Source organism: Shewanella sp. 3_MG-2023 (assembly GCF_030548765.1).
In the GTDB taxonomy this organism is placed as follows: domain Bacteria; phylum Pseudomonadota; class Gammaproteobacteria; order Enterobacterales; family Shewanellaceae; genus Shewanella.
The window spans coordinates 1-57,671 of the sequence record NZ_JAUOSH010000025.1; the positions used below are offsets into that span (position 1 = coordinate 1).

The following is a 57,671-nucleotide window of genomic DNA, read 5'->3' on the forward strand; positions in this document are numbered from 1 at the left end:
TTGTCTTAGGCCCTCTCCTCGGGAATGGATCGCGGCGTGTCTATCTTACGCTCCATGTCACTGGCACTGGCACTGGCACTGGCACGAATGAAACCCCAATAGAAATAGCAAGTCAACAATCAGCACCACAATTAAAAGAAGATAATGCAGTGAATACTGCGAGTGGCGTAATGCAAGCTACAGGCACTGATGCTAACCAAGTGTTGTGGAGTACAGACAATGCTCAAGGTAAATATGGTGAGTTAACGTTAAACCAGTTAACTGGCGAATGGCATTACCAACTTGATAATAATAACCAGCAAACAAATGCATTATCTGAAGGGACTCATCAAACAGAACAATTTGTCATTTCGGCAACGGACAGCCAAGGCAATAAAGTGAGCTCGGTCATTGCTGTAGAGGTTGAAGGTAGTAACGATTTACCGCAAATTTCAGGTATACATCATGCTAGTCTCAATGAGTTAGGTTCAATTGATACCGTTTCAGGCAACCTCATAGCTACCGACCCAGATAATGGCGATAGCATCACTTGGTCGGCCTCAAATGGAATAGGTCAATTTGGCCAGCTCGTCATTGATTCAAAATCTGGAGAATGGCAATACGTTCTAGATAATCATTCAGCAACGACTTTAGCCCTACATCAGGGAGAAGTAGCAGTTGAAACTTTCACAGTCACAGCAACTGATAGCTCAGGCACCCCTGTATCCAAACAAGTTACCATTAGTATTAACGGTAGCAATGAAACCGCTCAAATTGGTGGCGTTTCATCGGCTAATCTAACCGAAGATAAAGACGTCCATCAAGGACAACTGCATGTCGATGGCGCCCTCACTGTTACTGATGTGGATAATGGTCAAAATCAATTCCAAGCCACCTCACTACAAGGTCAGTTTGGTACTCTATCAATCAATGAGTTAGGTCACTGGACTTACACCGCTGATAACTCGCAGCCGAACATTCAAGGCCTGAAAACAGGCGAATCATTAACGGATACTCTCATAGTTCATTCAGTCGATGGCACTGAGCAGAAAGTCACTGTCACCATTAATGGCACTGATGATAAAGCCGTGGTTGCAGGAACAAGTACCGCACAGTTAACCGAAGATAAAGATGTTCACGGTGGACAACTCCGCGTTGACGGCGCCCTCACTGTTACTGATGTGGATAATGGTCAAAATCAATTTCAAGCCACCTCACTACAAGGTCAGTTTGGTACTCTATCAATCAATGAATTAGGTCACTGGATCTATACAGCTGATAACTCACAAACCGCCATTCAGGGTTTAAAAACCGGTGAGTCAGTTACTGATACAGTGTTAGTTCATAGCGTTGACGGCACTGAGCAAAAAATCACTGTGACCATTAACGGCACGGATGATAAAGCGGTGATTGCGGGTATCTCAACCGCCAGCTTAACTGAAGATAAAGACGTTCACGGTGGGCAACTTCGCGTTGACGGCGCCCTCACTGTTACTGATGTGGATAATGGTCAAAATCAATTTCAAGCCACCTCACTACAAGGTCAGTTTGGTACTCTATCAATCAATGAATTAGGTCACTGGACCTACACCGCTGACAATTCTCAGACAGCGATTCAAGGCCTTAAAACAGGTGAGTCAGTTACTGATACAGTGTTAATTCATAGCGTTGATGGCACTGAGCAAAAAATCACTGTGACCATTAACGGCACGGATGATAAAGCGGTGATTGCGGGTATCTCAACCGCCAGCTTAACTGAAGATAAAGACGTTCACGGTGGGCAACTTCGCGTTGACGGCGCCCTCACTGTTACTGATGTGGATAATGGTCAAAATCAATTCCAAGCCACCTCACTACAAGGTCAATTCGGCACTCTATCAATCAATGAATTAGGTCACTGGACCTATACCGCCGATAACTCGCAGCCGAACATTCAAGGCCTTAAAACCGGTGAGTCAGTTACCGATACAGTGTTAGTTCATAGCGTTGACGGCACTGAGCAAAAAATCACTGTGACCATTAACGGCACGGATGATAAAGCGGTGATTGCGGGTGCTTCAACAGCACAATTAACTGAAGATAAAGATGTTCATCAAGGACAGCTTCATGTTGATGGTGCGTTAACAGTTACTGATGTTGATGCAGGACAAAACCAATTTCAGGCGACAACTCAACAAGGTCAATTTGGCTCTTTGAGTTTAAATGAATTAGGTCATTGGACTTACACGGCTGATAATTCACAGCCATCTATTCAAAGTTTAAAAACCGGTGAATCTGTTACAGATACCTTAATCGTTCACTCTGTTGATGGTACCGAGCAAACTATTAGCGTTAAAATAAATGGCACGGATGATAAAGCGGTGATTGCGGGTGCTTCAACAGCACAATTAACTGAAGATAAAGATGTTCATCAAGGGCAGCTTCGAGTAGATGGTACCCTCACTGTTACTGATGTCGACAACGGTCAAAATCAATTTCAAGCCACCTCATTACAAGGTCAGTTTGGCACTCTATCAATCAATGAATTAGGTCACTGGACCTATACCGCCGATAACTCTCAGACAGCCATTCAAGGTTTAAAAACAGGTGAGTCAGTTACTGATACAGTATTAGTTCACTCGGTTGACGGCACTGAGAAAAAAATCACTGTCACCATTAACGGCACAGATGATAAAGCGGTGATTGCGGGTACTTCAACAGCACAGCTAACTGAAGATAAAGACGTTCACGGTGGACAACTCCGCGTTGACGGGACGTTAACCGTTACTGATGTCGATTCAGGACAAAACCAATTCCAAGCCACCTCACTACAAGGTCAGTTTGGTACTCTATCAATCAATGAATTAGGTCACTGGACCTATACCGCCGATAACTCGCAGCCGAGTATTCAAGGTCTTAAAACGGGTGGAACCGTTACCGATACAGTATTAGTTCATTCAGTCGATGGCACTGAGCAGAAAGTTACCGTCACCATTAATGGCACTGATGATAAAGCCGTGGTTGCAGGAACAAGTACCGCACAATTAACCGAAGACAAAGACGTCCATCAAGGACAACTTCATGTCGATGGTGCCCTCACTGTTACTGATGTCGATACAGGACAAAACCAATTCCAGGCCACTGTGCAACAAGGTCAATTTGGTGCGCTTTCTTTAAATGAATTAGGTTATTGGACTTACACTGCTGATAATTCTCAGCCAGCGATTCAAGGTCTGAAAACTGGCGAGTCGCTCACCGATACGCTAGTTGTTCATAGTGTTGATGGCACAGAGCAAAAAATCACTGTGACCATTAACGGCACTGATGATAAAGCGGTGATTGGCGGTACAAGTTCAGCACAATTAACCGAAGACAAAGACGTCCATCAAGGACAACTGCATGTTGATGGCGCATTAACCGTTACTGATGTTGATAATGGTCAAAATCAATTCCAAGCCACAGTACAACAAGGACAATTTGGCTCACTGGCGTTAAATGAATTAGGTCACTGGACTTATACGGCTGATAATTCACAACCATCTATTCAAAGTTTAAAAACAGGTGAAACGGTAACTGATACCTTAGTCGTTCATTCTATAGATGGCACCGAGCAACAGATCACAGTCACCATCAATGGCACTGACGATAAAGCTGTTATTACTGGAATTTCAACAGGTGACGTTGATGAAGGTCATGGCAGTTTTGGCGATATGTCACCAGATTATGCACAACCTGGTATGGCTAAACTTGGACAAGCTGCATTAACCGCTGATGGCAAGTTAGATATTGTTGACCCTGATACTGGTGAATCACAGTTTGACTCTAAAGGCGGTGCTTGGAACAATTCATACCACGGACAATATGGACATTTATTGTTAAACAGTGATGGAACTTGGCATTATGACGTGACGGTTGGCAGCGTAGATTGGGTCGGCAATAGAAAAACAACTATTGGCTCTACTATAGATAAACTCGGAGAAGGACAAACATTAACTGATACAATCACTATCCAATCAAAAGATGGTACTTCCCACGACATTGTTATTACCATTCATGGTGATAATGACCGCCCCTATTGCTCATCCGAGGTCGTACTACAAAGTGGCAGCGAAGATACCCGCCAAACTCTGACGACAGCACAACTACTTGCCAATACCGTGGACGTCGATAAAAACGATGCCGGTAAACTAACCATTGAAAACCTACACGCCAACCATGGTTCCATTCTAAACAATGGCGATGGCACCTTCACCTTTAGTCCAGAAAAAGACTATAACGGCGATGTCCATTTTAGCTATGACGTCAAAGATGCCCACGGTGGTGTGACCCACACTGGCGCATCAACGACGCTCTCGGCGGTTGGCGATGCTGCAATTATCACTGGCGTTGATACTGGTTCAATAACCGAAAGCAGCGCGGGTGTCGACATGTCACCTGACTATGCTCAACCAGGCATAGCCACACTTGGCAATAAAACGCTGTATGCCGATGGCAAACTAACAATAACCGATCCGGATGTCGGTGAATCAGGTTTTGAACGCCAAGGTAGCAATGGTTACGACTACCACGGCACCTATGGCGACCTAATCTTACTCACCGATGGCACCTGGCATTACCATGCCGATGCTGGGCATCTATCAGGTATAGGTGCTAGACCCACAACGCGTGGCACTGCAATTGACCAACTCGGCGAAGGCCAAAGCCTAACCGATACTATTACGGTTCACTCAAAAGATGGTACAACACACGACATCGTTATCACCATTCACGGCAGTAACGACAAGCCCTATTGTTCATCTGAGGTGGTGCTACAAAGTGGCAGCGAAGATACCCGCCAAACCCTGACTACCGCACAACTGCTTACTAATACCGTCGATGTCGATAAAAATGATGCCGGATTACTGGCTATTGAAAATCTGCATGCCGATCATGGCTCCATTTTGAACAATGCCGATGGCACTTTTACCTTTACACCAGAAAAAGACTACAACGGTCAGGTTCACTTTACCTATGATGTCAAAGATGCCCACGGCGGCGTAACCCATACTGGTGCGTCAACCACGCTCGCGGCAGTGGGTGATGCTGCCCAAATCGCTGGCGTTGATACTGGTTCAATAACCGAAAGCAGCGCGGGTGTCGACATGTCACCTGACTATGCTCACTCAGGCATAGCCACACTTGGCAATACAACACTCTATGCGGATGGCAAGCTGACCATTACAGACCCCGATGTAGGCGAGTCAGGATTTGAACGCCAAGGCAGCAATGGTTACGACTATCACGGCACCTATGGCGATCTAATCTTACTCACCGATGGCACCTGGCATTACCATGCCGATGCTGGGCATCTATCAGGTATAGGTGCTAGGCCCACAACGCGTGGCACTGCAATTGACCAGCTTGGTGAAGGACAAAGCTTAACCGATACGATTACAGTCCATTCAAAAGATGGTACAACACACGATATTGTCATCACCATTCACGGCAGTAACGACAGACCTTACTGTTCATCTGAAGTGGTGCTACAAAGTGGCAGCGAAGATACACGCCAAACCTTAACCACCGCGCAACTATTAGCGAATACAGTCGATGTGGATGCCAATGACGCCGGTAAACTAACCATTGAAAACCTACACGCCGACCATGGTTCGATATTAATTAATGCCGATGGCACCTTCACCTTTAGCCCAGAAAAAGACTATAACGGCGATGTGCATTTTAGCTATGACGTTAAGGATGCACACGGTGGTGTGACCCACACCGGCGCAACCACCAACTTAGCTGCAGTTAACGATAACCCTGATGTGACGCCTTTAACAGACAGTGTCAGTGAGGGGGCCGATAATCATCACACCCTCAATCTGCTAGTAAGTGCCACAGACAAAGACGGCGACGCTTTAACCATCAGCCACCTTGAATATGCCATCGATGGTCAACCTCAGTCGGGCCAACTTCCAACGGGCATTACCTTAGATACTGATGGTCATACATTAATTGTTGATGCCACCAATCCCGCATTTAACCATTTGGCCAATGGTCAGTCGCAACAAATCGCTATCACTTATCAAGTAGAAGATGGCCATGGTGGAAGTACGCAACAAACCGCCACGCTTACGATTGCCGGAACAGATGATAAAGCCACACTGGTTTCTAATGTCATTCAGCTCACTGAAACACAAGCGCTGGATAGTGAATTTAAATTCTATAGAGGCCAGCTTCAGCTAATTGACCCTGATAGTGGTGATAACACTCAGTTTGTTTTTAGCGGGAAGTATTTAGGCCAAGGGTTTGAGCCTGGTCACCTTGATGTTTGGCCTAATGGCACTTATCAATTCAGATTAGAAGCTGTTACCAATCGTCATGCGGACGATCTCATTGGTAGCCTACATGCTGGCGAGTCGATGGAGCTCCCCTACGAAATCGAAACCAATGATGGTCAAAAGCTCACCATTATGGTGAAGGTGACCGGTGAAGATAACCAAGCAAAAATTGAAGTAACGCCCTACTCCAGCCTCAATAATCATGTTTACGAAGATCACACTTCCTTTGGCAATACCACTAATCAGCTCAGCAGTGGCGGCACGTTACACGTGATTGACCCGGATCACGACCAAGCCGGTTTTATTGCACAAACCATCACCACCGCCGAAGGTGGTCGGTTCAATATCAACGCAAAGGGCCATTGGTCATACGATATTGACAATGATAAAGTCCAACATTTAGGCGCAGGGGAAAGCTTCCAGCAAACCTTTACCGTTGAATCTATTGATGGCAGTGCTAAAAAAGATATCACAGTGACCGTTCATGGCACCAATGATGCCCCAGTTGCATCAGCTGAAGTACGTTTAGCGAATGGCTTAGAAGATACCCAGATAGTCCTCACCCCAGCACAGCTACTGGCTAACACAACTGATATCGATGACAACGATATTGGCAAATTATCCATTGAAAACCTACAGGCTGATCATGGCGCTATTGCGTTAAATGCCGATGGCACCTTCACCTTTACCCCAGAAAAAGACTATAACGGCGATGTCCATTTTAGCTATGACGTTAAGGATGCCCACGGTGGTGTGACCCATACAGCTGCTAGCACCACGCTCGCAGCGGTGAACGATGCAGCCCTGATCAATGGCCAGTCACAAGCATCATCGAACGTCGATATCTTCGAAGATGGTGCAACGAGTCGTCTGACGGGGCAGTTAACACTGACAGATGTCGACAGTGGCGAAAATCAGTTTGCCACAATCAGCCAGTTAGCGGGGCAGTATGGTTATCTGTCAATGGATCAGCAAGGCAATTGGTCTTATACCTTAGACAATTCACTCGCTACCACTAATGGTTTGGTTGCCGGGCAAGTTGTGACCGAAAGCTTTACCCTTACCTCACCGGACGGCACTGCTAGCCACACCATCAATGTGCAAATTCATGGCCATGATGACACGCCAAGCGTGAGCGTTAATGAAGGTGGCGCGGTTAAATCTCTCGATTTACTCGGTGGACTGAGCAGTGGCACTGTAAGCCACATGCAATTTTCGACCGACGGTGTTCATTACACTAATCAGGTACCCGTTGGCTTTATGCTAGCCGGCGACGGCCATACATTACAGGTCGATCCGGCGCACAATAGCTACAACCATTTGGCCAACGGCATCGCCTTAAAAGTTGACATTAAGTATGAGCTACAACAAGGAGCTGGTAGCAATGTGCAGACATCGCAGCAGCAAGCTCAAGTCGTCGTCACAGGCACCAGTGATCGTCCAATCATCCACAGTTTTAACCCACATTCTCAGCAGAATAACGGCCCCGTTACAGGCAACTTACTGCAGGGGGCTACGGATGTTGATGATGGCGCACAGTTAGTGCTTGATGATGTGCAATTTCAAGACCCAGTAACGCATCACTATGTAACGGTTCAAGCTGGGCAAACTCATAACATTACTGGTGTTGGGGTTATCGCAATTTCAGCCAACGGCGACTACACCTTTACCCCAAACAGTCAATTTAGCGGGCAAGTGCCTAATCTTATCTACCGCGTCACAGACACGAATGGTGATTATGCAGACAATAGTCAGAACAACTTAACTATTCATATAGACCCTTATCAAGCCCCGATCATTATTGCGCCATTAGCAGTCTCGCTGGCCCATGATACCGGCAGCTCGGCCACAGACTTGATCACTCAAGATGGGGCGCTTAGCATCTCAGGTCAAACCGCTGGAATGCAGGTGGAGTATTCCACAGATGGTGGTGCCCATTGGAGCAGCCAATTTACTCCTGTCGAGGGACTTAATCAGCTACAGGTAAGGCAAACTGACAACGCTGGGCACACATCAAAAGCCACCAGTATTGATTTTACGCTAGACACTAATGTAGCAGCGCCACACATTAGCCTTGACCCTATCACTGCTGATGACGTGCTCAATCAGGCCGAGCTCAGTGGCAGCGTGCCAGTCACTGGTACTGTGGGGAGTGAAGTCAGCGTTGGCGACAATATCACCCTTACACTAGGCACACACACTTACACTGGCGCCGTGGATGCACAACATAGATTCTCAATCGACATCCCAGCCAATCAACTGAGCAGCCACACCAACATTAGCGCATCAGTCACCATAACGGATACAGCAGGAAACAACGCTACTGCGACGGATAATCATCACTACAGCACCGATACTAACGCGGCCATTAGGGTTAACCCAATCACTAGCGACAATATCATTGAAGCCAGCGAACACCAGCAAGCGGTTGATATAACCGGTACAGTATCTGGCGTTGAAGATGGGCAAACGGTTACAGTAACGATTGCGGGTCAGCAGCATCAAGCCGTGGTAACTCAAGGCGCTTGGCACACTTCATTAACCGCAGCGGAGGTTCAGGCGCTGCCAGGGGGAACGGTTGATGTCACCGCATCTGTTCAAGATTTAGCGGGTAATTTAGCATCAATACACAGCCCTCTGTTTATTAGCGATAGCGCTAACCCTGTACCCACTTTGAGCTTTAAGACCCCCCCCACACCAACAGGTAGTGGTAGCATTGGCTCACATATCTCAGGCGATCTGGTTGCACCTCCAATAATACAACAGCTCAGCCCTAGTTTATCTGGCGCTGGGTGGGCAATCACTGATGGCCACGGTCATACTTCAACCAGTTTGCAAGGCCAATACGGTACCTTAAGCATCGATCCCGTAACTGGCCACGTGGACTATGTTTATAGGCAAGCTCCGACTGCCGGTAATAAGGCGACAGGTGGCAGCCATTGGGCAGGGCAAACCACTTCAGAAGAACATCATGACGTATTTCAAGTTGTGTATCATGATGCACATGCGTCCAATGTTGATGTCAAAGTGAATGTAGATGTGACTTATGTTCATGGCCACAGTGGTCATAACCAAACCTCTACTCACCTTGTTGGCATGACAATCACACCCGATACATCTGCCGCTCCGCCACCTGCAGCGGACATGAACGACGTACCTGACGACATAATGACTTTTAGCGCAAGCATCACTGAAGATGAACCTTCATTTGATGAGGTGCTAGCGCATATTGGCGCTGATGATGAAAGCAGCCCCGAGCATCCCGAAGGTGCTCATTCACTTAACCAGTCCGGGGCGAGTTCTCCTATTGATCACTATCTACAGATGGTAGGCGTTAGTCATGCTGATATGAATCCAACTCCACAAGCAACAGTAGTGAATGATTTAGCTAATGTGGCGGAAACACTAGCGGCACCTGATGCCGATATGTTAGATGCCAATCAGGTCGACGCTTTTGAAAACCCGTTAGATGATGATAACCATCAGCAGCATAAAGATGAGTTATTGGCAGATTTAAATGACCAACCTGATCAAAGTGATACTAATCAGGCTAATGACGATGATTTGCTACATCAAGCATTAAATGACATGCACAATCAGGTCTAAAAAACTTTAGTCATAATAACTCTGTAATAGACTGAAAAGGCGCACCATGATGAATCATGGTGCGCCTTTTAAACATCGTTTTTTATAACCAGAATTAAAGCACTTTAGTGTAACTAATCACCCCATAGCCATGCCAGTCATCGACATCTGATTGATATTCTTTGCTATAAAAATCAAAGCTCCAACTCACAGACCATGTGGGAAATGCCCATATCACCCCTAAACTTGCTTGCGCTTGTTCATGCTTGATTTCAAGCGATGAGTCATAGGGTAAATCACCATCAATGGTTAAATCATTAAACCGATATCCAGCCTGCACCCTTGCATAAGCCGTCCAGCTACCATCAGAGTTAGCGGAATGAGTATAATTTCCTAAGTGACCAGCCTGACTTGAAAGTTGGCCAAAGGTTTGGTCTAAGTCATCACCCCAACGCAAGGTGAGACCGACACTCGATTGAGAACGAAAATTCCCAGCCATCGAATGATTAAATGCGCTTAAATCCCACTGACTATTTTCAAATGCTTGCTGACGAGTGAGTAAAGCTTCGACTTCATAGGCAAGTTGAAATGTCAGCTGATTCTCTATTTGATAATCCCAGCCACCCGGTTTAGTTGATGAGGTAATTTTATGCACCACTGATTGCAGCATTTCAGCCCCTGACGCAGGTCCCATAACACCAACAGACAACCAATTTTTTTGTGCCAGTGATGGGCTAAACACACCGATATAGCTTTCTAACTCCAATAGACCTGCATAAGGTCTTTCTTCTGATTGTGGATAGTCATAGGCGATTTCAATTGGGGTCCACATTCGGCTATATAACTGAGCCCCACGGTGTGCTTGCTGTGTTTGTTGGGGGAATAAAAGTGCAGACTGCCATTGAAAGACCGATGCTGCCGCTGAAAAATTGTGTTCTGGCTTTGCATGCCAACCTATGACAAAACCATTGGAGTAATCACCATCTGAGCCGGTAACGATATCATTATCGAAGCTAAAATAAATTTGATCTGCTGTTACGCTAATCGGCGCTAAACTCGCTGATAACAGCAATACACCTGCCGCATTTAGGCTTTTTCTGCTCAATATCCCCCCCTTATCAAATACGTCAGTTCACTACGTTAGCTCGACAACGTAAAGTTATCACCAAAATCTAAACATTACTGTCATTAAAATGAGTAAGCGATTTTAGTTTACCTCTTTAGCCTCCCCACTCAATGATCATTAATTAAACAGCCTCGGCAACGGCTTTTATAGTCAGCCCGCTCTACAAAGCATTCCAATTTAAGCCATATTTATGCAATTTACATTTCATTTAGCACAATAAAACGTCAAACATTACCAGATGTAACCATTAAATTACTGACAATAAAAAGCCGCGATTCACTCGCGGCTACATACGTTAAAATAAGCACTGGTCGCTAATATCATTCACTGTTAATGGCTGTAACCAGCACAAAAATCATCAAATGATAAAGGTTTAGAGAACACATAGCCTTGAATAGAGTAAACACCATGCTCACTTAAATAAGCCACTTGCTCATGGCTTTCTACACCTTCTGCAATGATGTTTAAATTGGATTTTTGCGCAAATGAAATAATAGCTTCAATGGTTTTCGCATTAAAGTTATCTTGATGACCGATAGTATCAACAAACATTTTGTCAATTTTGAGGGTACTAATGCCTAAATTTTGCACATAGCTAAAACCACCATAACCAGTGCCGGCATCATCTAATTTTAAATCTATGCCGATAGCATAAAACTTATCTAACATTTTACGCGCAGCAACTAAGTCACTAATAGGATGACGCTCAGTGATTTCTAATGAAATGCGATGTTGTTTCAACTCGCCTGATTCAACAACGCCTTTTAGCAATTGATACAAATCATCATTATCTAAATGTTCTGGCACAATATTAACGCTAAAAAATAATGGTTCTCGTGTAACCGCAAGTTGCTTAACATCATTAAAAACATGCGCCAACAATACCTTGGTCATATCAACAATTAAGCCATTGGCTTCTGCGTAAGGAATAAACTGATTCGGTGGCATTAAACTGCCATCTTGCCGTTGCCAACGCATGAGCACTTCTGCGCCAATGACTTTTTGACTGCGAGAATCGACAATAGGCTGATAAAAAGGAATAAACTCAGACCGCTTAATCCCTTGAATAATTTGGCTATGAACAGATTGACTATGGTTAAACCATAAACGGGCGATATACGTGACCCAAGCAGCCAAAATGCTGGCAATGATTAAAACAATCCACCAAGAAAAGTAGGTATATTGCTCATAAAACTCACGATTACCTGATAATTCAAAGGTTGCGTCAAAATAGTCGGTGGTTAAGTTAACCGCCTCACTCACGTAATAATCACCATCAAAGCTTTCATAACCAAATGTTAAAAAAGGACTCGAATCGAACGATAATCGATATTCTAAACATTTCTCGCAGCTCATCGGAACAAAATAACTCGGCTCTAACGGGAGTATGCTCGCGGCGTAAAAAATATCCCCCATATTGCGAATAAGCACTAATTCCAGATGCTGATCACTTTCAGACTCTAGTATCCCTAAACTATAGGTTTCACTAATTTGATGATGTTTCACATCGTGAAGTTCTCGAATAATCTCGTTAGATTCACAATATATATTTAGCCCTTTCGTTACGCCAATCCAACGAATAAAGCTTGCATCAAATACTGCGCGCTTTAACTGCGCCTCTACCTCAGTGCTACACACAAACGAATCAAAAGTGATTTCGGGTAATTCATTTAATTCTGCCGCACTGGTTTTAATTAAGTGCTCAAACTTATCCGTTAAAATTGCTGCGTCACGGGCAATGACTTGCTTGGCCAATAAATGATCGACACCACGCAGTAAACCAACACTGATAAGTAATGCAACTAAAAAAATCAGGCAATATGTGATTCGTTCCATGACAGCACCTAAATCCTATAAATTAGTCACAATATAACCTGACTGAGTTTGTTACGGTAGTGTAAATATCTATATTAATTGAAATTTAATTCATCACAGCGCCAATCATTATTTTGCTGTGTAATAGGATCAATAAACTGTAATCGTTGTGCCAATAACTTTAGTGGATTAGCAAAGTTATCAGGTCCTTTCGGTTGTAGCACAGGGTAAAACCTGTCGTTAAGCAATGGCATACCAATGCTTTGCATATGCACTCTTAATTGATGAGTTTTACCTGTAATCGGACTAAGCTCAAACAAACCACTAATAGTGAGTCATTGGTCGACAGTCGTTCGTCACAGCTCATAAAATTCATATATTCAGCGCACTAAACAGTTATCGCTGCGCGTGACTCATGCTGATATAGCATTTAATCAAGCAAGTTAAAGATCAAATTCAGCTTCATAGCCTTCGCAGCTCAGCTGACGCTCAATATGGCTAATCGGGTCAATAAACTGCAGTGATTTAGCAATTAACCGTAACGGTTTTGAAAAATCATCGGCACTCTTTGGCGCTAAAGTAGGATAATTAGTATCGTTTTCTAACGGCATTCCCAACGACATCATGTGTACCCTAAGTTGATGCATTTTCCCGGTGATCGGGCTCAGCTCAAATAAACCTTTATCGCCTTTTATGGCAATAAGGCTAATTTCAGAATGGGTATTGGGCTCACCTTCGGTCACTTTCATTAAAAAGCTTGGGGTTGAGCGCACCATCCTATTTTTAACCGTCCAGTGTATTGGCAAGGTTAATTCACCCGCTTGGGATTGTGCCAATAGTGCCGCTGTTAACTTAGCAATCGCTTGATATTGCTTTGTAATTTTGCCATCACTAAAAAGAGCATGATACGCATGCCTAGACTCAGGGTTAACTGTCATTAGCATGACGCCTGCAGTTGGCCTATCAAGGCGGTGGGCAGGAGTTATAGTGTCAATGCCGGTGGCAATCCTTAGCCTATGGATTAAGCATTCATTAACAAAGTTTCCGCTGGGGGTTACTGGCAAAAAGTGTGGTTTAAACACCAGCATACAATGCTCATCTTGATGCAAAATTTTCTGCACAAAAGGGATCTTAGTTTCAGCCTCAACTTCGCGGTAGTAATACACCCTTGTTGCAGGTCTATAGACAGTATCGACAGTAATTAAGCTGCCATCGGCCCAATGCACTTTGCCGTCCTCAATCCGCTTTAACCACACCTGCGGTGGGATTTGCGCAAAATGCGACACTAAAAATTCCACCACGGTTTTTGGCGCTGTTGAACTTGCTGCTGCATTTTTCGAAGGATGAGTCAGTTGTGGTAACACCACATAAGAAGGTTGTGCAGCTCTAGCTGAGGTATCAGAAGACATAGTTACAATGATTAGTGACTTACATATCCCGTCAGTATAACGGACATGAGTAATATAAATGAACCTAAGCTTTCCTGTTAACGAGCCACTTGAAGTAAAATCCAGCACAGTTAACCCAAACTTGGCGAGTTAAATGCAATCACAGCGACTTGCTCGTCATTGCTGTAAAGCGGTAACTTAGGCATCTACATGGGACTTTAATAGCTGCAGCACAAAAGCCATAGTCTTGTGGCAATTAGGTTGCTCAACAAGCTGTAATTTATCCTTGTTATACATAGGTAACACTTCTAACCAACGCTGGCTCACCCAGGTGGCATCTTCTAAATGCACCTGATTATATAATTCCAATAAATCTGGGTTTACTTCATAAAATTGCTCTAAAGCGGCACTAATAATTTCAAACTTTTCGCCTATGGGTTCATCTTGCCAATTTTGACAGGCTAATGTGCGCGCAATCCAACTTCCATCCCTTAGTTGCGCCGCAGACAGAATTTTTACCCTTTGGCGACCTTCAATCACAATACTTAATGAGTCATCGTCGAGTTGATGAAAGTCGATAATCTCACACTCTGTTGCTGTGCTATAACATGGCGGACTGCTATTAACTTTACCACTACTTTTACCGCTACTTTTACCGCTACTTTTGCTCGCAGCTAAGGCTAAGCGGTAGTCTCCTTTCAGCACACTAGCAACCATTAACAGCTGATTTGGCGATACCACTCTGATCTCTTGGCGGCCGCCAGGAAGAATAACCGCCTCTTGAATAACCAAGGCCATTTCTAATGTTTTCATAGCAGCCTCCAGACCATAGAAATGCTGATAAATATTCATTTAGGGCTTACACCACAAGGCGCAGCATATTTATATCGCCGATGACAACTAGCTCGCTTCAGCCTATATAATCAACTAGTTGTCACAGATATGAGCAAATTAAGTTTAGTGCTTGATAGTTTATTTGCTAGTCACCATCCGCTTATCATTCTTTTTAATGATAGCTGTAATTAACAAATAACGCAGACTTAAGCGATTAATTATTAGACAGGGTGTTTTACGAAATAGTTTCAAAAAGCGATCAGATAGCGCTTAAGATAACCCTTAAATAGGAGGTTAAAAACAATCAATAAAGCAGCTTAAAGCCGCTCTAAATGACTCATCACCGACTGGTTTTCAATGATGCCGGCAAACTCAATCGCCAGTTGCTCACTGCGCTTAACTGACTCGCGCCAATAAGCGATACGACTGTCGCTATCAAGCTTTTTAAAGTCTTCACGATCAGGAATTTTCTGGTAAGGCAAAGAAGCAATAAACTCTGGGGTCGGCGCCAGGATCAGCGCATTATGATAATGCTTTTTAGCACGGCGCCATTTTAGTGATTTATCGAACCAGCCAGGGCTCATGTAAGGATAAAAGTGCGGATATAAACTTAAGCCTTCTGCGGCAGGTAAAGGCATATCAAAGTGATAATCAGTAATGCCGCCATCGTAATAATGACCGTCACTAACGCCATTGATTTGGGTCACTGGCGAGAGCAGTAATGGAATAGAGCCAGTGGCTAGCAGCACTTGATTGATATTACTGCGAGTTAATTGAGCATGCTCGGTGGGCAGATCGGATAATTGTGAAAAAGGCGATTTAACTTGCTGATGACTAAATACCAGTCTTTCAAAGTGCCAAGCTAAACTGCGACGGCTAACAGCATTAGACACTGCAGTAGCAGCCAGCCCCATTGCTAATTTTCCCTTGGAACGCCCAGCATTTAAATGCTTGGCCTTACACACCACAAAATGACTTTGAATAATACGGTTATTGACTATATCCATGGCGCCATTAGCACCTAATATGCCAGCAATAATTCGCTCTACCTGCTCAGTCACCTCTTGACGAGAAGGCACAGTCTCGTAGCGCTGATCGATATAATAGTCTTCAAAGCGATGATAGGCCTCTAACGGATTCTTTTGCGCTAAACAGCTTAAACGCCAGGCTCCAGATGAAGCACCCATGGTATAAAGTGGTGCTTGCCTGTCACTAAAAAACTCACTGAACAAGTATTTATCGAGCCCTGCGACGCCAATCCATTTGGGGCCACCTGATGCTGCAAACAATTGAGTAAACATCGACTGCTGTATGCCGTTTTGTTCAATTTGTTCAAATGCCGTTTTGCCTGCTAATAATCGTAATGCTGCCACTTGATATCCTATTCATGTCAACCGCACTATCATCATAACCAACTGATCGCCGCTTTGTCTAAGCTGATTATTTTCACAGCCCTGTATAAATATATCTGTCATGGTGCAGCATGCTAAATTAAGCGATAATGACTTATCTTAACTTTTAGAGACTTATCATGATTGTCGATACCCTAGCAAATCATCAGCTTTATCATGCTATTAGCCCAAGATTAGCCACTGCACTTGCTCACCTCGCAGCCACTGATTTTAGCCAATATGAATTAGGTAATTACCCCATTGAAGGCAAAGATATATTTGCTATCGTCAATGATTACCAAACTAAGCCGAAACACACCGAGTCTTTTGAAAGTCATCAGCGTTATATTGATGTGCAATTTGTGGTTAGCGGTGAAGAAGAATTTGGCTATTTACCACTTGCAGATCAAGCGCCGTTAGCGCCTTATCACAATGAGCATGATTACAGTAAGTACGATTATGAAGCCAATAAAGCTAATGCGGCTTTTATACCCTTAAAGGCGGGTATGTTTGCGATTTTCTTCCCTGAAGATATGCATATGCCCGGCACCAGTGATACAGCCAAAGATGTCAGAAAAGTAGTCATCAAAGTGAGAGTTTGAGTTTCAGTCAGCTGTTGAGTTTACGTCTGCTTCAAAATCTGAAGCAAAACTTAAGCCTAGTCTGCTCATCACAAATAAAAAGGGAATAAGCGCTAACCGCCTTATTCCTTTTTTTTATCGTTCTTAAAATCAATAACAAAACAACTTCAAATCTTAGTTCACTCTAGTGACCTTTGGTTCCATACAAAGTTGCCGCCACACCAATTTAAAAACTCTCTTTACTAAAATGACAATTTATAGCTGTATTTTTTAATCTAAGCAAAAATGTGATCTTGATCGTTGTTATTAAGCTGTTAATATAACCACAAGAAATTAGTTATAACTAAAAGCTATATAACAACTAGTCAACATGCGAGTCTTACCCCTATGAAAAGCGCCACTGAACTAAGCCAAATATATCTCGATGCTAATGCCACAACTCCTGTGCTACCCCAAGCTGCAACGGCAGCATTAACTACAATGGAAACCCTATTTGGTAACCCAAGTAGTAGCCATATCAGTGGGCTTAAAGCCAAAAACCTAATGGAGCAGACTCGAGTAAAAGCTAAACAAGTGATTGGCGCTGACACAGGTACCGTAATTTTTACCAGCGGCGCCACAGAAGGGATTCAAACCGCGATCATTTCCGCCTTAGTCGCGGCTAAAGCTGCCGCTAAAACTAGCCTCAAGCAAGATCAAACATACAGCTTGTTATATGGCGCCACTGAGCATAAAGCGGTGCCAGAATCCTTAAAGCATTGGAATGCCATTCTTGAAATAAACGCAGAAATTAAAGCGATCCCCGTTGATCATATGGGTAAACTTGATCAGGACTTTATTGCTAAAGAAGCGCCCAATGCATTAATGATTTGCACCATGGCAGTAAACAATGAAACCGGGGTTTACCAAGACTTAACTCAGCTTGATCGCATCATCCGCCAAGCTAACCCTGATATTTATTGGTTAGTTGATTGTGTCCAAGCACTGGGTAAAACGGCATTAAACTTAGCCAACACCAGTATCGATTACGCGCCTTTTAGCGGCCATAAACTGTATGCCCCTAAAGGCATTGGCTTTGTTTACATCCGCGAAGGTGCTCCATTTACGCCGATTATTGCTGGCGGCGGCCAAGAAAGCGGCCTGCGCTCGGGTACTGAAAACCTGCCGGGAATGGCAGCCATAAGTGTCATTTTCGATATGCTGTTAAATAACTCGCAATCGATGGGTACAAACCAGTTTGCCGATGTCGACACCTTAAGGGCTTATCAACAACAATTAATTGATACCCTTGAAAGTGCTTTTCCTGCTGTAGTGTTTAACCACAGTTTTAGCAATAGCGTGCCAACAACCATCAACTTTGCTATTGCAGGCTTTAGTAGCAAAGAGATTATGGATTTATTTGATGCCGCCAATATTCGCGTCAGTTCAGGCTCTGCTTGTTCATCAAAAGTCACCCGTAGCTTTGTATTAGATGCCATGGGATTACCCAAGTGGCAAAGCGAGTCAGCCATCAGAATGTCTTTTGGCCCCGCCATGACTCAAACGCAGGTGGATGAAGCCTGCATCAGAATTCAATCTGCCGCCAATGCATTAACCCATAGCTGTATGATTTTAGACAGTGGTGAAATAAGCGATAAACAGCCATTAAATGGTTTGGTTCAATTACGCTCAGGCCCGAGCTGTAGTTGGATTTATGCCGATCAACAAAGTAAGCAAGCAATCATCATCGATCCACTGCCAGAACTAAATGAACGCTTAGATACCCTATTGCAGTGTCAGCAACTTGAATTAGTGGCGGTGATCGACACCCATGGTCATGCCGATCATGTCTCTAGTCGCCAATACCTTGCCGACAAACATTTGCCGGATCAATTAAGCGATCATTTAGGCTGGCCGCAAAACTGCAGCAACGTCACCCAAGCGGGCGAGTTGTTTGAGTACATCACTATTGGCAATCAAGCACTGCTGAAAGTTGCCACCCCAGGCCATACCGCCGACAGTATTAGCTTGCTGTTATGTGACCCATTTTCTAATGAATTACCTAATAAATCGACTGATGAATTACCTAAGGCAGTATTAAGCTCTAAACCACTTAGCCAGCAATGCCGCTTTGCCTTTGCTGGCGACACGATTTTAATGGGCAGTCTCGGTAGAACTAACTTTGACAGCAGCTGCGCTAAAGCCATGTTTACCAGCCTTAAGCGACTGCATCAGCTTATCGGTGACAACACCCTGATTTGTGCCAGCCATGACTATAACAATGAGTTTACGACCTCATTAGCAGCTGAATCTAGCCGTAATGCACTGCTGGCCAACACCTTAAATGGCCAATTAAGCCAAAGCCAATTTGAAAGCCTAAAAGCCCAGCTTGATAGTCAGTTGTGTGATGAGTCAGGCAGTGAAATTCTTTGCGGCGCATTGCCAGCTAACGCTGCAGCTAAAGTGAATATTACCGAATACAACACAGAGAGCTTAACCAGCGCTTTATCAGCACAGCAAGTTAGCGTCATCGATATTCGTGAGCCCCATGAATACGCGCTGCAACCCACCAGTAGCACCACTGAGAATGTGCCACTAACCCGCTTAGTGCAGTTTATTCAGCAGCATCAACACCAAAAGCACAAGCCGTGGGTTTTAGTGTGCCGCAGTGGTAGCCGCTCCATGGTGGCCGCCCAAGCCATGCAGCGTTTAGGCTTTGATAATATTGCCCACCTTAAAGGTGGTTATGCTTTAAGTTAACAGCCATTGTGAATGCATTGACCACTGAGTAAATAACTAGTCAATAGCTGACAACTTAAGATGAATATTGCTTGATTTGAATCGCCTCAGGACGTTCTCTGGGGCTTTTTTATTGGTAAAGATTGGTCAGGCGGTTATTTCTTGTTAAAATCGCTGAAAATTTATAGGAGCGTACCAAATGGCAATGTATGTTGTGGGTCATAAGATCCCTGATTCAGATTCAATCTGCGGTGCAATCGCACTTGCTTACTTAAAAAATCAAATTGAAGAGCCTGCTATTGCAGCCCGTCTTGGTGAACTTTCACCTGAGACTGCCTATATCTTAGATAGATTTGGTTTTGAAGCACCAGAGTACAAAACAAGCTACGCTGGCGAAGAAGTGTATATCGTTGATCACTCTGAATTAACTCAAGCACCAGATGATATTGCCCAAGCAACCATCGTAGGTATTGTTGATCACCATAAATTAGGTGACTTAACCACTTCTACTCCGCTTGAGTGTTGGATCCGCCCAGTAGGTTGTAGTAACACAGTGATTAAAATGATGTACGATTTCTACCAAGTAGAAATCCCAGCTAACATTGCTGGCATCATGATGTGCGCTATTTTAAGTGACACTGTGATTTTCAAATCTCCAACCTGTACTACTGCTGATATCCGCTGCGTTGAAGCATTAGCTGAAATTGCCGGTATTGAAGACTTCAAAGCTGTGGGCATGGAAATGTTCAAAGTTAAATCAGCTGTTGAAGGTACGCCAGCACGTGACTTAGTCATGCGTGATTTTAAAGACTTCAACATGAACGGTAACCTAGTCGGTATCGGTCAATTAGAAGTTATCGACTTATCAGTATTTGACGATATCAAAGCTGATTTAGAAGCTGATATCGCAGCGCTGAAAGCTGAAGGTAACCGTCACAGCGTATTATTATTGCTAACCGATATCATGAAAGAAGGCTCAGAAATGTTAGTGGTTTCAGATGACGCTGACTTAACTGAAAAAGCCTACGGTAAAGCAACCGTTGAAGGCCGAGTCTGGCTAGACGGTGTATTAAGCCGTAAGAAGCAAGTGGTGCCATCGCTACAAGATGTATTTGCTAACGCTTAATATGCGTTTTTAGCAATATAGCGAGTCGCCCAACTAAAAAGCTGAATCAATGATTCAGCTTTTTATTAGCCTAAATTCATCAGTAAGCGGCTCTCACATAGCTTAAGGTAATGAGTTAACGATTCAATCGCTCCAGCCATTCAGCAGAGTCAGCCACCATAAATTTATAGGACTGATGGTTTTTAAGTTCCACTTTAATCGCATCTGCGGTAAGGGGTAACACTCCACCACCGGTCCCCCAACATTTTTCAACACTAACAATATCCTCAAGGTCTATCTCATAAGGACCCATTTCAAAGATTTTATTAAAGGCTTCAAAACATAACCGTGTTTCAGTCAAATATAGTTGTCCATCACCGCTAAAGGCACCGTTTTGCGCAGTAGCAAAAGTAGACTTAATCACGGTTTCATTGGCTAAATTGATGGTACCCATATGTATCCTCTATTTTTAGCCAGCGTTGCAACAGCCAAATAATCCCTATCAGCGATTTATAACAACTCTCTCTATAATCACCGTACTTATTGCCGTACTTATTGCCATACGTATTGCATAGTAGACCCTAACTCAGTAAGTTGAATTTAATGTGCGCATCAGTAAGTATAGTCATAGTAAAAGATATGGTATGACGAACAATTAATTAGGGGCGAAATGAACCAAGTAAAAAAACTAAGCACATTAGCCACATTGCTCGCTTGCTTAGGCTTAACAGCATGTGTCAGTACAGCCAATCAAAATAGTGAAAGTGTCGCCGTTCTTTGGGAGGGACAAAGTGAGATGAGCCTCTGCCTATTAAAAGGCAACATTATTGGCTCTCAAGGTCATTGGTACGATTACTTATTTATTTCAAATAAGGATTTAACTCAGGGCGCGATTAATCAACTGCGAAATGATGCGCTAGAACTTGATGCCAATACGATTTACTTGTTCAAACCTAAAGCCTTTGCCACTTCTGTGACAATCATGGCCAATGCTTATGATTGCCCAGAATCCATACGATAGATATTAAGCAGGCGTTGTTGCAGGGCTAAATAAAGCCCTAGTATGAACGATATAAGCAGCTTGTTACTTAAATAATTATCTCATCTTGTTAGGCATTATAAAACCTCAAGAGAACCTAAAAACAATTGGGCACTTTTTTTAGAAATATCCCCCTCCCCAAAAAAGACGATTTGACTAACTAGGCTGTCATCTAAGTGAATAAAACGTTGAGTGACATTTCGGCCTTCATAGCTCAAATGATATTCATCTCCCAAATAATCCATCACGTAAATGTCATTTGAAGAGATTAATTTGGCACCTTTTTTGATTAAAGAAGCTGGGCCAGACTGTGCATGTAATATGCTTTTACCGCGGAATACACTGATACCGTATTCAACATTCTCCCTTCTTAGTCGCACCATTTCAATTTGAAGATGTTCTACACTGATATTCTCGACTTTAGGCGTATCAGGAAACTTTACCGCTACACCATCTGAATCAAATTGATACTTAATCCAATTCTGACCATCCATCTGTTCGTTCGTATTGAAATGTTTGTATGTAACCATTGCGATAATGCCAACTAAGACAATTTTAACAATATTTCCCACTCTAAATCCCTTTAGATAAGCTGATGTTTAAATTTGAATCTAAACTAACTTAGACAACTTAATAAAACAAATATTTTGTGGGATATATCAATAACAATTGAATTAAGTCCTTAGTAACTTATTTCTATATGGGAGTATTTTACAAACCCGTTATATCTATAAGATAAAGCCACCAAATGTGTTAAATAAACACATTTGGTGTGGAAACTCTGACGTATTAAATACCAACACAATTAGCGTAGTAAGTTACCGTTGCTGGCCAGTCAGAAAATACGCCAATTACGCCAACATCTTTGGCAAGTACATCCAATAGTTCAAATGCGTCACCTTCATTATCGATTGCATCTGTAATGCTCTGATAATACCAACCACCAGCCCCATCTGCTAACAAACCTGAACGTTCGAGTGTCCAAGTAATGATATCCAATCCCGCCAATTTAGCAGCTTTAGCATACTCAGAAGCAACAATATTACTCTCTGCATCTAGCGCCACTAATACCCATAACGGCGGAGCAATGATGTTAACTCCATCATTGACCAATTCATCCATACTAGGCGACCATGTCTCGCTGTTTTGAGGATCAAAATCAGCAAAATCATACCGATCATCTAAGTAAACCGCTTGCTCGCCAAAATCCGGATTAGTGTCAATCCAGTATTTTACGTCTTCAAGATTAAAGGATTGGGGATATACTGATGCAGCATCCACATCAGCAGCAATATATTCATCTAACATTTTCTGAGCGTAATCTTGCTGGCTAAACCCATCAAAAGGCATTACTACACTGGCCGATTTAAGCTCTGGAGTCATCTTAACTCCAGCCGCCTTGAACATTGCAATACTTTCAGCATGGGTGACTAAAGTGCCGTTGCCTGAGTATAGGTCTGTGCGCCAATTGGCCGTGCCCGCCATAAACTCTTCTGCGGTAGTCGCATTTGGATTCGCACCATCCATTTTGCCCTCAAGCATTCTAAACTCAGCCAAGGTAATGTCACTGGTACAACATTTCGCTGTTGCCATAACCCCATTAGCTAAGTCTGCAGGACTAAATGGCACCGAACATTTACTGGCGAGTTCAGGAATAGCCAATATATTGGTGGTGGTGGCTAAATCACATTGGGAATGGCGACAAACTAATTCTTTATCTTCAGTAAAAGTCACATCACATTCAACCACACCCGCACCAGAGGCAATCGCAGCTTGGTAAGACTCTTTAGTGTGTTCAGGAAATTGCATCGCCGCGCCGCGATGACCAATTGAAAAGTCGTGACGATACATAGTATCCCCAGCGCATTGAGCTAGCTGAGTTTTCAGCTCACTGTCTGGCATTTTATCTACTAAAAAGCTTGGTCTTGGGCCGACACTGACAACCACAGTTTCATTTATCTGTGGGCTAGTCCCCTTTTTATCATCATCGTTATCATCGCAACCAACAATGAGTAACAGACTTGTGGTAATGCTTAGTAGGCTCAGCTTACTTATCCATTTCATCGACATTTTTACTCCATTTAAATTATTGAATATTTAATAGATTTGTATGGATGCATAAGCTAAAGCCTAAATGTGACTATAAAAACAAGGTAATATGACAATTATTAGTATTTCTTAATATAAGCACTTTCGTTTTAGGGTGAACTAAAACAGTAACTGTAATAATCTAATAGCTGACTAATAGTCACAGCCCAATTAATTCATTTGTAGGATGAGAAATGATTACCCACGAGCCTAACCCTCAATACACAGCGAACTCAGATCGTTATCAAAAAATGGCTTATGCCCGTTGTGGTAACAGCGGTATTCGCTTGCCAAAAATTTCATTAGGCTTATGGCAAAACTTTGGCGCATCAGACCCCCAATCGAATGCGAGAAACATCCTGCAAACAGCTTTTGATGCCGGTATTACCCACTTTGATTTAGCCAATAATTATGGTCCCCATTACGGCGCGGCGGAGTCCACTTTTGGTGATATTTTCAAACAAGACTTTAAGCTATATCGAGATGAGTTAATCGTTTCTAGTAAAGCGGGTTACGACATGTGGCCAGGGCCTTATGGTATTGGCGGCTCGAGAAAATATTTGATCGCTAGCTGCGATCAAAGCCTTAAACGTACTGGGCTAGATTACTTTGATATTTTTTATCATCACTGCATGGATCCTGACACTCCCATTGAAGAAACCATGCAAGCGCTAGATTATATTGTCCGCTCAGGCCGGGCGATGTATGTGGGTATTTCAAGTTATCAGCCAGCAGAAACGCTGCAAGCGATCAGTATCTTAAAACAGCTAGGCACGCCATTATTAATCCACCAGCCACGCTACAATATGTTTGATCGCTGGATTGAAGATGGCTTAACCGAGGTATTAAAAGATCAAGGCGTTGGCTCAATTGTATTCTCGCCATTGGATCAAGGTGTGCTCACTGATAAATACCTCCATGGTATTCCCAAAGACTCGCGCGCAGCCCAAGCCCATCAAATCTATTTAGCTGATAACGATCTAACTCCAGAGAAAATCGCCAAAGTGCAGGCATTAAATACCATTGCCCAAACCCGGGATCAATCTTTAGCGCAAATGGCGATCGCATGGAACCTTAACAATGATGCGGTAACCAGTTGCTTGATTGGTGCAAGTCGCCCAGCACAAGTTCTCGATTCGGTGGCCGCACTAGATAACCTTAACTTTAGTGCAGCTGAATTAGCCGCCATTGATGACATTGTTATGTAATTGCTCAAATCCAAGGATTACAGATGAAAGGATTACAGATGAAAAACAGCATCATTGGAGCCGCGTTAATGACAATGGTAACCAGTAGCTTATTAAGCGTTAGTTTAGTCAACCCTGCGGCTGCGCAAATTGACCCTAGTCAGCTTGATAACATCAAAGCGATCAAGCTCAATAACAGCCAGGTGATTACTGCAGGCTTGCCTACTGCAGAGCAATTTCAGAAACTTAAACATTCTGGGGTCGAGGTGGTGATCAATTTGATCCCCAAAGACAACTCAAACTATTTGGCGGCTGAAGATAGACTGGTCACAGATGCTGGTATGGTTTACCACAACATTGAAGTCGACTGGCAGCAACCCACCATGGAAGATGTAGCGCAGTTTATTAGCATCATGGAGCGCAATAACGATAAATCGATTTTAGTCCATTGTGCGTTAAATTATCGCGCCTCGGCTTTTTACTATTTATTTCAACTAAGCCAAGGCGCTGATCACTCAGAAAATGCCATGAACCAAGCGTTATCACCTTGGGGCGATTTACCCCAAAGCTTGGCTAAATACCCGCAGTGGAAAACCTTAATCGATGAGGTGCGCGGCAAATATCAGCAATAAATACCAGAATTTCAGCCGTCAGTTTTCAGTAGCGAGTTTTTCAGTCGTTAGTATTTCAGTAGTGAGTTATCAGAATTAGCCAACAAAGCGGCGATATTCACTTCATATATCGGCGCTGGGCTACCCTCTGAGGTAATATAAAAGCGACTGGCATCGTGATTAAAGCTCACCGCTTCTGCTTGAAATAGTGTCGGGAAATCAATAATTTTTGGCGTGGTCGATAACAGTGTTAAAGCGCCTGTAGGCTGTTGCTGCTGAAAGTAATAAGCATGACCATAGGTTAACACCACCGCAGATAAGCCATCCTTTGAAAAGCTCATTGCTGTCGAGTTTCCGGCAAAAAGTGCTAAGCGTATACTCCCGAAATAATCTGAGAATGATTCTGGTAATGCCGGCGGTGCCCCTAAAGGTGTTGCCACTAGCGTGTCCCTTTCTTGCTTAGGTAATGGCATAGGTAATTGCGAAGGAAATTCTGAAGGCAATAACGCCGGTGATTGCGCTAACTGTAACGGCAATTGATATAGGGTTTGTGGGGTGTGCCGCTTACTCAGTAATACAATTTGCTGGTTAACCACATCAACAGCAACAGACTCACAATCCTTTGGACCATCTGGGTAATTAAATGCCAGTGACACAAGCGGGGTGACCTTAATTGATGCGGCCAATTCAAGTTTGCTGACATCTGGCTCTGCAATGATATGAATAAAATACTGACTTCGATTGGCACGATTATCACCGACATCGGCGATTAACAGATACGCTTTACCATCGATAATAAACGAGCTCATATCTTCCCAATCGATATTTTTTACCCCTTCAATGTTCACCGTCGCCAGCACGTCACCGGATAAATTTATCGCATACACTGCGGCGCTATCGCCGCCATCATTGTGCAGCCACAGCACATCATGGTGTATATTTGAGTAAGCTAAGCCACTGGCTTCAGCAATTTTTTTATGGCTAATATTGCCCACTTGGCTAATGTTAGCTTGCTCGGTTTTGACCGAACACGCCGTAATAGCAACGGCAAATACTAAATATAAACAGAGACGTAAAAACTGATTTAGACATTTTGCGGCCATGTGTCAAACCTAATCCATTAGCTGAGATGCGAAATTTGATAATGACACAGTTAGCGTGATATTTAACCGCCTTGCTAATATTTAAATCTAGACTGTGCTAGAAAGAGATTAAATTCGATCTAAAAACAAACAAACAGACAGTGATAAATTAATCTTCAATTGGCTAATTTACGGGTTTTTCCCTTGGCCATTTGTTAGAATCCCAGCTTATTTTTTGGCAACTGTATTATTGCCACATTCTTTACCTAGCTCGGGCTGACAATCAGTTTAGTTCAGTGCACTCAAGTTTTACTATTAAAGGCAGGCTATGACCGTTCTTCTAATGACTCCACCTATGACCCAGTTAAATACGCCCTATCCGGCAACAGCCTATTTGACTGGTTTTTTGCGTACGAGAGGCTATGAAGCAGTGCAGCGTGATCCTGCCATTGAGCTTTTCCTAGAAATGATGACTGCGCCTGCGCTGGACATTATTCGTCAACATGTGGAAGCTAATTTCGAGCACTTTGAAGACGATGAATTACCTGATGCTATTCATAATTTTCTGGCTGAATTTGATCGTTATCATTTGACTGTTGAGAGCGCGATTCGGTTTTTACAGGGTAAAGATCCCAGTCTTGCACTGCGGATTAACTCGCGCCGATTTTTACCTGAAGGCCCAGCATTTGAAGCCATTGCGCAAATGGAAGCGGTATCAGGCGATGTACTGCAAGCCGCTTTTGGTAATCTTGGCGTTCAAGATAAAGCCAAATATCTCGCGACATTATTTATTAACGATCTCTCCAGCGTCATCACTCAAGGGGTTGATCCTTACTTTGAAGTGAGCCGCTATGGCGAGCAGTTAGCTGCGGCTAATCCAAGCTTTGATAACCTTTACGATACCTTGATGGACGAGCCAACCTTTAGCTCAGAAATTTTAGCGCAATTGGTTGAGCACTATTTAGAAGAAACCCAACCTAGCGTTGTAGCCTTAACCGTGCCTTTTCCCGGTAATATGCTTGGCGCGTTACGTATTGCGCAAACCTGTAAGGCCATTAATCCAGAGATCCCCATCATCATCGGCGGTGGTTTTATCAATACCGAACTACGGGCACTCAAAGATCCTCGGGTATTTGAGTTTATCGACTTTATCTGTCTTGATGACGGCGAACGCCCGTTAATCACCCTGCTGGAATACTTTCAAGGCCAACGTGAAGTCGATGATTTAGTGCGAACTTACTTCCTTGCCGAAGATGACAATGGCGAGCCTTACGTTCACTTTAATGAAAACCCAGAACTCCACGATATCCCGCAGGTGGAAGTCGGCGCTCCGATATACGATGGCTTGCCATTGAGCGAATATCTGTCTTTGTGTGAAATGCTCAACCCAATGCACCGTATTTGGAGTGATGGCCGCTGGAATAAACTCACCATCGCCCATGGCTGTTACTGGCGTAAATGTAGCTTTTGTGATGTCAGTTTGGACTATATCGATCGCTACGATACTGCTGGCGCTGATATTCTGGTTGATCGCATTGAGCAACTCATTGAAGAAACCGGACAAACAGGGTTCCATTTTGTCGATGAAGCACTGCCGCCAAAAACCTTATTTGCCTTTGCAAAACGCTTAATTGAGCGCAACGTGGTGATCAGTTGGTGGGGTAATATTCGTTTTGAAAGAACCTTTAGCCAAGCCCGCTGCCAATTATTAGCCGACTCTGGTTGTATCGCGGTCAGCGGCGGCTTAGAAGTGGCCTCAGATCGTTTATTGAAACTGATGAAAAAAGGCGTCAGTGTTGAGCGCGTTGCCCAAGTCACTAAAGCCTTTAGCGATGCAGGCATCATGGTGCACGCATATTTGATGTATGGCTTTCCGACTCAAACCGAGCAAGAAACGGTGGATTCATTGGAAATGGTGCGACAGATGATGCAGCAAGGTTGTTTCCAGTCTGCCTATTGGCACCGTTTTGTGGCCACGATCCACAGCCCTGTTGGTATGAATCCAGAAAAATTTGGTATTACTCTTAGCGATCGCCCTGAAGTTTTATTCGCTGAAAATGATGTCGATTTTAGCGATCCTACCGATACTGATCATGAGATGTTAGGTGAAGGGCTGCGTAAAGCGATTTACAATTACATGCATGGTATTGGGTTTGATCAGCCGATGAGTTTTTGGTTTGAACAAGGTGTCGCTCGCACTAGCATGAAAAAAGATCTGATCTCAAAAGCGATTAGCAATCTGATCGACAGCAGTGAAGAATGATCTGCTAGCTAACGAGCTAATTTTATAACTCACAGCGCTTATAACTAATAGCGCTAGCCAATAAAAAGGCCACTTTCTTGTTCCAAAAGAAAGTGGCCTGTTACTTTTACAGCTTATTTTACATACTGCATACAGCCTTTTGCAAAGCTGCCAACTTCTTTGTTAAGTCACGTAGTCTTAAATAACGCTTACTGATAAAGAAGCGTGCGATATTGGCGTGTTCCAAACACCTAGATATCACACTGTGCACTTGGCTTTTAGCATTTAAAGGATGAGGTAAAAATGCTAAAAACCAGTACCTGTTGTCACTCTTGTTAATCTCCAGTATTAATACTGGTAATCAAATTGCAGAGTGAATTCTGTGCCAGGCTCTTTCGCGTATACCACCACATCTTGTTGGTCGTATTCGGTGGTTTCACCTAGGATATTTTTCACTTTAAATTTCACCCCAAAGCTTTCAGTAGGTAAAAAGCTATAGCTAAAATCTAAGCTGTGAAAGGGTTGCTCGTACACATCATCTAAACCACCACGGCCACCATAAGCAATACGCTCACCAAACACGTTATACACTAAGGTGGCACTGTGAGACTCATTAGACGAATCAAAGCTTAACTGCATGTTGGCAACCCACTCAGAATGGCCTGTCATGCGGCGCTTATTATTGGTTGGGTCAATTTCACCATTACTGGCAATTTCAATTTCTGAGTCACTTAGGGTTAAGTTACCCGCTACGAAAAAGTCTTCCCAAACACTACCATTGCTGCCAATAAAGCCTAAGTCATGTAAAAACTCAGTTTCGATACCGTAGATATAACCTGACTCAGCGTTGTAAAACTTAAGTTGACGACCCGCTTCTGAGATACGTTGAATCGCTTCTATGGGTGCTGCAACATCTTTATAAAAGCCGCCAACACTTAAGTTTGCGCCATCTTCTGAGTAGTATTCCCAGCGTACATCTAGGTTATAGATATCTGAGCTTTCAAGTTCTGGGTTACCGAAGAAATCAAAACCGGTAATTGGGTCTTGAAACCGCACTGGCGCCACTTCACGTAAGTCTGGGCGAACCAAGGTTTTACTGGCACCAAAGCGCCATTGGCTTTCATCTGATGATTTCCAGGTTAATGCCAATGAAGGAAACCAGCCGTCTTCTGCAATTGCGTAGTCTTCAATATCGTAACGACCACCTTCATCTGAAATCTCACCATCTGGGGTTAATGGCAATGTCACGCGGCGAAAATCTTCATAACGCACACCTGCGGTTAAGCGCCATACATCATCAAAATCCACATCAAAATTGACAAAACTGGCGTCTATCATTTCAGCGGCGACATAATCTTCGGTGTCGGTTGAGGCGTCTTTTAATTCTAAATCAAGCGTGTCATTGGCAATGTTGTCATCAGAAAATATATTGTCAAAGTCACCCGCTAGAATATCGCCATTGGGGTCTGTTGGGCTTAAGCCGACATCAAAGCCCAATCGCGTGGCAAAGCTTTCACGGGTACGTTCAAAGTACTCATAACCACCACTGATTTTTAGCACGTTCATGCCAAATTCAAAGGGTAGGGTTAAATCAAATTTGTAGTTTTCAGTATTATCATCAAGGCGACTATAAACATATTTAGGCGCATCTTGGGTATTTAAGTTACGGCTAGTAATACCATCTGCATCATCAAGTATTACATTATAGGTGTACGATAATTCGCTAGGCGCGTAGCGTTTAGATCTAGCATTGGAGTACATCCAGTTGGCTTCTAAATCCCACAGATATTCAAAGAAATGCTCACCTTGAATTTGGTTACTGATAAGGTTACGTTCTTCATAAGCAATATCATAAACCTGCAGTGCATTAGGCTCGGCGATGGTATCAATGGTTTCTTCGATGGCCACTGAAACATCATCAGATGTATCACGTAAATAAGTCGAGAAGGTTTGAATTTTATGGTCGTAACCAATTTCTAAACCTAAGTTAACCATGCCTGACATTTGTACAATTGAATCGGTGCCCATGACGTCTTTTGAGTTTTCGATTTGTACCTTGTTCTCATCACCATCTAGCTCAACTTCGCGCTTGGTGTAGTTTTCAGCTTGTTGTTTATATGAGCCTGCTGCCATCATCCCGAAAATGATGTCATCGCTTAAGTCCCAGCGATCGCCAATGGCGATATTACCGCGAACTCCAGGGTCCGTACTTTCAGTAAATACCGTCATGTCGCGATACATATCATTGGCTAAACCACGGTTAATGGCTTGAGCACTGGCAAAATCAATTGTGCCATTTGAACCAGTAACAATATCAATGGGGCTAATTCCGCCATATTGATTGGTCACCTCGTTAATGCTGTTTGGCATTGCCCGAGTGCCATCATCTTGGCCAGTCCAATCATCGCCGCCACCGTTATAGGTATAAGTGTCATCGCTATCATTAGTGTTATAACGGCCACCTATTGACGCTTTAAAGAAAAAGTCTGCAGGAATAGATTTAGTACGAATATCAACATGACCACCGCCAAATGCAGCTGGCGTGCTGGCTGAACTGGATTTTTGTACTGATAAAGATTCAATGATAGAGGCTGGGAACATATCCAGCGGTACCACATTACGGGTAGGGTCTGGCGATGGTACAACCGCACCATTTAATGATGTACTAGAATAGCGCTCACCTAAACCACGTACATAAATGAACTTGCCATCCTTCAGGGTTAATCCGGTAACACGTCGAAGCGCGGCGGCGGCATCACTATCTCCGGTGCGAGAAATCTGGTCTGCGCCCATAATATCAACCACGGCGGGTTGCTCACGGCGCTCTTCCATCGCTTCTGAGGCAGAGCTACGTAAACGACCCGTTACCGCAATGACTTCAATAGGGAAATCTTCACCAGGATCATAAGCTGGTGTCTCTTCCGAGTAAGCTGGTAGTGTTGCAAAAAGAGAAGCTGCAGAAATAGCAGTAACAACAGCTAGGCTTAGCTTATTAGCGATAAAACTCGGCTTGGTTTTCATAACGTTTTTCAATCCTGTACACAGTTCAGGTCGCGCCACTAAGATGTGATACACCGGTGACAATTAATGTAAATTTAACTAACTATTTTGATTATCTAATCGGACTTTAAGCAGCATCGAGGAGTACTCACTCCCCGATGCCTAAGGTTTACTACTCGCTTTTATTTAATAAAAGCCCAACCTTCACGCCAATCAGTTTGGCCATCGAATGCACCGATATAATCAGTTGATTCGAAGAAGGTGTCAGTCGTACTCATATCAAGACCCGTACCCAATAACACAGTGTCAGTGCCAGCAGGCATGCCATTAGTTAACGTCACTTCTTGAGCAGAGTTACCTGTTTGAGCTAAGAACCAGGCCTGCGTGTCTACCGCATCGGTTGTATCTGTGTTGTCAGAGCTGTATTTGAATGGCTCGTTACAGTCGATAACAGAGTGAGACATCACTAATGTTTCATCGTTAACGTTGGTAACAAGACCTGCGTAAGTACCGTCTAGTTCTAAACACTCACCTGATTCAGTCTCAGAAGTTGCACCTTTGCGACCTTGAATCAATAGGTTGTGAATTGATGCACGAGTAGCAACACGAAGAATGATGCCTTCGCCTTTATCGCCACTGGCATTTTCAATATCAGCACCAGGAAGAATTGTTACGTTAGAGATAGTTGGGTTTGAAATCGGCGTGTCGTCAGTGCCTTTATGACTATCGCCTTCAATACCACGGTTAGCTTGACCATCTTCATGGGTGATATACACGTACTGTGCTTTACCCTGCCAGCCGTTAGTCCAATCTAAGCTGTCATCAAAGTTATCCGTTAGGTAAACATATTTAAGATTGACTGCACCGCCCCAAAACTCAACACCATCATCGCCATTTGCATGGACTTGAATATGGTCAACTTGGGTTCCACTGCCCACTGCCGCAAATGAGATGCCGTTCATTTCTTGGGTATCATTGACTTTAAAGCCGGCGTATTTGACTACCACATAGCTGATTTGACCGCTGTTATCAGCATTGTCATTACCGCCGTATGGGAAGTCGCCCACTTCAAATGACACATCACAGTTGTCTTTATCAGGACACTTGTTGGTTTCGCCATTACCCAGAATAACTAAACCGCCCCACTGACCACGCTCACCTTCTGCGCCAGCTATTACATCTTGCTGAGAGGTCATAACGATTGGATGCTCAGCACTGCCTTGGGCCATGATTTTAGAGCCACGGCTAATGGCGATGTAGCTGTTGTCGGTCGCAAATAATTGCGTACCCGCTTGAATTGCCAGTGTTGCAGAGTCTGCGTTATCACCACCTACAATCACCGCGCCGCCATCTACTTTGTACATCACGTTTTGACCAGCAAGCAGTGTTGTATTGGTGGTGATGTTACCTTCGATTGAACAGACTAAAGTCACGCTGTCATCTTTATAAAGGCCTGCAACCACATCTTCTGAAGTTGTGCCTACAGGGCAAGATGTTAAAACTGGTAATTCAGTTGGTGCAGGCGCTGCATCTTCATGAATGGCCGTGGTCCAGCCTTCCGTCCAGTCAGTGCTGCCATTAAATGCGCCGATATATTGGGCATCATCTAAACGGTCATCCATGTTAGCTAAATCAGCTGCGCCGCCAGTTAAAGCAACAGAAGATGAATTAGGCATATACCCTGATAAATCTGCAGCACCGGCTAAGTTACCTTCTTGGGCCATAAACCAAGCTTCAACGTCGTAAGCTTTGGTGTAACCTTTATCAGCATCAACCTTGGCACTCTTAAACGGCTCAACACAATCGATTAAGCTGTTTTGCATGTTTAAGTTGCCAGCTTCAGCGGTATCAACTGTATTGTCGTCATTGATTTCTAAACATTCGCCAGAATCAACATCGCCTTTAACCAGCATGTTGTATGCGTTAACAGCCGTGCCTTTGCGCAGTAAAATACCTTCAGCGTCATCACCACCACTGTTAGTGCCGTTAGCCACTTGAATGGTGAAGTTAGCTAATGTAGGCATAGACTGTGGTTCAGCATCAGCGCTGCTGTTGCTGTCACCTTCGATACCACGGTTTGAACCGTTATCCTCTTGACGGATATAAACGTGCTGGGCACTACCTTGCCAACCGTTAGTCCAATCTAGAGAGTCATCAAAGTTTTCAGTTAACACCACATGTGAAAGCGAAACGTTACCGCCCCAAAACTCAACACCGTCATCGTTATTTTTATGAATTTGGATATGATCAACAGTTGTACCTGCGCCAACTGCCGCGAAACTAATACCGTTCATTTCTTGGGTGTCGTTGATTTTAAAGCCACCAAACTCAACCCGAACATACTGAATAACACCTGAGTTATCTTCAGTGTTATCACCACCGTAGTTGTGGTTACCCACTTCAAATGCAGCATCACAACTGGTTAAATCAGGGCATGAGTTAACAGGTGCGTTACCTAAAACGACTAAGCCGCCCCATTGACCCGCTTCGCCAGTTTGGCCTAGCGCCGCTTCAAGGGAAGTAAATACGATTGGCGCGTCAGCTGTGCCTTCGGCCATAATTTTTGAATCACGGCTAATGACTAAATAAGACTCGCTACCACCAATAATTTTAGTGCCAGCCATAATTGATAATTCAACCGAGTCAGCTTTATCGCCGCCAGCGATAACTGCACCATCAAGCATCCACACCACATCGTTTCCTAAAATGATGTTCGCGCCATCTTGACCACCTACCTTTACTGTTGAAGCTGCAGTAGAAGGTGCCAGTGTGCCTGTTAACACCCACACTTCTTTACCATCGATAGCCGCTATCGTAGTGCTTTTTTCTGCAAAGCCGCCGTAAGCAAGTTGTTGGTCCGTTTCAGTCGGTGTGGTTGGATCCGTTGGATTTGTAGGGTTAGTCGGCTCTTGTGAACCCGTATCAATATTGATATCGCCACCACAGCCCGCAAGTAATAAGGTTGCAGAAAGCGCAGCTGATACAGCACTAAGTTTAAACATTTTTTTCAGTTCCATTGTCATCTCCGAAGACGGGTGTAAGCGAGTTAAGTTGTTTCAATGGACGACAAACTAACCCGCAAAAATGACAAAAAGACTGCGTTAAAATGACAGTGAAATTTCACTAATATGATATAAATATTAATAGATAATAAAAACAGAGACTTACTGAGCGGTTTGAGTTACTTTTTATTGTCACATTATTAACAATTATTTTACCTAGGTGTCTTGTGGTGTGTTTTTTGGAGTTGAAAAAGTCTGTTTTTTGAGTTGAATAAGTGACGTTTTATCATTAATAATTGAATTATCAATATAGTCATCATTCAATTAGACAATTGTTACTACCCTAAGCAGATTTGAGGTTGGAATGAAAATTAAACGCAAGATACACAACAAACCGATTTATTAAAATAGCCTAAAAATACTGCTTAATAACAGTATTTTAGAATAAACTGGTTCGCTATTATTTCGATTTAAGCCGCTACCACAGCACGTGTTTTCCACTGCACGCCAATCAGACCTAAAATCACTAATACGCCCACAAAGCCAGTACTTAACGGGTTAAACAATACCCAAGGTACCACGGCTATTGCCAGCACTCGCTCAATCGGTTTAAGCGGTCGTAATAGATAACCTTCTATCGAAATGGCTATCACGACAATAAAGGTCGCGGTTTGCACTATGGCAAACGTAAACGCCATTAAACCGGCATCAGGGTTAAGTAAATCAGTGTAAGCCATCATGATGGGGATAATAAATAAGCCTTATCTTAACCAACAACCTATATATCACATGCTAATTTATGATCAATTCAGGTTTAGGTGATCAAGCTAAACCTCTCAGTTAATACTCAAAAAAACGAGTATTGCTGACACTTATCATTAGTTCACTTTAATGCGCTCTACATCTGCAGCAGGCTCATGGATGACAAAATCAAGCTGCACTTGTGCATTTTTAACGCCATTTTCTGATTCGTTATAAACCCATTGTGATAAGGCATCTTTAGCTGATTGGTCAAATACACCTGTAGGAGATGACTTAATCACTGCAACATTCGACACTTTACCGGATTGACTAATATCAAACTCCAGTTGCACATAGCCATTGAGCCCTGCAGTTGCCGCTTTAGCAGGATAAATAGGGTCTATACGCATTGTAGGGACAACATGTGTCTCCGCTTGCTTAGCTTGTGAACCGGCATGAACTTGCTGGTTTATTATTAATCCACTGATACCTAATGCTAGGGTGATCCCCATGATGACGAGTGTGTTTTTTCCGTGCTGTTTTTTCATCTGTATAATCCTTTCTTTTAAGATGGTTTTATCTCCATAGTGAGTGTGTAACATGCTCAAAGGAACATGTTGCGAGTAGGCCAATAGCGCATGGCTATAGGCAATTTTATTATTTTTATCCATTTCTGATGTTACTTGAGCATCACACGACAACTCTTGGTCATGTCTAAAACGCCTGTAAGCAAACCACATCAACGGATTAAACCAGAACATCAATAGCACGCTACAACCAATGACATTGCACCATAAGTCTTTACGCTGATGATGGAACGCTTCATGAGCGATGATTGCTTGCTGTTGATTAATATCTAATGATTTGAAATTTAACGGCACCAGAATACAAGGTGACAATAACCCCACCAGCATTGGAGACTGAACGGATTCATGAGCCAATATATCAACCCCCTTATTGGTTTCAGCGACTTTAACCGCTGAGGCCACAATGGGATTAAATTGAGTCTGTTGGTACACCATACTCAATAATAACAAGCTCATAATCGCGATGTATAAGTAGTCGAGATACAGTGAGCTAATGAGCATAGAAGATAGCTTGATAGTATCAGTGGCAAGCACTTGATAATGCTGCATGACTGCAGCAGGCTCAGGCAATGACAACCATGAAAGCTTTAGGTGCATAAAGCCCTCAGGAAACCACAGCTGACCTACTGAAATTAGCAATAGTATCGGCACTGAACTCCATAACACATAAGTATAATGGGCACCGATTTTTGCCAAAATAACCCGATGAAACACCATCATCGGTAAACAAAATAGCGTTAATATTACGGTTTGTTCCATAAACCAATTCAGCATCATTTTTGCTCCTGCTGCCAATCATCAAGTAATGACTTTAATTCAGCAACATCTTCAGCTGATAACTTATTGTTCTTTGCAAAACCCGCCACTAAAGGGGTTAACTTGCCAGAGAACATACGTTCAACAAATGATTCGGACTCTTTAGCTGTGTAGTCATGCTCAACAATCAATGGTGAATAATGGTAAACCCGACCTTGCTTCTCAAAACTAATCGCCTGCTTTTTTACTAAGCGGTTAATTAAGGTTTTAACGGTTTTTTCATGCATGTCATGACTTAATGCCAGAGCATCAACCACTTCAGTTGATGTTAAAGGTGCCCGTTGCCAAAGTTGTTTAAGGACTAATAGTTCGCTATTGCTGATGTCTTTCATCGTTTACTTCCAATGCTATTTGTTTTTGATGCTATTTTTTCAATACTGTTTTTTCAATGCAGTGTTGGATAAAAGATGTTTGAAATACTGCTTCTTTCAATAAAGTTTGCTTCAAACATTAGGATTACGGTTGTAATCTCCAATTAAGATTACAATCGTAATCCTAATTAAGCAACACCTTATTTGCAGTTTTTTTGAACAGCTATATTCGTGAATGGAGACTATGGCCAACATGCCAGTAAGTGAAAATGCAGCTTAAGCGACAATAAAGTGATGTAAATCAAAACAAAAATGCCAGTCGATTTACATCGACTGGCATTGGTTTTAATGGCTATCTGTACTGTGATTGAATTTAAATAAACAGTATGGAAAGTCTATTTCATTTCAATCAACTAGCGAGCTTACTTAAGCTCTGCTGGCCATTCTTTTTTAACGCGCTTATCTAAGAATATTTCTTTAGACGCTTGCATTGCTTCTAAGTCAAGACCCACTAAAGGTTGTACCTTCGCTTTAGTGTCGTACTTAGTCGCATCATACTTGTAGCTAGGTGCGTACTTGGCTAGTAATGCATTAGCTTCAGTCAATGCTGCATCTAAAATGCTATTAGATTTTTCAAGCAAACGTACTGCTTCAGTCGGGTTATGCGCATGAATACCGTGAGATGCTGTTGCACTATCCCAGAACCATTGCGCATTTCTGACTTTAGTCAGTAAGCTATTCATTTCACCGGCTAATGGTGTTTTCGCTTTAAGTGCAGCTTCATAGTTGCCTTTTGCTTGTGAAATAGTTTGACCAGCTTCTAGGCCTTTAATGCCATTAGCAGCCCAAATAGCTTGTGCTTTAAAGTGTACTTCAGTTAACCGTGGGTCGGTGCCATTAGCATCGAAACGTAACTTAGTGATCTCAGCTTTACGCTCATCAAGGATCTCTTTAAAGTCACCGGCTTCATGACAAGATTGACAGTCTGCTGGCAATTTATCAGCTTCAAAAGTCACTTTATGGTTAGAGAATTCAGCGCCTTTAGCGTTAGTCGCTTTCGGCATATGACAAGTGGTACAACCAAACTCTAAATGGTCATCCATTGCATGTTCTGTTCTATCTAACATGTTTTCAAATTCTGGATGCTGCGCTTTAATCATTGGCGCACCAGATACTGCGTTGGTCCAATCTTTAAAGCCGCGTTGGTCAAAATACGCAAGTTGTGCTTCAGCAGCAAAACCTAGGTATAAACCATCAGTACCGGTGTAGTTAACAAACTTTTTGTAATCAGTTTCAACGCCTGGTACCCAATAATCAGTTGGGTATTTCACTTTTTTACTGTCTGTGCCATCAAAATAGTATTCAACATGACACTGAGCACATGTTTGACTGGCTTGCATCGTTGAATCTTGCTTAGCGAAATCTTTACCAATCGTTTTCATCGCACGATCGGTATAAGGACGGCTCAATCTAAGCTCTTCTTTACCTAACTCATGACAATCGGCACAGCCAATAGTGTTAGACATTTCATGGCCCCATGTAGACCATGCATTGTCAGAGAATTTTCCTTCGCCTACTTCGTCATACATACGGGCGACATCAGGACTTTTACATGACCAACAGCTAGCAGCCATTGCTTCGCCAACGACTTTACCGTCATGACCAACAACAGGATGACCTACACGTAATGTTTCGATAATATCGGTCAAAGCATAGTGATGACCACGAGCACGGTTATAGTCTTTAGCAAAACCATAGCCAGCCCAAGCTGAAACTAGGTTTGGGTTAGCCGCTAAAAGATCGTCAAGTTCACCAGACGCTGGTGTGCTTTGCTCAGTTTCAGCCCAAGTTTTATATTGCTCAGGGAAGGTTTGCTGCCAGTTTTCACTCTTGTATAGATCAACATCTTTAGCAACTGCAGTACCTGTAAAAACTGCAGATACCATCACCGCTAGCGCTAGCTTTTGTAATTTCATCATCACTCCAAATGGAACTTTATTTATATTTATTAGCATTCATCAATTGCTATAACTTTAATACTTACTTATTAAAGTTTAATAAGTAATATCACAGGAAATATAAACTCACATTTATTTAAATCATTAATGTGACAATGTTCTAATCCAATACAATAACCTTGCATCAAAGCAATACTACTTTTGAGGTATTGATAATACTATTATATAAAAAACCTTTGAATGAATCATGAATCTATCTTTTAAAAAGTAGCCGCCAATAAAAAATAAAAAATAATCAATAACTAATACATTGAAACCAAATACGCCATCAAGTGTTAAATAAACATTAATAAAAGCTTAATTCAAACTTAAATAGACAGGATTTTAATTGACAGATCAAAAAATGAGAAAAACAGCAATTCATACACTCATTAAAAATAGAACGTCATATATCAAACCAATAAAATAGCAGATAACTAATAATCAATTGCTAGCAGAACTAATAAACTCAATAATTAATTAGTATTAAGTTTATAAGGTGGAGGTAATATTGATTTTAAAATTAATACTTAATGGCAATCGCGCCTTGCTTCAGCAATTTTATGATGAGTTTCATTAGCCGCGGTGAGATTGGTATCACAAACAAAATACTTGCGACTTAACTGGGTTAGCCAGTCAGTTTAGTCATCACACCAGCTAATATTGCCAATGTTAATTCACCTTCAAGTGACTCCTTTATCCATGGGGAGTTCGCGAACGTTTTATGAACAATAAAATCTGATTTGACCTAAAGGTTGAGCTGTGATCATATGCTCTCTTTTTCTAGAGTAGCAATCATGAGTACCGACGCATTTTCTCAACATTTTAGCAAGCTGAAAGATCCCGGCGGAGAATTTGGCCTGCATGAGGCATATAACGTTAAGCATGTTGCGTGCGGAAACAACAAAGAAGGCGAGTATTCGTCGGAAACAAAAGATAGCAGCTATGAATATCGACTATTTTGAGAAGGTATTTATGGCTGGTTGCAAAGCTTTGAGCAAAAAATAAACACTCATGCTCTCACCCTGCTCCTTTATCGCTCCATTAGTTCCAGTAATAGAAACTTTACACTAACCCGACCCTACCATTTTTTAACATAAATTTTAGTAAAAATTTATGTTAGATGATTTATTACCCCCGTGAGCATTAAAGTTTTTTTTGCAACTAAAACAACACTATGCGTGCGTAACAAATCTAAATCAAGTCACCAATCCCACAAAAAACATATAGCCGATAATCCGCAAAAAAAAACAATTATTTAACACATCCCTATCTTATGTTACAAAGTGTACACCCTCAGTTTATAGAGGGGCCGTAAAAATTTTAAGGATTAAGGATGAGACATGAACTTTAATAAAACAGCAATAGCCACCGTTATTGGTGCAACTCTTTCAAGTATGTCATTTAGTGCTTTAAGCACTGAATTGAACGAGGCACCAAACTATAAATCATTTGATAAAGCTCAACTTGTTAAAAAGTATAATAAAATTGAAAATGCCGCGACCGTCAGCGGTATGAAAAATCAATTTGATGCTCAGCTAGGTAAAACCACATTCCAATGGGCTGGTAAAAATCAGTCTACGCCAAACTTAGGCGCCCTAAAAACAGCCAACAAAACGGCTTATGCCGCCGATTTTTATTTGGCTCAATTAACGGGTATGTCATCAGCTAAAAGAGGACTGGCTCAAGCGGTTCTAGCAAATACTCATGATATGGGTCGCGGCCCGATTATTGCTAAATATAAGCAAGAAATTGCCGGTGTTGAAGTATTTAACAGTGAATTCAATGTCATGATGGACAGAGAACTAAACCTTGTTGCTTCTTCTGGTTACTTTAGTTCTTCAGCCAATACTAAGTCAGCAGCTTCTATTTTAAAGAATACTGACTCTGCATTTGGTGATGCTGCCAATTCAATAAACGCTGCATTTAAGGCAATGGGTGGCAACAGTAACGCAATAACCCTAGCCTCAAAGTCTTCGAATGGAAAATATGAAACATTTGCCGTGACTAACACAGCTAATGATAAAGTGTTGGTGGGTGAACCTCGCGCAAAGAAAGTATTCTTTGAATATAAAAACAACTTAGTTGCTGCCCACTACGTCGAAATTGAAACAGGCTCTGTGGATAGCCGTGAGTCTGAGTATTTCAGCTACGTCATTTCAGCTAAAACCGGTGAAGTCCTATTTACGAAAAACTTAACCAGTCATGCCGCTGATTTTGATTACCGTATCTACGCTGATGCTGACGGCAAGCCTTGGGATAGCCCACACGGCAATGTGATGCCAGCTCCAGAAGGCAGCGATGTTGACGCTTATCTAACCGCACCTTACTTAGATGCACCATTAGTAGGTTTAAGCCACGGGCCAATTAGCACAATGGACCCTTGGTTAGCAGATGATGCAACAACTACCTCAGGTAACAATGTGAATGCCTATGTTGATGCTGTAGCACCTCAAGGCTTCACCAATGGTGATTACCAAGCAGAAACCACCAGCGCTAACACATTTGATTATGTATACAATGTCAATGAACCTGAGTACTCAATAAACAACCGCAAAGCCGCTATTGTTAATTTATTCTACATGAACAACTACTTACACAATGATTATTATGATCATGGTTTTGATGAAGCAGCAGGTAATGCCCAAGCAGTAAACTATGATCGAGGTGGTATTGAAGGCGATCCGCTCAATGTAGAAGTACAAGATAACTCAGGCTTTGATAACGCTAACATGTCGACCCCTGCTGATGGTGCGTCACCACGCATGCAGATGTATTTATGGGAAACCACTCAAGCTGAAAACGGCGTTGATTATGGTTTAACCATCACTTCTCACGCTGCATTGGGTTTATTAGACATTGTCCAATTTTCAAGTTTTGGTGCCGATGTTTATGAGATCTCGGGCGATTTAGTTCGTATTGAAGATGGTGTTGACCCAATTAGAGATGGCTGTGAAGCTTCTGTGAATGGCGCTGATATTGCTGGTAAAATTGCCATTATTGACCGCGGCGCGTGTAACTTCACCGTGAAAGTTAAAAATGCCCAAGACGCTGGCGCAGTGGCGGTGATTATTGCCAACAACATCGATGATGGTACCCCTGCACCAATGGGCGGAGCTGACGATACAGTCACAATTCCAAGCATGGGTATTAACTTCAGTGACGGCGCTGCTATATATGCGCTTTTAGATGCAAATGAAACTGTTTCTATTGAAATGTTCAAGAATGACCTAACCCGTAACTTTAAAGACAGTTCTTGGGATAACGCCATTGTTGCCCATGAGTGGGGGCACTACATCAGTAACCGTTTAGTCGGTAATGGTTCGGGTTTAAGCAGTAATCAAGCACGTTCTATGGGTGAAGGTTTTGGTGACTTCCATGCATTATTATTTGGCTCAGATGCTGCAGATAACTTAGTAGCAGGTAACGAGGATTACGCTGGCGCATATGGCGATACTACTTATGTAGCAAGCTTTGTAAACGGTATCCGTGAGTTCCCATATTCAACTAATATGGACATTAACCCATCGACATTTGCTTATGTTGAAAGAAATCCACAAGTCCATGGTTCGGGCTCTGTCTACGCTGCAATGTTGTGGGATTCATTTATCGGCTTAGTTAACGATGAACGTCATACCTTCGACGAAGCTAAGAGCTTGATGAAAGACTACTTAGTTGCCGGTTATAAAATGATGCCAATGGCGCCAACCTTTACCGAAGGTCGTGATGCACTCCTTGCTGCAGCCTATGCTAACGATATTGAAGATTATAAAGTGATCTTAGCCGCTTTCGCTAGACGCGGAATGGGTGTCGGCGCGAAGTCACCAAGCCGTTTCTCCACCGACCACGCAGGTGTTGTTGAGTCATATGAAACTGAGTTAGCCACTTACGCAGTAAGTGAACACATGCTCAATGCCAACTACGAAGGCTTGATGTCAGGATATTGTTCAAGCGATAACATTCTTGATAAGGGTGAAACTGGCACCATTAGCTTCACTATTCAGAATAATGGTACTGAAGCATTAGCAGGCCTGACAGGGACTGTTATGGTTGAAAGTGATCATACTGTCACCTTCGCCAATGAAGGAGTTATTAGCTTTGATGATATTGCGCTATTTGGCTCAGCAACCAGTTCACCATTAGAATTTACCCTAGATAACGCAGGAACAGGCGAAGAGCTAGTACTGAAATTTGTACCTGATGTTGCCGAGGGAGCTGAAGCTGATGAATATATGCTATCAACAACGGTTAACGTCGACTTCGAAACTCGCGAGTTAACGGGTACAGAGCAATACGAAGATCTTAACACCCTTTCTAGGTTGAATGACTTTAGCGAGAATGTGATGGCTGGCGGTGATATGGCTGGTGGCACTTTCGGTTTAGATCAATGGGATGAGTTCGATGGGCTCATCTCAGCAACAGGCAATAGCTTTACTTCAGATGTCGCCTATGAAACTCGCCCAATGACTGTGGGTTTCGCAGGGGATTACACCGTTAGTTTCTGGCATTTATATAATTTAGAAGAAGGTTTCGATGGCGCAGTAGTTGAAGTCAGTATCAATGGTGGTGACTGGGTAGATGTTATCGAGGCTGGCGCCACATTTGAAGGCGACGGTTATACGGATACTGGCCTTGAATATACAGAAGCAGCTATTGCTGACCGTGACATGTACTCAGGTATAAACTGGGGTTTTGAAACCATTAACTTTGGTGAATCACTCAACGGTAACCAAGTACAGTTTAGATTCCGCGTAGCCACTGACTCAGCCGTTGTCCCTGACCCATTCTCAGGATTTGCTGCAGGTTGGTATATTGATGATATAACCTTTAGCAATATCCAAACGAGCATTTTCTCAGATGTAGTCGCAGGTGACACTTACGCGTGTGAAAACCGTTTACCAAGCGTCTCGGTCATGGCAAATGCCGCAGAAGTTAATGAAGGTGAAGAAGTGACCTTCACTGCGACAGCAATTGATGCTAATGCTGCAGATACTTTAACCTATGTGTGGGAACAAACCGCTGGTACTGCAGTAACATTCACCACTACAGATACGGCTGAATTAAGCTTTACAGCACCATTAATTGACTCTGGTTCTGAAACACTTGAGTTTACATTGACTGTAAATGATGGTGTAGCTGATGTAGTAACACCTATATCTGTGACGGTTAGTGACATTCCAGTTGTAACAGAGACCCCAAAAGCTAAATCACCTTTTGGTGGTGGCTCTATGGGTTGGTTAGGATTGATATTATTACCATTTGCAGCGCTTCGTCGCCGTAAATAAGGATTAATAAATGCTAAAAGCCACAACAACTTGTTGTGGCTTTTTTATTTGTTCGCTGATTTAAAATCTTATTTACTGTCGTATTTTAAAACTCGTATTTAAAAATTAGCATTTAAAACTCCGGAACATGAGCTTTGCCACTATAGTCGACCTCTAACTCAACCACGCTAAATCGCACATCTTTGGCTAACTGTTTATACCAAGCATACAAATCTTCATCAGCAGAATGGGGAGCAAGTCGATAGGTTTCTTTAGCTATGTTATCTATAGAAAAGTCGCTTTCAAGCCACTGCGGAGTGACAGTTGAGATAATAACAAAAGAGCCTTTCACAACGCCGTAGTCATTCATTTGCATATTAAACAGTGACTGACCGGTTTTGATAACCACATTATCCGTAATAAATTTTTCATTATTGATTGCCACAGAATACTGAGATGGCTCACCTGCTGCAGAAGTTTGAGCTGTAGATAAAGCGTTGATCTTTTTCTGTTTTTCAGTTTCAATGTTGGCAGTCAGGGGTTCTGTCAGGCTTACTGTATCGACAGCATTTAACGTCGCGGGGTTTGCCTCACTTTCCTTACTGGTACTCTTGTTACTAGCCTTGTTCATGTCTGAATTAATGTCCGAGTTAGCGGCTGAGTTAATGGCAGAATTAGCGGCTGAGTTAATTTCCACTTCTTGAGGCTTATCAGCACTGCAGCCACAAAGTGCGACCAATGACGCTAGCATAATTACTTTTTTCATTACTTCCCTTAACGAAATAGATTATTCCCTTCCACTTTACCCTGCCTTAGTCAAAGTAACAAATACGCAAACTTATATTTGTTCAACCCAAATATATGAATTAAAACGAGACAGTTTTGTCGATTCAGTGAGCTTATAAACGCCTTATTGATGATGATTAATCACCAATAGAGAAGCCGGAGCACTGCAACTACACTGGTAGTTACAGTACTCACACCCATACAGGAAAATTGTTACCTGACTTAAAGCTGGCTACTTTCTGCGATAGATCCACTGATACATAGTCGGTAATACCAACAGCGTCAGTGCGGTTGAACTAAACAGTCCGCCGATAATCACTATCGCTAAGGGTTGCTGAATTTCACTGCCGACACCTGATGAGATCAAGATGGGAATTAAGCCTAAAGCAGAGGTTAGCGCGGTCATTAATACCGGACGTAATCTACCAACAGTGCCCTCATAGACGCTATCAAATAGACTTTCATCACCGTCAGTAGCTTCAACAGTTAACCGGCGTTGGTTAATCGAATCCACCAGCACCACCCCGTTTAGCACCGCAACGCCGAATAAGGTGATAAACCCGATAGAGCTAGGCACAGACAGATAAGTGCCCGTGACATAAAGCGCTACTACACCACCAATCAAGGCTAACGGCACATTAGCCATAATCAAGGCGACTTGTTTGATCGAGCCAAAGGAGAAAAACAATAACAAGGCAATTAGGCCAATTGATATTGGCACCACTAACATCAATTTTTGTTGCGCGCGTTGTTGGTTTTCATATTGACCGCCAACGACAACGGTATAGCCTGCAGGCAATTCAGCTTGCGGCACAATGGCATAGATATCATTAACCACTGAACCCATATCACGACCCGAAACGTTTGCTTGTACCACAACACGTCTTTGCACATCATCACGGCGAATATTCGGTGGCGCCATTTCAACGCCCACTTCAGCCACTTCCCCTAATCTCACTTGGGTGCCATTTACGCCCATCATGATCAAATTACCTAATACATCAGGTGAGCTACGGTACTCTTTCGCTAAACGTACGTTAATATCGTAGCGTGCATTACCATCAATCACTTGGCCAGCACTCACACCACCAATACCTTGGCTAACAAGGTTCATCACTTGATCGACACTTAACCCATATCGAGCCAGTTGATCGCGAAGTGGCCTAATAACCAATTGCGCTTCACCACTGACTTGCTCAAGTGATACATCTACAGCGCCAGGAATAGCACTGACAAGCTCAGTAAGTTGTTGACCTTTTTCAGATAGCACATCTAAATCTGGACCAAAAATCTTAATGGCTAATTGCGCTTTAACCCCTGACAATAATTCATCAACGCGGGTGGCAATAGGCTGTGAGAAAGTAAACAATAATCCTGGGAAGATACTCAGCTTTTCTTCCATCAAATGTTGTAGCTCAAAGCGATCGCTGGCGCTTTGCCATTCACTGACGGGCTTTAAGCCAATGTATATTTCAATGTTACTCACTGGTTCAGGATCGCCGCCTAGCTCAGGTGCGCCAATACGACTTAGCGCATATTCCACCTCAGGAAAGTCCATTAGCATGGCTTCAATTTTAGGAGCAATGTCGAGCGATGTCCCTAGACTTGCCGTTGGCGCAAGCGTGACACGTAAGTTGATGGTGCCTTCTTCAAGTTCAGGGACAAACTCTGTGCCTAAACGTGGCACTAACATCATGCTGGCAATAAACAACACCACGGCGGTGCCCATCACTGTCACTGGACGATTCATGATTGATGCGAGTAATTTACGGTAACCTGCTTCAATCGGCGCTAAAACCACGCTTTTTTTGATGGTAACGCCACGATTAAATAGATATACCGCCATCGCGGGTACGGCTATTAATGCCACTAACAAGGCTGAAATCATCGCCAGAATGATACTTACCGCCATTGGCTGGAATAATTTACCTTCTACCCCCTCAAGTGCAAATAACGGAGCAAATACCACAATGATAATCGCAGTAGCAAAGAAGATTGGGCTACATACTTCTTTAGCTGCTTTCATCACTTTGGCAACGGTAGATGTTAAGTCAGTCGTTTTGGAATCAGTATTTGATCCATCCGCTAAGGTGCCTTCCTTTCTGGTTAAATGCTTGAAAATATTCTCAACCATCACCACTGAGCCATCAACTAACATCCCGATGGCAACAGCTAAACCGCCCAAAGACATCAAGTTAGCAGACATGCCGTAATACGACATGATAAGTAGTGCCATACCAATAGAGATCGGGATAGACAGTAATACCAGTAAGGTCGCTCTGATGTTGACTAGAAATAACGCTAAGATGATGACAATAAAGAAAAATGCCATTAATAAAGCATTCACCACGGTCGTCACTGCTTGTTTAACCAGATCAGATTGATCGTAAAACACCTCAAACGATACGCCTTCCGGTAGCGATTGTTCAATTAAGGCCACTCTGTCACTGATATCATCAATGGTCGCTTTAGTATTTGCGCCCATGCGCTTAAGTACGACACCCGCGACCACTTCACCCAAGACTTCGACTTTATCATCTTGCTTTCTAGTCATAGTCACGGCGCCAACACGAATTTCACTGCCATAAGCCACTGTCGCAATATCTGCTACCCGTACAGGCGTGCCGCTGACTTCGGTTAATGAAATTTGGCCAATGGCTTTAAGCCCTGCATCACCAGCAGGCAATAAACCGTAGCCACGAACAACTAGCTGTTCCTGACCTTGATCCATAAACCAGCCGCCCGCATTACGGTTATTGCTTTCTAATGCATCGGTGACTTGCTGCATTGTCAGGCCATAACTGAGCAATTTATTGGGATCAATTTGTACTTGATATTGACGAACATCACCGCCAAAAGATAACACTTCAGTGACACCACTCACTGGCATCATGATCAATTTGACTAAGTAATCATTAAGACTACGAAGCTCTGCAGCGTCGACACCTGACTCTGGTGTTGCACGCAAAATATATTGATATATCTGCCCTAGCCCTGACGTATTAGGGCCAATTTCTGGCACCCCGACGCCGTCTGGGATCATTTCACGGGCAGCTTGCAGTTGTTCAAACACTTGCTGACGAGCAAAGTAAATATCGGTGCCTTCAGCAAATACCACTGTCACTATCGACAAACCGGTGCGAGATAATGACCTCACTTCAGTCACTGCAGGCAAGGCATACATTGCCGATTCAACCGGGTAACTGATCAGTTTTTCAACTTCTTCTGCCGCCAAACCTTCAGCCGCGGTATTGACAGTGACTTGTACATTGGTGACATCCGGAAAAGCATCGAGATTGAGTTTGGGTAACATAAACGCACTGGCTACAGCGATACATAGCAAGGCTAAGCCGACAAGCAATCGGTTACGGATGGCAGACTCTATCAATTTAGCTAACATGGCTTATTCCTTCCTAGTGGTTGTGGATATCAAAACCGGCTTTCGCCAATTCAGATGCCAACAGGAAAGCACCGCTAATCACTACCTGACTGTTTGGTGCCAGTCCGGTAACCATGTTCATGCCACGTTGACGTTCAACGACTTCAACTTCTACCGCTTCAAAGCCATCCTCAACTTGAATAAACACCTGCCAATCTCCATCACCGCCGCGAGTTAGTGCTGCGTCGGGTAACACCACACCGCCATTAAGCGCATTAGGTAAATATAATTCGGCAAATTGCCCTGCATGCAAGCCGTACTCAGTATTATTGATACTGACAAGCACTTGCTCGGTACGTGTAATCGGGTTGAGTTCATGCGAACGACCAATAATCGTGCCTTCAATCGAGACCTTGCCCACCTTTACCATGGCTTTATCGCCAGATTCAATACCATCAGCTTGTATAGCTGACAGTTGCGCTTCAACCCATAAGTGCGACTCATCAGTTAACTGCATTAATGGCGCACCGCCTGCAGATACTTGCCCTAACATGGCGACATCTTGTTGAACACGGCCACTAATGGGTGCCAGTAATTTGAAACTACCTATTTCACTCGGCTTTGAAGTTAACGCCACTATCTGTTCAGGCGACATTTTAATTGCTTCAAGGTTTGCTCGGGTTAACTCGGCTTGAACTTGAGCCAGTAAGCGCCGACTGGCCGTTACGGTATTCTTATTCATGCGATTTACTCGGCTCAACTCAGCGGCCGCTGTAATATAATCAGCCTGAGCTTGCGCAACTGCGACCCCCCCTAAGGTCAACAGTACTTGTCCTAGAGTCACTTCTTGCCCCGGTACGACGTGGCGCTTTAATACTCTGACATCTAATTGCGGCGCTATGGTCATGGTGCGATCGCGATCGACAATCAATGTGGCAGTAGCAACATCATCTAAATTAAACGTGCCAGCACTGAGGCTGACAACATTAATACCAGCAAGTTGTTGTTGCTGTTCGCTTAATACCAGCGCTTCATCACTGTGATCATCGACTGTGTCATTACTTTTTTCGACTAGAGCTGCAGCTGTCTCAGTTACGCCTTTTTCATCTTGGGGTTCATTATTTTCAGGAGCCTGCTCTTCTGTCACATGAGCTTCTGCAGCATGCTCTTCACTGCTGTGGATATTTGCCTGTGCAGCATCCGTATTAGCGTAAACACATCCGCTCATACCAACAGCCATACCAACAGTCACAGCCATCAATAACCCAAAGCTAATACTTCTTAAAAAACCACCTTTGAGACGGTTTGAGTAGGTCGCACTTATGTCATCCGATTTAAATTGATAAATCGCCTGTGTAGAAGGATTTAGTTGCATATTTTTCATCTTTATTACCTATGTGTCCCGCAGTTATTGCGGGGGTTTACTGATATAAAAGCGGTTATTGATAACGCTTTGCGATAGCGTTCATTTGCGACTGTTTATCGGTTCATAAACGTCAATCAACAACATAAGAATGCTTAATATTCAGTAACTAATATAGTGGGTTTAATTGGCTATTTTTAGTGATTGGGTCATATCCCTTGAGGTCAATTGCTCACGCAATATTTGCTCAAGCTGACCACTATTGCCCATCCAAGCAAGCCAATTTTCATACAAGCTTGCCTCCAGCCTTAAGCCGGCAATGTAGCTACTGCTCATTTGCTGCTGACTTTGCAAATAGTCGCTGGTGGCAATATCGCCACTACGCCATTGCGTCGATAAAGCAGAGGATGCAGCCTGACCTGATTTTTGCACCAAATCCTCCCACTGCTGATATCGTTGTAACAACCGCGGCACCGCTCGATTAAATTGCATCCATTGCTGCTGCATGAGTCGCTCTTCCACTAAATAAGCTTGCTCTGCGATGCTAATATCTTCGCTGGCGGTGGCGATTGCATCACTGTAGTTATTGCGAATTTGCAATGGAATTGAGACACCAACAGCAAACTTATTGTCACTGCCTTCGCGCTCAGCACTTAAGCTAATGCTTGGGTCTTCAGCGAGATCAGCTTTCATTTGGTTTACTGTCAGCTTGGTGAGCATCACTTGTTGATAAGCACTTTTTAATGCTGGCAATTGCGGCGATACCGATTGAAAACTCGGAATTTTAGCTAAGGCAAGGTAGTCAATATTCAGTAAATTATGGGTCATGACTTCAGCAGATTGAGATGGGTTTGAAAATAATATTGGCCCTAATAGGCCATAAACGGCAGTTTCTGCGTTGAGCATTTCTTGCTCTGCAATCGCTAAGTCAGCAGCATTATTGGCCACATCCAATTGCATCAGTTGCAGCTCAACCATTGAGATATCGCCCACTTCAGCACGCTGTTTAGCAAGCGCTAATTGCCTTTGGGCTGAATCAAATTGCTGCTGATTAAATGCCAACAATTTCTGATTCTGTTGTAGGTTAGCCAATGCCAGTAACTGCTGCGATAATAACTGACTGCGGTTAAGTTCAATTGACGCTAGCACCATTTCAGATTCTAACTGTGCCACTCGAACCGCTTCACCGCGTTTATCACTCCAATCAATGGTTTGACTCACTGCGATTGAGTAAGTGTCATCACCGGGGGCGTTTTGATAATCCAAGCCAAGCTCTGGATTATAAATGGCATTATCTGCCGAAGTTAACGCCAGCTTAGTTTGCTTCATCAACACTTTCTGGGCTCTCACCTCAGGCAGTTGCTCAAATTGCGTCATTAACTCGGGGAGCCACACATTCACACTTGAATGAACTGCTGTTTGTGATTGCGTTAGTGCCGCGAGACTCCCATTAGAGCCAATATTTTTGTCGACATCAGGTGTCGAACTATGCGCGTTAGCTGCAAATAGCGGTATCGCAATTGCAGTCGCAATGAGGGTTTTTCTCATCATAAATCCTAGATTTCAGTATTAACTGAAACGCTATTGTCAAATTTACGATTAATATTTTTCAGTAAAAAATTATCTAAGTTCAGTGTGTTAGTACTGCTAAAAGCGACAGACACATACACAGTTTCTCATTTAGCCAATAAAGACTAGATGGCACTACTGAGCTGAATTGATACAAATTAGATAATGGTGAGAAATAATATTAATCACATAAAAATCAAAAAGGATTTATGCGATAGGGGGGCGGTAACTTAGACGAGATTCAGGCGGTAAGTAATCTTCAATGAAGGTTTTTGGTGATTCAGAAAAGGGAATACTTGGCAGCAGATTAGCCACAATGCCAATGGCAGTGGCTGAACCACCGTGACACTGACAATCTAAACAAAGCTCATAGCTTTGGTTTTGAGTATTATCATTGGTCGCATGTTGATGGTCTGCTACGGCAAATAAACTATCAACATCATTCTTATCACAAATATCTACTGGGGCAGAAAAAACCAAATGTGAATGATTTACGTCTTCTTGTTCGCTTTCTCCAAGATGCAGTTGATGCCCGCCAAAGTTAGTACTGAAAAACTGCAGTAACATAACGGCGATCATATACTTGGCATATTTTTGAATAACGACCAATGAGTGCAAAGCGTACCTTAGTGGTTCTGAGTGATTAAATCTTAGCGATTAAGTTGTGTAACTGAATCGGTAAATATGACTGCGAGTGTAACTGAAAGTTCACCACTCGCGACCATTAAATTCATCAAGCAATACTTAGATCACAAATTATCATGCTAAAAAATCAATTAAAATACACAATGCTTCGCATAATCAGCCGCTTCATTAGCAGTCCAATCACCGCTAGGTTTTTCTTTCATTTGCTTACACCACGCCTCACTGCCTACTTCTGGTGAACAGGCACTTAGACCGATAATTAATAAACCTGCGCTTAATACTGCCGCTATTTTTGAAGATGATTGAGTTAATGACATACTTTCTAATTCCCTGAATGGTTAATCAAATAAATTATTGTTGTAGCCAGGCTATGGCTTGCTGTTTTTGCTCTAATGGAAACCAAGCCACCTCACCTTGCATGAAAGGACCCAGTAAATTAACCGCATTGCCTACCCAGTCAGGGCCACCGACAAACACTAATGCATCAAAATGGGGTAATTGCACTTTATCGCCCCCAGACAAGGAGCTGACATCCCAACCTTCAAGTAACACGTCCGCCTCTATGTATAAGAAAACCTTACCAGTTTGCTCGCGATAGTCTGTGATTAAAGGTTGTAGTTGAGTGCGATAGTCTTGGGTAGATAAACGCCCACTAACGAATAAGCTAATAACGCCTTTAGCGATATCGGGGATTTGGCACAACATAAAGCAACTCCAAACGGTCAATGTGGCCTAGTTTCTAGATAATTATTGATAGTAACAAATCTTATCCGCAGTACTAAACAAAAGTTTGTTAAACTCAAGTGGTAACAAACAATAAACTCGAATCAGCCCCCTTAAATAGACCCAAGTAAATGGTAAAAAGTAGAATCATATAATGATCAAGATAACCAACAGCGTCAGCATCGAAGATAATGAAATTGAATGGCAATTTATCCGTTCAAGCGGCGCTGGTGGGCAGCACATTAATAAAGTTTCCACTGCAGCGCAGATTATTTTTGACATACGTCAGTCATCGCTACCTGAGTTTTATCAGCAAAAGCTATTAGCCAAAGCCGATCATCGCATTACTAAGAGCGGTAAAGTGATCATAAAATGCCAACAAAGCCGCAGCCAAGATTTTAATCGTCAGCTGGCATTAGAGCAGTTTATTGAGCTAGTAAAAAGTGTCGGTATAGTGCAAAAAAAACGTATTGCCACCAAAGCGACTAAAGGCAGTCAACGCCGCAGAGTCGATGCCAAAAAGCAACGCGGCGCTACGAAAGCGCTACGAAAAAACAAATCTGATTATTAAGCTGCAATCGTTTTCAAACTCGCCTTAATACAGCCATGAAAATTTATCCACTTATGGCAATAATTACATGATAAATTAACCTTATTCGGTATTATCAATACTCATCAGTAGCAATTTTAAGGAAAGTGCATGACGCCCAAAGCCAAGATTTTACTAGTTAATGGCCCTAATTTAAATTTATTAGGCCGTCGTGAGCCAGGCCTTTATGGCAGCGATAACTTAGACACCATTGTGGCAAAGTGTCAGTCTCAAGCCCATGGTGCCGAATTAGACTTTGATCATATCCAGTCTAATGCCGAACATGCACTTATCAATGCGATTCATGCCACTGATGCCAAGTTTATTGTGATCAATCCTGCCGCCTTTACCCACACCAGTGTCGCCCTGCGCGATGCACTGCTTGGGGTGAATATTCCGTTTATTGAAGTCCATATTTCAAATGTTCATGCTCGCGAGCCTTTTAGACATCATTCTTATTTATCAGATAAAGCGGTCGGGGTAATTTGCGGCTTAGGCATTCAGGGCTATGAGTTTGCAATGCAAGCCGCTATTAGCCAGCTGAGCAAGGATTAAAGAAAGGACTAGCGTTAGCTATAGAGATCACCAAGACATGAGTAAATTAAAAGCAGATGTCTGTATTATTCAAGCGGGGATTTTCAGTCAATGGGATTCTGATAGTGATGAACTGCCAAGATTTTTAAAAGCCACCGTACATGTGCCTGCTGAAATAGACATTGAATTTGGCTTTGTCCCCCGTATTCGCAAAGCCAAAAATCAAGTGTTAGGTTACTGTATTTATCACCCCGATATTCCCGATGCAGAAGGCAATATTCAAGCGCCTTTCGATGGTGAAGTGTACATCAAAGAAAACGATTGGAAGTTTTACCTTGGAGACTGTATTTGGGCGCCAATTGACAACAAAGTCGGCAACTGGCGCATGACCCTAGAGCTAAACGGCAAAGTTATCGCCGATAAAACCTTTAAAGTGCATTTGCCTGAATAAGTTATTTTTCCGCAATAACCGCGCAATTGCGTCCAGCTTGTTTAGCTTGGTATAACGCGGTATCGGCAAGTTTGAGGATTGAATCCCACTCTTCGACTAGCCTTTTGGCTGTTGTCGGTCGACTTGCGCCAATCGATACTGTCACCACTAAATCAGCAGCTGGAGTTATAACGGCTTCAGTGCTAATAGCCTGATTAAAACGGCTTAACACTTCATCCAGAGAGGTGGGGTCGGCTTCGTCAACTTGCAATAATATAATAAACTCTTCACCGCCCCATCGTACTAATACATCCCCTTTACGAATGCTGTTCGATAAACGCTTGGCCACTTCTGTGAGCACGATATCCCCAGTATCATGACCATAATTATCGTTCACTTTTTTAAAGTTATCGCAGTCAATCATCAACATACAATAATAAGCATTCGGAAATGCGGTTAGCTCATGATGAATAAAGTGCTCGATATAGCGGCGGTTGTGTAGTCCTGTGAGTTGATCGTTATTTGAAGCTTTATACAAACTTTTATTTGATGTTCGCAGGCTATCGATGTTCTTTTCACTTAAAAAGTAACGTCTAATTAATAACACTAAGCCAATAGCTAAAATAGCCAAAGCTAACAACCATATTCTTTCTTGTAGCTCTTTTTTATCAAGTGTGGCGGCCTTCAGTTCATTTTCTGCGGTTAATAAGGCAATTTTTTCATCTTGAAGCTGGCCTTCATACAAGGCTTTTAAGGCAAATAACTGTTCTTCACGCTGATTGAAAAGCAGCTTTTGGGTGCCTTCATAATAAGTGGTTAATTGCTCAATGGCCTCAGGGTATCGCTGCTGTGCTTGATAGACTCGCGCCAATAATTCATAGGACTTTAATAGTGAGTCTTGGTTATCAATGGCCTTAAGCCCTGCCATGGCATTGTTGGCATAATCACCAGCAGTGGCGCTATCACCCTTAAATAAACTGACCTCGCCGAGACCCATTAAGCATTCGTTATAAGGTAATTGATCATGCACTTGCTTCGCGAGCTCAACACATTCCATTGCCACTGGCTCAGCCTCAGCAAAGAGTTGCTGACTAATTAATAAGTGGGTCTGGGTCATTAAGGCGTTGACAATAAGCTGGTTATTATTGGACTCCCGTGCCACGGCAATGCTTTTTTCACTGTATTGGGTCGCCGCTTCTATATCATTAATTTCTAGCATATTGTTACTAGCATTACTGTATAGGATCACTAAGTACTCAAAGCTGACATTATCACTTTTAAGATATAACTCAGTGGCTTTTTTATTGTATTCAATCGCGCTAGGCCAATCTTCAACCATAGAATAAAGCACTGATATATTTGAATATAACTTAAATACAAAATCGCTATTATTGGTGGTTTCAGCCAGTTTAATCGCTCTTTGATAATCCTCAATCGCTAATTCATAAGCTAAACTACGTGAGTGAATTATGCCTCGTATATTAAGTGCACGAGCCAGTAAGCGGTCATAATGAAGTTGTTCGGCTAAGCTGATCGCTTGCTCTATCAGTCGCAGCGCTTTTTTACCTTCACTTTTTCTCGCCGCCAAGGTGCCTTTAATGGTTAGGCCTTCGGCCACAATCCAGTCTTGGCCGCTATCTAGGCCAAATTGATATAAGGTTTTAGTGGTTTTTTCTGCCGCCTCAACATCAGACAGTACAAATTGAACGTTATAAAGGATCAGATAATAAATGGTTTTAAAATAGTCATTACCATCGATAACACCTTGGGATTTTAGTTGCTCTAAAGCCGTTAAGGTGCCTTCAGGGTCTTTATCAGCCCCAAGATATAACGCCGTTAATTGCGGCCCGTGTTCAATGCTGGCAATCTCATCTAATAAATCGAAAACTGGCGGCTTTGCTGCAGTTGCTGCGGTCGAAAAAATACCGCAAAAAAAAAGCAATAATACGGGTAATAGTGAATGGCGCAGCAGATGATTCAAATGAACCTCGTCGTTTTAGACTGAATGTGTCGGATGAGTAAATCGAATAAAAAACAGTTGGCATAACTAAAGCTAATAACCGTCACGGTAAAGTCTAAATTTAACGGCAACATAGGTGAGCCAACAAGCCCCAAAAGCATTATCTGCTATGTAGCTCGGTAATCACGATATAAAAAACTATTGTTATTAATTTCATACATTTACAGTATATAAAAGATAACATATTTACTTACAGCAAGTCGCCAAATTCAATTAAAACATAGGGCTAAGCTACAATTTGTTACTTTTGAATAGTAAATTGTAAGCGTATTATCAGTGCTTGTTGCTACTGTAAAATGTGGCGAGTCAATAAAAGCTCACTTACAAGCTCTAACACATACCGACAAGCCGCTATAAGCTTGGTATAATCTGTTTTTGCCTTTTCATGCTAACGAGCACAACTATGTCATTGCAGTCTTCTCTTACTCACGCCATTAATCAACGCGCTGAATTTTTTCAACAAGCGGCGCTTCAACAAACCGATTGTTTTCGGGTATTTCATGGCACTGTTGAAGGCGAAAATGGGCTTAATATTGACCGTTATGGTAATGCGTGGCTCATTCAAACATTCCATCAGACCTTAACTGAGCAACAACTTACGCAAATAACCGAAATCCTTAACGCACATCTTGAGTTACCTATTATCTACAATGACCGTGCTAAACGTAATTCACGCATTGAAAATAATCTTGCTGATGACTTCAATGACTTTGCCTGTTCAGAGCAAGTTATCCAAGAAAATGGCATCAAGTTCACCTCAAAATTACGCCATGAAGGCCAAGACCCGTTATTGTTTCTCGATATGCGTATCGGTAGAGAATATGTAAGAGCCAATAGCCAAGGCA

36 protein-coding genes and 2 pseudogenes (1 of these 38 running past the window's edge) are annotated in these 57,671 nt (G+C 42.8%); 14 read left to right on the forward strand and 24 right to left on the reverse strand.

The features are described from left to right. Window positions 1-149 precede the first annotated feature (149 nt). Window positions 150-9,884 carry a VCBS domain-containing protein gene (locus tag Q4591_RS14320; protein WP_303461589.1) on the forward strand — a complete coding sequence of 3,245 codons (9,735 nt, stop codon included), beginning with the start codon at window positions 150-152 and terminating at the stop codon, window positions 9,882-9,884. A 94-nt stretch (window positions 9,885-9,978) separates the two neighbouring features. Here Q4591_RS14320 and Q4591_RS14325 read toward each other — a convergent pair whose 3' ends face one another. From Q4591_RS14325 to Q4591_RS14350, 6 genes and pseudogenes are all read right to left on the reverse strand, one after another. Beyond that, complete coding sequence (locus tag Q4591_RS14325; protein ID WP_303461591.1) at window positions 9,979-10,968, reverse strand: lipid A deacylase LpxR family protein; 990 nt, start codon at window positions 10,966-10,968, stop codon at window positions 9,979-9,981. Window positions 10,969-11,319: 351 nt separating this feature from the next. Beyond that, window positions 11,320-12,825 carry an EAL domain-containing protein gene (locus Q4591_RS14330; RefSeq protein WP_303461592.1) on the reverse strand — a complete coding sequence of 502 codons (1,506 nt, stop codon included), beginning with the start codon at window positions 12,823-12,825 and terminating at the stop codon, window positions 11,320-11,322. Between the two features lie 74 nt (window positions 12,826-12,899). Next, window positions 12,900-13,127, reverse strand: a pseudogene (locus tag Q4591_RS14335) (pseudouridine synthase); the annotation flags it as partial. A gap of 120 nt (window positions 13,128-13,247) precedes the next feature. Beyond that, complete coding sequence (locus tag Q4591_RS14340; RefSeq protein WP_102476538.1) at window positions 13,248-14,213, reverse strand: pseudouridine synthase; 966 nt, start codon at window positions 14,211-14,213, stop codon at window positions 13,248-13,250. Between the two features lie 177 nt (window positions 14,214-14,390). Beyond that, entirely contained in the window at window positions 14,391-15,005 is a 615-nt protein-coding gene (locus tag Q4591_RS14345; RefSeq protein ID WP_303461594.1) for an LON peptidase substrate-binding domain-containing protein, read from the reverse strand. A 338-nt stretch (window positions 15,006-15,343) separates the two neighbouring features. Further along, window positions 15,344-16,399, reverse strand: a complete 1,056-nt coding sequence (locus Q4591_RS14350) for an alpha/beta hydrolase (RefSeq protein ID WP_102476536.1) — start codon at window positions 16,397-16,399, stop codon at window positions 15,344-15,346. A gap of 158 nt (window positions 16,400-16,557) precedes the next feature. Here Q4591_RS14350 and Q4591_RS14355 point away from each other — a divergent pair, with 158 nt between their 5' ends. From Q4591_RS14355 to Q4591_RS14365, 3 genes are all read left to right on the forward strand, one after another. Continuing rightward, on the forward strand, window positions 16,558-17,019 hold the full coding sequence (locus tag Q4591_RS14355; protein WP_102436589.1) for a YhcH/YjgK/YiaL family protein: 462 nt from the start codon (window positions 16,558-16,560) through the stop codon (window positions 17,017-17,019). A gap of 366 nt (window positions 17,020-17,385) precedes the next feature. Continuing rightward, window positions 17,386-19,737 (forward strand): aminotransferase class V-fold PLP-dependent enzyme, encoded by a 2,352-nt coding sequence (locus Q4591_RS14360; RefSeq protein WP_303461597.1) that lies wholly within the window; start codon window positions 17,386-17,388, stop codon window positions 19,735-19,737. 178 nt (window positions 19,738-19,915) lie between these two features. After that, complete coding sequence (locus Q4591_RS14365; RefSeq protein WP_102436585.1) at window positions 19,916-20,842, forward strand: manganese-dependent inorganic pyrophosphatase; 927 nt, start codon at window positions 19,916-19,918, stop codon at window positions 20,840-20,842. 115 nt (window positions 20,843-20,957) lie between these two features. Here Q4591_RS14365 and Q4591_RS14370 read toward each other — a convergent pair whose 3' ends face one another. Beyond that, complete coding sequence (locus Q4591_RS14370; protein WP_303461599.1) at window positions 20,958-21,275, reverse strand: GRAM domain-containing protein; 318 nt, start codon at window positions 21,273-21,275, stop codon at window positions 20,958-20,960. Between the two features lie 216 nt (window positions 21,276-21,491). On the opposite strand from Q4591_RS14370, the gene Q4591_RS14375 reads away from it, so the two are divergent. Further along, window positions 21,492-21,842 (forward strand): DUF4156 domain-containing protein, encoded by a 351-nt coding sequence (locus Q4591_RS14375; RefSeq protein WP_303461601.1) that lies wholly within the window; start codon window positions 21,492-21,494, stop codon window positions 21,840-21,842. Between the two features lie 95 nt (window positions 21,843-21,937). Here the strand turns inward: Q4591_RS14375 and Q4591_RS14380 are convergent, their stop codons facing one another. After that, window positions 21,938-22,354 (reverse strand): hypothetical protein, encoded by a 417-nt coding sequence (locus tag Q4591_RS14380; protein WP_303461603.1) that lies wholly within the window; start codon window positions 22,352-22,354, stop codon window positions 21,938-21,940. A 295-nt stretch (window positions 22,355-22,649) separates the two neighbouring features. Continuing rightward, on the reverse strand, window positions 22,650-23,930 hold the full coding sequence (locus Q4591_RS14385) for a glycerophosphodiester phosphodiesterase family protein (RefSeq protein ID WP_303461605.1): 1,281 nt from the start codon (window positions 23,928-23,930) through the stop codon (window positions 22,650-22,652). A gap of 212 nt (window positions 23,931-24,142) precedes the next feature. On the opposite strand from Q4591_RS14385, the gene Q4591_RS14390 reads away from it, so the two are divergent. After that, window positions 24,143-25,156 (forward strand): aldo/keto reductase, encoded by a 1,014-nt coding sequence (locus Q4591_RS14390; RefSeq protein ID WP_303461607.1) that lies wholly within the window; start codon window positions 24,143-24,145, stop codon window positions 25,154-25,156. A 23-nt stretch (window positions 25,157-25,179) separates the two neighbouring features. After that, window positions 25,180-25,767, forward strand: coding sequence for a protein tyrosine phosphatase family protein (locus Q4591_RS14395; protein ID WP_303461609.1), 588 nt, complete (start codon window positions 25,180-25,182; stop codon window positions 25,765-25,767). A 47-nt stretch (window positions 25,768-25,814) separates the two neighbouring features. On the opposite strand, the gene Q4591_RS14400 is transcribed toward Q4591_RS14395, so the two are convergent. Then, window positions 25,815-26,849, reverse strand: coding sequence for a hypothetical protein (locus Q4591_RS14400; protein WP_303461611.1), 1,035 nt, complete (start codon window positions 26,847-26,849; stop codon window positions 25,815-25,817). A 307-nt stretch (window positions 26,850-27,156) separates the two neighbouring features. On the opposite strand from Q4591_RS14400, the gene Q4591_RS14405 reads away from it, so the two are divergent. Continuing rightward, window positions 27,157-29,091, forward strand: coding sequence for a radical SAM protein (locus Q4591_RS14405; protein ID WP_102436573.1), 1,935 nt, complete (start codon window positions 27,157-27,159; stop codon window positions 29,089-29,091). A 327-nt stretch (window positions 29,092-29,418) separates the two neighbouring features. Here Q4591_RS14405 and Q4591_RS14410 read toward each other — a convergent pair whose 3' ends face one another. The 6 genes from Q4591_RS14410 to Q4591_RS14435 form a co-directional block, all read right to left on the reverse strand. After that, the gene (locus Q4591_RS14410) at window positions 29,419-32,091 is read right to left on the reverse strand and encodes a TonB-dependent receptor (protein ID WP_303461616.1); all 2,673 of its coding nucleotides are present in this window, start codon (window positions 32,089-32,091) and stop codon (window positions 29,419-29,421) included. Window positions 32,092-32,252: 161 nt separating this feature from the next. Next, the gene (locus tag Q4591_RS14415) at window positions 32,253-35,087 is read right to left on the reverse strand and encodes a hypothetical protein (RefSeq protein ID WP_303446431.1); all 2,835 of its coding nucleotides are present in this window, start codon (window positions 35,085-35,087) and stop codon (window positions 32,253-32,255) included. 455 nt (window positions 35,088-35,542) lie between these two features. Beyond that, a complete protein-coding gene (locus tag Q4591_RS14420) occupies window positions 35,543-35,812 on the reverse strand; it encodes a hypothetical protein (RefSeq protein WP_102436567.1) in 270 nt (89 codons plus the stop codon). A gap of 138 nt (window positions 35,813-35,950) precedes the next feature. Continuing rightward, window positions 35,951-37,177 carry a TonB family protein gene (locus Q4591_RS14425; protein WP_241903462.1) on the reverse strand — a complete coding sequence of 409 codons (1,227 nt, stop codon included), beginning with the start codon at window positions 37,175-37,177 and terminating at the stop codon, window positions 35,951-35,953. Further along, window positions 37,174-37,548 carry a BlaI/MecI/CopY family transcriptional regulator gene (locus Q4591_RS14430; protein ID WP_102436565.1) on the reverse strand — a complete coding sequence of 125 codons (375 nt, stop codon included), beginning with the start codon at window positions 37,546-37,548 and terminating at the stop codon, window positions 37,174-37,176. Before Q4591_RS14430 ends, Q4591_RS14425 begins: the two co-directional genes overlap by 4 nt. A gap of 401 nt (window positions 37,549-37,949) precedes the next feature. Further along, complete coding sequence (locus tag Q4591_RS14435) at window positions 37,950-39,506, reverse strand: ammonia-forming cytochrome c nitrite reductase subunit c552 (RefSeq protein WP_303461618.1); 1,557 nt, start codon at window positions 39,504-39,506, stop codon at window positions 37,950-37,952. A gap of 864 nt (window positions 39,507-40,370) precedes the next feature. On the opposite strand from Q4591_RS14435, the pseudogene Q4591_RS14440 reads away from it, so the two are divergent. Continuing rightward, window positions 40,371-40,532, forward strand: a pseudogene (locus Q4591_RS14440) (ISAs1 family transposase); the annotation flags it as partial. 335 nt (window positions 40,533-40,867) lie between these two features. Beyond that, window positions 40,868-44,809 carry a rhombosortase-dependent M36 family metallopeptidase gene (locus Q4591_RS14445; RefSeq protein WP_102437645.1) on the forward strand — a complete coding sequence of 1,314 codons (3,942 nt, stop codon included), beginning with the start codon at window positions 40,868-40,870 and terminating at the stop codon, window positions 44,807-44,809. Between the two features lie 112 nt (window positions 44,810-44,921). Here Q4591_RS14445 and Q4591_RS14450 read toward each other — a convergent pair whose 3' ends face one another. The 7 genes from Q4591_RS14450 to Q4591_RS14480 form a co-directional block, all read right to left on the reverse strand. Next, window positions 44,922-45,554: a hypothetical protein gene (locus Q4591_RS14450; RefSeq protein ID WP_102437643.1), complete on the reverse strand. Its 633-nt coding sequence runs from the start codon at window positions 45,552-45,554 to the stop codon at window positions 44,922-44,924. Window positions 45,555-45,806: 252 nt separating this feature from the next. Beyond that, the gene (locus tag Q4591_RS14455; RefSeq protein WP_102437641.1) at window positions 45,807-48,974 is read right to left on the reverse strand and encodes an efflux RND transporter permease subunit; all 3,168 of its coding nucleotides are present in this window, start codon (window positions 48,972-48,974) and stop codon (window positions 45,807-45,809) included. A gap of 13 nt (window positions 48,975-48,987) precedes the next feature. Further along, complete coding sequence (locus Q4591_RS14460; RefSeq protein WP_241903496.1) at window positions 48,988-50,337, reverse strand: efflux RND transporter periplasmic adaptor subunit; 1,350 nt, start codon at window positions 50,335-50,337, stop codon at window positions 48,988-48,990. 162 nt (window positions 50,338-50,499) lie between these two features. Then, window positions 50,500-51,867: a TolC family protein gene (locus tag Q4591_RS14465; RefSeq protein WP_241903495.1), complete on the reverse strand. Its 1,368-nt coding sequence runs from the start codon at window positions 51,865-51,867 to the stop codon at window positions 50,500-50,502. 225 nt (window positions 51,868-52,092) lie between these two features. Further along, window positions 52,093-52,503, reverse strand: coding sequence for a hypothetical protein (locus Q4591_RS14470; protein ID WP_241903494.1), 411 nt, complete (start codon window positions 52,501-52,503; stop codon window positions 52,093-52,095). 158 nt (window positions 52,504-52,661) lie between these two features. Then, a complete protein-coding gene (locus Q4591_RS14475) occupies window positions 52,662-52,847 on the reverse strand; it encodes a DUF3012 domain-containing protein (RefSeq protein ID WP_102476524.1) in 186 nt (61 codons plus the stop codon). Window positions 52,848-52,881: 34 nt separating this feature from the next. Then, complete coding sequence (locus Q4591_RS14480; RefSeq protein ID WP_102437635.1) at window positions 52,882-53,235, reverse strand: STAS/SEC14 domain-containing protein; 354 nt, start codon at window positions 53,233-53,235, stop codon at window positions 52,882-52,884. A gap of 172 nt (window positions 53,236-53,407) precedes the next feature. Between Q4591_RS14480 and arfB the strand changes: the two genes are divergently transcribed. The 3 genes from arfB (at window position 53,408) to Q4591_RS14495 (ending at window position 54,827) form a co-directional block, all read left to right on the forward strand. Further along, the gene (gene arfB, locus Q4591_RS14485) at window positions 53,408-53,824 is read left to right on the forward strand and encodes an alternative ribosome rescue aminoacyl-tRNA hydrolase ArfB (protein ID WP_076538839.1); all 417 of its coding nucleotides are present in this window, start codon (window positions 53,408-53,410) and stop codon (window positions 53,822-53,824) included. Window positions 53,825-53,953: 129 nt separating this feature from the next. Next, window positions 53,954-54,397 (forward strand): type II 3-dehydroquinate dehydratase, encoded by a 444-nt coding sequence (gene aroQ / locus Q4591_RS14490; protein WP_076538836.1) that lies wholly within the window; start codon window positions 53,954-53,956, stop codon window positions 54,395-54,397. Window positions 54,398-54,434: 37 nt separating this feature from the next. After that, window positions 54,435-54,827, forward strand: a complete 393-nt coding sequence (locus tag Q4591_RS14495) for a DUF3859 domain-containing protein (protein ID WP_303461622.1) — start codon at window positions 54,435-54,437, stop codon at window positions 54,825-54,827. Between the two features lies 1 nt (window position 54,828). On the opposite strand, the gene Q4591_RS14500 is transcribed toward Q4591_RS14495, so the two are convergent. Beyond that, window positions 54,829-56,787 carry a tetratricopeptide repeat-containing diguanylate cyclase gene (locus Q4591_RS14500; RefSeq protein ID WP_303461625.1) on the reverse strand — a complete coding sequence of 653 codons (1,959 nt, stop codon included), beginning with the start codon at window positions 56,785-56,787 and terminating at the stop codon, window positions 54,829-54,831. A gap of 442 nt (window positions 56,788-57,229) precedes the next feature. Here Q4591_RS14500 and Q4591_RS14505 point away from each other — a divergent pair, with 442 nt between their 5' ends. Continuing rightward, window positions 57,230-57,671, forward strand: partial view of a class I SAM-dependent rRNA methyltransferase gene (locus Q4591_RS14505; protein ID WP_303461627.1) — the beginning only. The gene runs 566 nt beyond the window's last position; only the first 442 of its 1,008 coding nucleotides appear in the window; the start codon lies at window positions 57,230-57,232; the stop codon falls past the right edge of the window.

Excerpts from the sequence above, each read along its gene's own strand:
- Q4591_RS14330 (WP_303461592.1), bottom strand. The coding sequence starts at position 12,825 with ATGGAACGAATCACATATTGCCTGATTTTTTTAGTTGCATTACTTATC.
- Q4591_RS14340 (WP_102476538.1), bottom strand. The coding sequence starts at position 14,213 with ATGTCTTCTGATACCTCAGCTAGAGCTGCACAACCTTCTTATGTGGTG.
- Q4591_RS14345 (WP_303461594.1), bottom strand. The coding sequence starts at position 15,005 with ATGAAAACATTAGAAATGGCCTTGGTTATTCAAGAGGCGGTTATTCTT.
- Q4591_RS14355 (WP_102436589.1), top strand. The coding sequence starts at position 16,558 with ATGATTGTCGATACCCTAGCAAATCATCAGCTTTATCATGCTATTAGC.
- Q4591_RS14360 (WP_303461597.1), top strand. The coding sequence starts at position 17,386 with ATGAAAAGCGCCACTGAACTAAGCCAAATATATCTCGATGCTAATGCC.
- Q4591_RS14365 (WP_102436585.1), top strand. The coding sequence starts at position 19,916 with ATGGCAATGTATGTTGTGGGTCATAAGATCCCTGATTCAGATTCAATC.
- Q4591_RS14370 (WP_303461599.1), bottom strand. The coding sequence starts at position 21,275 with ATGGGTACCATCAATTTAGCCAATGAAACCGTGATTAAGTCTACTTTT.
- Q4591_RS14375 (WP_303461601.1), top strand. The coding sequence starts at position 21,492 with ATGAACCAAGTAAAAAAACTAAGCACATTAGCCACATTGCTCGCTTGC.
- Q4591_RS14380 (WP_303461603.1), bottom strand. The coding sequence starts at position 22,354 with ATGGATGGTCAGAATTGGATTAAGTATCAATTTGATTCAGATGGTGTA.
- Q4591_RS14385 (WP_303461605.1), bottom strand. The coding sequence starts at position 23,930 with ATGTCGATGAAATGGATAAGTAAGCTGAGCCTACTAAGCATTACCACA.
- Q4591_RS14390 (WP_303461607.1), top strand. The coding sequence starts at position 24,143 with ATGATTACCCACGAGCCTAACCCTCAATACACAGCGAACTCAGATCGT.
- Q4591_RS14395 (WP_303461609.1), top strand. The coding sequence starts at position 25,180 with ATGAAAGGATTACAGATGAAAAACAGCATCATTGGAGCCGCGTTAATG.
- Q4591_RS14400 (WP_303461611.1), bottom strand. The coding sequence starts at position 26,849 with ATGGCCGCAAAATGTCTAAATCAGTTTTTACGTCTCTGTTTATATTTA.
- Q4591_RS14405 (WP_102436573.1), top strand. The coding sequence starts at position 27,157 with ATGACCGTTCTTCTAATGACTCCACCTATGACCCAGTTAAATACGCCC.
- Q4591_RS14410 (WP_303461616.1), bottom strand. The coding sequence starts at position 32,091 with ATGAAAACCAAGCCGAGTTTTATCGCTAATAAGCTAAGCCTAGCTGTT.
- Q4591_RS14415 (WP_303446431.1), bottom strand. The coding sequence starts at position 35,087 with ATGGAACTGAAAAAAATGTTTAAACTTAGTGCTGTATCAGCTGCGCTT.
- Q4591_RS14420 (WP_102436567.1), bottom strand. The coding sequence starts at position 35,812 with ATGATGGCTTACACTGATTTACTTAACCCTGATGCCGGTTTAATGGCG.
- Q4591_RS14425 (WP_241903462.1), bottom strand. The coding sequence starts at position 37,177 with ATGATGCTGAATTGGTTTATGGAACAAACCGTAATATTAACGCTATTT.
- Q4591_RS14430 (WP_102436565.1), bottom strand. The coding sequence starts at position 37,548 with ATGAAAGACATCAGCAATAGCGAACTATTAGTCCTTAAACAACTTTGG.
- Q4591_RS14435 (WP_303461618.1), bottom strand. The coding sequence starts at position 39,506 with ATGATGAAATTACAAAAGCTAGCGCTAGCGGTGATGGTATCTGCAGTT.
- Q4591_RS14445 (WP_102437645.1), top strand. The coding sequence starts at position 40,868 with ATGAACTTTAATAAAACAGCAATAGCCACCGTTATTGGTGCAACTCTT.
- Q4591_RS14450 (WP_102437643.1), bottom strand. The coding sequence starts at position 45,554 with ATGAAAAAAGTAATTATGCTAGCGTCATTGGTCGCACTTTGTGGCTGC.
- Q4591_RS14455 (WP_102437641.1), bottom strand. The coding sequence starts at position 48,974 with ATGTTAGCTAAATTGATAGAGTCTGCCATCCGTAACCGATTGCTTGTC.
- Q4591_RS14460 (WP_241903496.1), bottom strand. The coding sequence starts at position 50,337 with ATGAAAAATATGCAACTAAATCCTTCTACACAGGCGATTTATCAATTT.
- Q4591_RS14465 (WP_241903495.1), bottom strand. The coding sequence starts at position 51,867 with ATGATGAGAAAAACCCTCATTGCGACTGCAATTGCGATACCGCTATTT.
- Q4591_RS14475 (WP_102476524.1), bottom strand. The coding sequence starts at position 52,847 with ATGTCATTAACTCAATCATCTTCAAAAATAGCGGCAGTATTAAGCGCA.
- Q4591_RS14480 (WP_102437635.1), bottom strand. The coding sequence starts at position 53,235 with ATGTTGTGCCAAATCCCCGATATCGCTAAAGGCGTTATTAGCTTATTC.
- arfB (WP_076538839.1), top strand. The coding sequence starts at position 53,408 with ATGATCAAGATAACCAACAGCGTCAGCATCGAAGATAATGAAATTGAA.
- aroQ (WP_076538836.1), top strand. The coding sequence starts at position 53,954 with ATGACGCCCAAAGCCAAGATTTTACTAGTTAATGGCCCTAATTTAAAT.
- Q4591_RS14495 (WP_303461622.1), top strand. The coding sequence starts at position 54,435 with ATGAGTAAATTAAAAGCAGATGTCTGTATTATTCAAGCGGGGATTTTC.